The organism is Gottfriedia solisilvae, assembly GCF_002128405.1.
Taxonomy (GTDB): domain Bacteria; phylum Bacillota; class Bacilli; order Bacillales; family Bacillaceae_G; genus Gottfriedia; species Gottfriedia solisilvae.
Map to the genome: position 1 here is coordinate 288357 of NZ_NETJ01000005.1, position 57671 is coordinate 346027.

The following is a 57671-nucleotide window of genomic DNA, read 5'->3' on the forward strand; positions in this document are numbered from 1 at the left end:
TGAGACCCCGGAGGCTTGCCGAGAAGGCTCAGGTCGCACCCCATGGAAAGCGAAGTACCTGGAATGGAAATCAACATTCTTCTTTTTTAACAGAACCTTTTTTTTTTTTTTAATATCATAATGAAGTTTTATAAGAGACTTTGATTGATTAAGAATTAGAAAAGAATAAAATGAGAACTTTTGAGAACATTAACTATATGTTTTATTTGGAAAAGAAAAAAATACTCAGGACGGAACTGTATATGACAGAAATAAATCCTACAAATCGAAAATCAAAAAAAGTAAAGATTTTAAAGAATGCAATCGCAATGTGTGTTGGGGCAATTCTCGTAGCAGTGGCATTAGAAATTTTTTTAGTACCTAATGACGTTATTGATGGAGGTATTACAGGAATTTCTATTATGATTTCAAATCTAACAGGTTTACCATTAGGAATTTTTATATTTGTTTTAAATATTCCTTTTTTCTATTTAGGTTATAAGCAAATAGGAAAAACCTTTGCGTTTTCAACTATTTTCGGAATCATTGTATTATCGTATTTTACGTCAAGATTTCATCCTGTACCTCCATTTACAGACGATATACTACTTGCAACAATTTTTGGAGGAATTATTCTTGGTATTGGAGTTGGACTGGCAATTCGATATGGTGGAGCCTTAGATGGAATTGAAATACTGGCTATCATCATTAATCAAAAGATTCCCTTTTCAGTCGGTCAAATTATATTAATCTTCAACCTATTTATTTTAGGAACAGCAGGTTATGTTTTTACATGGGATAGAGCAATGTATTCAATTTTAGCCTATGTTATTGCATTTAAAACGATTGATATTGTCGTAGATGGTTTAGAACAATCAAAATCTGTTTGGATTATTAGCGACAAAAGTATTGAGATAGGTGAAGCGATACTATCAAGATTAGGTCGTGGTGTTACATATATTAATGGTGAAGGAGCTTTTTCAAGGGATGATACAAAAGTAATCTTTTGTGTTGTCACACGACTAGAAGAAGCAGAAATAAAGGATCTAGTCGATGATATTGATCCAACTGCATTTTTAGCAATTGCGGATATTGCTGAAGTAAGAGGAGGTAGATTTAAAAGTAAAGCAGCACATTAAGAAGAAAATGGATGGATTTCTTCTAAATTGGAGTTTATCAATTTAAAGTAACTGAATAAAAGACCATTTCGCATATCGTGGAATGGTTCTTTTTATGTTTTTAAAAGATTCAGCAACATTGGGTACAAGTAAAAACTATATGTAAGTTTAGTTGATTAATTGCTAAGCAATATGGAAATTTATAAATATCAACAAATTTGTGAAGAATGTCACAAAATAGACAACGAACTGACAAAAAGTAGACATATTATCTTGAGGCAAGACGAAATATCAGAAGTAAACTATAGATAAGAACATAAATGGTTAAAGGATCTAAATTGAAGTTGATTTGCTCTAACGTTGTTCTAATTATTTTAGTTAAACTTATGATACTTTGTGAAAAAGTTTCATAATAAAGGAGGAAGTATTGTGAGCGTGTTAGAACTTGCACGATTGCAGTTTGGTTCGACTACGGTTTTTCACTTTTTATTTGTACCACTTTCAATAGGTTTAGCATTTATGGTTGCATGTCTAGAGACATTATATGTTTATCGTAAAAATGAAACTTATAAAAAATTAACAAAATTCTTTGGGCACTTATTTTTAATTAACTTTGCTGTAGGTGTAGTGACAGGTATTATTCAAGAATTCCAGTTTGGCATGAATTGGTCTGAGTATTCACGTTTTGTAGGTGATGTTTTTGGTGCACCTTTAGCAATTGAAGCACTTTTAGCATTTTTTATGGAATCGACATTTCTAGGGATTTGGATATTTGGATGGGATCGTCTTCATAAGAAAGTACATTTAATGTGCATTTGGTTAGTATTTTTTGGTACGTTGATGTCTGCGTTTTGGATATTGGCGGCAAACTCATTTATGCAAGAACCTGTAGGTTTTACGATTAATAACGGTCGTGCAGAAATGAATGATTTCTTTGCACTCATTACAAATCCTCAACTTATAGTTGAGTTTCCACATACTATTGCTGGTGCCTTAGCTACAGGTTCATTATTTGTTGCAGGTGTTAGTGCATATAAAATTTTAAAAAAACAAGAAACTGAATTATTTAAAAAGGCATTTAACCTTGGAATGATCGTTGCTTTAGTTGCTGGTATTGGTATAGCGTTTAGTGGTCACTCACAGGCTAAGCATCTAATGGAGTCTCAACCAATGAAAATGGCCGCAAGTGAAGGTCTATGGGAAGATAGTGGAGATCCAGCAGGTTGGATGGTTTTTGGATTAATCGATTCGAAAAATAAAGAAAATAAGTTTGAAGTTGAGGTTCCTTACTTATTGAGTTATCTTGCTTATGAAAAATTTGAAGGTAAAGTACCTGGGATGAATACATTGCAGGCCGAATATGAGAAATTATATGGTCCAGGTAACTATATTCCGCCTGTTAATACGACATTCTGGAGCTTTAGAATTATGGCTGGAGCAGGTATGGTAATGATTCTGATGTCATGCTTGGGCTTAATGTATAGCTACCGTAAGAAGTTAGAGTCAAAGAATTACTTCCTAAAGGCAACAATATTTTTAATATCTTTACCGTTTATTGCTAACTCAGCTGGTTGGATTATGACGGAAGTAGGACGACAACCATGGACAGTCTTTGGATTAATGACAACTTCTGCTTCTGTTTCACCTAATGTTACAAAAGGTTCATTAATTTTCTCCTTAACAACATTTACAACAATGTATGCAATTTTAGCAGCGGTTTTAGTTTACCTCTTTGTTAAGGAAATAAAGAAAGGAACGGATCACGGTGTAAAAGATAATGAATCAAACGTTGATCCATTTGCAAGGGAGGCTTCAATCCTATGATTGAACTGAATGAATTATGGTTTTTACTTGTATCAATATTATTTATAGGCTTCTTTTTCTTAGAGGGCTTCGATTTTGGTGTAGGTATATCTACAAAGTTACTTGCTAAAAATGATACAGAGAGAAGAATCTTAATTAATACAATCGGTCCGTTTTGGGATGCGAATGAGGTATGGTTATTAACTGCAGGTGGTGCAATTTTTGCAGCTTTTCCACACTGGTATGCGACAATGTTTAGCGGGTACTATATTCCATTTGTATTCGTATTGATGGCATTAATTGGTCGTGGCGTCGCATTTGAATTTAGAGGGAAGGTTGACAGTCCTAAGTGGGCAAAAACATGGGATTGGGTCATTTTTTTAGGAAGTTTATTACCACCATTCTTATTTGGCGTTTTATTTACAAGTATACTACGCGGAATGCCAATTGATAAAAATATGAATATAACTGCTAGCTTTTCAGATTATGTAAATACTTATTCAGTAGTTGGCGGTGTAACAGTTACACTATTATGTTTACTTCATGGTGTGTTGTTCTTAACGTTAAAAACGGTGGGAGATCTAAGGTCTCGTGCACGAGCATTTGCTAGGAAATTAATCGTACCTGTACTTATTTCATTAATCATATTTACTGTTTTATCATATTTCGAGACTGATTTATTTACAGTTAGAGCTCATATTACATTACCACTAATTTTATGCATCGTTGTAGCATATGTACTTGCGGCATTTTTTATCTCTAAACAGAGAGATGGTTGGTCATTTGCAATGACAGGTTTAGGTATTGCATTAACAATTAGTACTTTATTTACTGCATTGTTTCCAAGAGTGATGGTGAGTTCAATAAAAAATGCATATGATTTAACTGTTTACAATGCATCTTCGGGTCCGTATTCATTAAAAGTTATGACAATCGTTTCGTGTACATTATTACCATTTGTACTCGGATACCAGATTTGGAGTTACTATGTGTTTAGAAAACGTGTAGACGAGAAGGATTTGACATATTAATGGGAAAAAATTTGCTTAAGTATAATGGAATGTCGAAATTACTCATTCTATTAGTTGTGTTAACCGTTGTACAAGGGACGGCCATAATCGTTCAAGCATATATGCTTTCAAAAGCAATTGTCGGTTTATTTAATGGGAAAAGTAGTAGCGAAATATTTTACGCTACTATTTTCTTCATTATCGCTTTTATATGTCGTTATATTATCAATTCAATAAAACAAAAGTATTCTGAACGTTTTGCTGATCTTGCTGTCAGTGAATTAAAAATGAAAGTTCTTGATAAGCTTTTTAAGCTCGGCCCTAGATTTACTAAAAAAAATGGGACTGGAAATATAGTTACATTAATAATGGAAGGATCAGTTCAATTAAAACAATATTTAGAGATTGTTCCTGCTAAAATGATTAACCTAGCAATTATTACGCCACTGGTTGTATTATATATTTTCTTTGTTGATAAACTTTCCGCCATTATTTTAATCGTTACTTTTCCAATACTAATTGTATTTATGATCTTACTAGGCTTAGCCGCCAAGAAGAAAGCAGATAAACAATGGAAGGTATATCGACTTTTATCGAACCATTTTACTGACTCATTAAGAGGACTAGAGACTTTAAAATATTTAGGGATTAGTCGTAATCATATTCATCAAATTGATCATGTGAGTGAGCGTTATCGTAAAGCTACCATGAGCACTTTAAAAGTTGCTTTTTTATCGTCATTTGCGCTCGACCTTTTTACGATGCTTTCAATTGCTACAGTTGCAGTATTTTTAGGGTTGCGATTAATTGAAGGTGAAATACTTTTTAGTCCAGCACTAACAATTTTAATTCTTGCACCTGAATATTTTTTACCTGTACGTGAAGTAGGAACGGATTATCATGCAACTCTGAATGGTCAAGAAGCAGGTAAAGCGATGCAAGCTGTTTTAGAGGAACATGAATTTACTGATTCTATAGATACAACGATTGAAGATTGGAAAAGTCATAGTTTTCTTAAATTAAAAGATATTACGGTAGAAATTGATAAAGATACTCCAGTCGTATTGAAAGATATAAACGTGAGTTTTAATGGCTTTCAGAAAATAGGAATTGTAGGTGAAAGTGGTTCGGGCAAATCGACTCTTATTGATTTGATTGGTGGATTTCTAGAACCTTCAAAAGGCGAGATAAATATTTCAGGTAAAGACTTTTCACACCTGCAATTAAAAGATTGGCAAAAACAATTACTATATATTCCACAACACCCCTATATTTTTTCTAAAACTTTAAGCGAAAATATTCGTTTTTATCAACCGAATGCGTCAATGGAAGAAGTAATAAAAGCATGTGAAGAGGCTGGTTTATCATCATTATTAAACGAATTACCTAACGGTTTAGAAGAGAAAATTGGAGAAGGTGGAAGGAGTTTAAGCGGTGGTCAAAACCAGCGTATAGCGCTAGCGAGGGCATTTCTAGAAAAGAGGCAAATCCTACTTCTAGATGAACCCACAAGTCATCTTGATATTGAAACAGAGTTTGAGTTAAAAAAAACAATGCTTACTTTGTTTGAAAATAAATTAGTCTTCTTAGCAACACATAGACTTCATTGGATGAAGGATATGGATCTGATACTAGTTATGAAAGAAGGTAATTTAGTAGAAGTTGGTACACATAAAGAATTAATGACTAAAAATGGGCACTACTGTCACTTAATTACTAGTTAGAAGGGAAAATGAATGTTTAATAAAAATGGTTGGGTATTACCATATATAAAAGAAAATCGGCGCTTATTTTTGGTGGTAATCGTCATCAGCGCAGTAACTGTTTTTTCGGCTGCTGCCCTTATGTTTATGTCAGGCTTTTTAATTTCAAAAGCGGCAACGAAACCAGAAAATATTCTAATGATATATGTTCCAATTGTTGCGGTCCGAACATTTGGTATTTTAAGGTCAGTATCAAAATATATTGAAAGATTAATTGGGCATCATACAATTTTAAAAATTTTATCTCGAATGAGAACAAGATTATTTAGTGTTCTTGAACCTTCTGCACTTAAGATTAAATCAAAGTTTAAAACAGGTGATATTTTAGGGATATTAGCCGATGATATAGAATATTTACAGGACATTTATTTAAAGACAATATTTCCAGGAATGGCTGCACTGTTTATTTATGCAATTTCGATAATTGCTCTAGGCTTTTTCTCCATTCCATTTGCAATATTAATAGGTTTTGTGTCATTTGTATTAATCGTGATACTTCCCTTTATTTCGTTACTAGTGGAAAAAGCTAGAACGCAAAAGATTAAAAGTGAAAAGAACACTCTATACAAAAGTCTTACCGATGCTGTAATGGGGATTAGTGATTGGATGTTTAGTGGCCTTCAATCAAAATACATTCGAGAATTTGAGTATGGTGATGAAGTATTAAGAAAGCTTCAATTACAAGAAAAAGCTTTTAGAAGAAAACGAGATTTATTAGCTCAAATGATAGTAGGGATCCTTGTTTTACTAATGTTATATTGGGTCGGAAATGAGAGTCATGTTGGAGATATGCCAAGAACTTTAATCGCTGCATTCGTTTTAGTTCTTTTTCCTTTAACTGAGGCATTTATTCCATTATCTAATTCAGTTGCAAGTATGACTATATACAATGACTCAATTAATCGTTTAGAGAGTATTGAGGAAAATCAAATAGAATCTACTTCACTAGCGTTTACCGGGGAAATGAGTGAACAAGTAAATATATTGTTTGAGGATGTTAGCTTTGAATATCTTGAGGGAGAAAGTATCTTACATCAGATCTCATTTAAATTGGAACCAAATACAAAAACAGCATTATTAGGCCCGAGTGGCTCAGGAAAATCAACCATTTTAAAACTAATTGAAGGTGTAGAAGTACCAAATGAGGGAAGCGTTACACTTAATGAAATAAAGAGTGATTTATATGGAGAAAACATAGCCAAGGTTGTGTCAGTACTTAATCAAAACCCGTATTTATTTGATACAACAGTATTGAACAATATACGGTTAGGGAATCCAAAAGCTAGTAATGAAGAAGTAAGAAGAGTGGCTAAAATGGTAGAGCTTCATGATTATATAGAATCCCTTCCACATGGATATGATACGCCAATGCACGAAACTGGAATGAGGTTTTCGGGAGGTGAACGACAACGAATCGCCTTAGCAAGAATCTTACTTCAAAATACGCCAGTTGTCATATTGGATGAACCAACTGTTGGATTAGATTCAATTACAGAAAGAAAATTACTCAATACTATTTTTCATGTGTTAGAAGGTAAGACAGTTCTTTGGATCACCCATCATTTAATCGGTGCAGAAATGGCAGATAATATTTTGTTCTTAGACAAAGGCAAAATAATGATGAATGGAACACATAATGAGCTTTATTTGAATGAAGATAGATATCGTAAGCTATTTGATCTTGATCGTCCATATAGTGGGAATGATTGAAGTCAGTAATAGTTAACTGATTTGCAGACTTAAATTGCGCTAATACCCCAAGGTGGTTCTTCGCCTGCTATAAGTATAGGGCATCTAGATTGGAAATCTGTTAAACAATTAGACGAAAAAAACAAAAAAGATGATCCTTCCTACATTAAGGATCATCTTTTTCATTGTGACGAGTGACCTAGAGTGAGATACGAGCGAGGAGGGTCGGTTGTTTATCCACAATAAGGGAGAGGATTATTAATCATTCTTTACACATAAAAAAGACCAAATTTTTATATTTTGGTCTCGGTTATTCAGGAGGAATAAAAGTCATGTCAGCTGCATCCTGAATTTCATCATCAATAACCTTTGCGGATCCTAATATCTCAAGAATACTACCAAACAATTGTATATTATCTGCAAGAAGCAAATTCTTGTGTATATTGATGATTCTATTTGGGTCAGTCGCGAATAATTCTTTAGTGACCCCAATCGCACTTGCAAACTGTCCAATCGTACCAATTAAAAGTCCAGACAAAATTTCATTTTTACCTTCAAATTCAGCTTGAGAATTTGGAGCTTCATCTAGAGCAAATAGCTGTTCTGTGCTCGTCGTTTCTAAAACTTGTGCAATAACTCTAAGCCATTCTGCAGCAACAATTTGCTTTTCGAGTTTTGAACGGAGTTTGTCATTTTCATCGTTTCTTTGATTTGTGTTAGCTTGTTTGAGCCCTTTTCTTAGTAAACCGATTTTAATCACCCCGGTATTATTTAATACAGTTATATTCATTATTAGTATTCTAGGTAAGCTACATTTGCGACGTGGAATTGATAAAAGTATGATAAATTTAAGTATCGATTTTGAATAACTAAAAAGTGGTCTATAAAAAAATACTTTATTAAGATAGAATAGATAAGGTTTGATTCATAAAAACTCGGGTAAGATTAACATGAAAGTACAAGCCGATTTAGTTCATTGGTTAAGATGTAGAAAGTAAATTGAGTTCGATGTATTACTATAATGTGAAATTGAAACAATGGTAGAATATATATTGTAATAGGATAAGGAGAAATAAATGAACAATTATAAATTAGTCATTCAATATGATGGTGGAAGATATAAAGGTTGGCAAAGACTAGGTAGTGGAGAGAGCACAATTCAAGGGAAAATAGAAAACGTATTATCAGAAATGATCGGTAGACCGATTGAAATAATCGGTTGCAGTAGAACAGATGCAGGCGTACATGCATTTGCTCAGATTGCTAATTTTAAAATAGGTGAAAACATTCCTGTGTTAGAAATGAAACAGTACTTAAATCGGTACTTACCCCAAGATATAAGTGTAATTGATGTATCAATTGAGGGAGAACGATTTCATGCACGATATAATTCTAAAGCCAAAACCTATTTATATAAGATTTGGAACGAGGATTATTCAAACCCATTTATGCGAAGATTCAGTATGCATGTTGAAGAGACTTTGGATATTAGCAAAATGGAGATAGCGGCGAAACAATTTTTAGGTGAACATGATTTTACTGCTTTTTCGAATGCCAAATCTAAGAAAAAGTCTATGGTACGTAACATTTATTCAATTGAAATTGAAAAAGTAGATGGATTTCTTCAAATTAGAGTTAGCGGAGATGGATTTCTATACAATATGGTCAGAAAAATTGTTGGTACACTGATTGAAGTTGGTCTTGGGAAAAGAGATGCTAAAGAAATTAGTGGAATGATTCATTCAAAAGATCGTGGTTCAGTAAGCAGTTTAGCGGATCCAGGTGGTTTATACTTAGAAAGCATTGAGTTTTAATATTAAATATAAAAGGATATGGAACTTTTCTAAAAGAAAGGTCCCATATCCTTTTTATGTATGTTATTACATTTCTTCGCCGTTATCGTGGTTAAACATCCAGTGGATGCCAAATTTGTCTGTTAGGCTACCGTAGCATTTGCTCCAAAATGTTTCTTGAAGCTCCATACCAACTTGTCCACCTTCTTTTAATTTATTATAGACAGCTTGGATTTCCTCAACGTTATTACTTTGGAAAGAAAGGTTTATATTGTTTCCTTCAACAAAAGGTCTGCCGGGGAACGTATCAGAGAACATTACTCTGCTACCGTTAAGATCAAGTCTTGCATGCATTACTAAATTTTTAGACTCTTCTGGTAGAGGATAGTCTGGATTTTGTGGTGCTTCTCCAAAAGTCATGATTTGTGGAGTGTCTGTTTCAAAAACTTCAGCATAAAATTCTACAGCATCACGTGTATTTCCATTAAAATTAAGATAAACTTCGATTGGCATGTCAATCTCTCCTTAGTAATTAGAATGTTAATCATTTCCAACAAACTCATTTCTATTTTAACAAAAAAAAGAGCTAAAACACAAATTCATTTGTAGGAATTTTTTGACAATTACTTACTCAAACAATACATCTATTTAGGGTAGCAAGAATGAAACGATAAATCCATATGTTAATATTTTGAAATCTTATTTCATAAATTATTATGATTTTAGGAAATTTTGGTTCATAATAGTAAATAAGTTGGAATGAAGAGAAAGGTGTACTTAAATGAGGCATTTAACAATTTTATCAAAAATTGAAAATCATATGGATCGGTTTACACAAGCAGAAAAAAAAATTGCTATATATATCATGGAACATGCTGAGATGGTTCCAAATTTGACAACAAAAGATATTTCTAACAATACGGGTTCAAGTGAAGCGAGCGTAGTAAGGTTTTGTAAAACAATCGGCATCGGAAGCTTTAAAGCTTTTAAACTAGCCTTAGTACGTGATTTAACAGTAGCTGAAATGAATATTAACGATTTTTCTGTTATGGAAAAAAAAGATTCTCCATATGATTTATTTAATAAGGTTACATATGTAAATAAAGCTGCAATCGAGACTACAGTCTCAACTCTTGATAAGAGAGAACTAGAAAAAGCGTCAGACGTCATCGTAAAAGCAAAGAAAGTCTTATTTTATGGTGTAGGAGGCTCCGCAGTTTCTGCGATGGACGGTGCATATAAATTCACCAAATTAGGATACTTTTCGGCGATGAATCTAGACTTTCATATGATGTTATCATTGGTTGGACATCTCGAAGAAGGAGATGTATTTATTGCTATATCTAACTCTGGTCAAACGAAAGATGTACTTGAACTATCACGCTTCGCTAAGAAAAAAGGAGCTACGGTTTTAGCCATAACAAAGTTGGGAAAATCTCCATTATTTAAAGAAGCAGATATTAAGTTGTGCACACCGGATATGGAGCAAGCCATTCGAATTGGAAGCATTGCTTCTAGAACGGCTCAATTAAACATTATTGATTCTTTATATATCATTAGCTTTAATCAAATTGGGAATAAGGTTTCTAGCAAACTTCATGAATCTAGCGAAGAAGCAAACACATTGAGACGATAGTATATAAAAAGACGACCTCTAACGATAAAAAGTTAGAGGTTATTTTTTAATAGAAATCGAATAATGAAAATAATAAATAAAGAAGTATGAGAAGGAGCAACCCCTATGAAAACAATTGGTTTAATCGGAGGAATGAGCTGGGAATCATCTTTGCTTTATTATCAAATAATCAATCAAACTGTAAAAGAAAAGCTAGGTGGACATCATTCTGCAAAGAGTTTGTTGTACTCAGTTGACTTTGAAGAAATTAAGATTCTTCAACATGAAGGAAAGTGGACAGAAGCTACAGAAATTATGATAGAGATTGCGCGTAAACTCGAAATTAGCGGAGCGGATTGTATTGTCATTTGTACAAATACTATGCACAAAATGGCTGAAGAAATAGAAGCTGCAATTTCTATTCCTCTACTACATATTGCAGATGCCACAGCAAAACTAATTGTAAATGATGGAAGAAAAAAAGTTGCTTTGCTAGGTACTGCTTTTACAATGGAGCAGGATTTCTATAAAGGTAGACTGATTGAACAATTTGGACTTGAAGTAATCGTTCCTACACCAGAAGATAGTAAAATCATTCATGACATTATTTATGAGGAACTTTGTTTAGGGATCATTAAAGAAAAATCTAAGCAAGCTTATTTACAAATTATTGATAAGCTGATCGATCAAGGTGCAGAAGCAGTAATTCTAGGGTGTACTGAAATTACACTTCTTATTTCTCAAGAGAATTGTCGTGTCCCTGTGTATGATACAACGAAAATTCATGCAGAAAATGCAGTCGAGTTTTCATTACGTAATGATTGGTAATATTGATAGTTATAAAAAAATAGAAAATTTATGTAAAAATTTTTACAATTAAATTAGTACCTACTACTAGTATTTGGTGTTATAATAAGTGAAACAAAAAAAATCAGTGAGGTGACTAATCTATGTTAACATCAAAAGCTAGAATTACTGCCATAGGTTCGTATGTCCCAGAAAAGAAACTTACGAACTATGATCTGGAAAAAATAGTAGAAACAAATGATGAATGGATTGTAAAACGAACTGGAATAAAAGAACGTAGAATCGCAGATCGAGATGAATTTACTAGTGATATAAGCTATAAGGCGGTAACTAATTTAATGGAACGATATGATCAAACAGTGGAAGATGTTGATATGATTATCGTTTGTACATTAACGCCAGATTTTAATACACCAAGCGTAGCATCATTAATCCAAGCTAAACTAGGTATTAAGAATGCGGGAGCTATTGACCTAAATGCCGCATGTGCAGGATTTACTTATGGATTGTATATTGCAAATGGGTTAGTAACTTCGGGATTAAATAAGAAAATTCTTGTGGTAGGTGCAGAAACTTTATCTAAAATTACCGATTATGAAGATCGAACTACATGTATTTTATTTGGAGATGGTGCAGGAGCAGTTCTAGTAGAATACGATGAAGAAAATCCGAGTTTTATTTCTTCACATATTGGTTCTGAAGGAGATAAAGGTAAACACTTGTATTGCACAAACTTATCGAATCAAATGTTTGAAGAAGAGTTAATCAATAGTCATAAAATCGTACAAAATGGTCGCGAAGTATATAAATGGGCGGTTACTTCAGTGCCAAAAGGAATGACTAAAGTGGTTGAGAATGCTGCTGTTTCGCTAAACGAAGTAGATTGGTTTGTACCACATAGTGCGAATTTAAGAATGATCGAATCAATATGTGAAAGAAGTGATTTTCCAATTGAACGTACCTTGTACAGCTTAGTGGACTACGGAAATACATCATCAGCTACAATTCCATTATCACTAGATCAAGGGGTTGTTGAAGGAAAACTTCAAAACGGAGATAAAGTATTATTATATGGTTTTGGTGGTGGGTTGGCTCAAGCAGGGTTACTTATTAACTGGTCACTATAAAAAAAATATATGAAACAAAAATAAAGAACTGTTGTGATGACAGTTCTTTATTTTTGTTTGTAGACAAAGTACTAAAACTAAGAGAATCAGTCTGATTCACCGCATGCCATGCTAAAAAATGAGCATCCTAGATTAGGAGGTTTAGGTATATTAAACATGGGAATGAAATAAAATTTCATAATATGTATGATTAGTATTGACATTTAATTTCAAAGTAATAGAATAAAAGTGTGAAATGAAATTTCATTTTCTTGAAAGAAAGGTGATTTGATGTTAGAGAATTTATCAACTGAGAAAAGGAATCATAAGACATCTAATTTAGATGAGATGACAACAAAACAAATTCTTACTGCAATGAATGAGGAAGATCATAGTGTACCAACGGCTGTAAGAAATGAAATAGAAAATATTGAAAGTCTTGTTTTAAAAGTAATCGAATCTTTTAAAAAAGGAGGAAGATTAATTTATATCGGAGCTGGAACAAGTGGCCGATTAGGTATATTGGATGCTGTTGAATGTCCACCAACATTTGGAACAGATACAGAAATGGTTCAAGGATTAATTGCAGGTGGTTTGAAAGCGTTCACGGTTGCTGTCGAAGGTGCAGAGGATCGCGAAGACTTCGCTGTAAATGATCTTAAAGAGATTTCCTTAGATGATAAAGATATCGTTATTGGAATTGCAGCAAGTGGTAGGACACCATATGTAATTGGTGGTTTAAAGTATGCAAAAGAAGTTGGAGCAAGTACAGGTAGTGTAGCTTGTAATAAAAATTCAGAAATTAGTAAATTTGCAGAAGTTAGCATTGAAGTAGTGCCTGGTCCTGAAATTTTAACAGGATCAACACGATTAAAAGCGGGAACTTCACAAAAATTAGTGTTAAATATGATTTCTACTGCTTCAATGATTGGGATTGGTAAAGTATATAAAAACCTAATGGTTGATATGCAATCAACAAATATTAAACTAATTGAACGTTCAAAGCGAATTATTATGGAAGCTACAGATGTCGATTATGAAACTGCATCCAAATACTATGAACAAGCAAATAAAAATGTGAAAGCTGCAATCGTTATGATTTTAGTTCAATGTAATTATGACGATGCTTTAGATAAATTAAATGAAGCAGATGGTTTTGTACGAAAAACTTTAACGGTTTAGTAAATAGAAAAATAAAGAAACTGGAGGGGAACTTATGAACAAAGAACAACGTTTAGCTAAAGAAATAGCTGAGCAAATCGGTGGTAAAGATAATATTAAAAGTGTTGCTCATTGTATGACTCGTTTAAGATTAACACTTAGGGACGACCAAAAAGTAAATATCCCATTACTTAAGAAGATTAATGGCGTAATGGGTGTAATTGAGGATGATACTTTACAAATTGTAGTCGGTCCTGGAACTGTAAATAAAGTTGCGGATGAAATGAGTAAAGAGACCGGTTTGAAAATTGGAGAAGTTGCTGAAGACAATAAGTTCGATGGACTTGCTGAACAGAAAAAATCAGAAATTAATGGTAAAAATAATACACCAATTAAAAATATACTACGTAAAATTGGAAGCATTTTCATTCCACTAATTCCAGGTTTAATAGCTTCTGGGATCATCAATGGAATTGCAAACTTTGCTAAAAATGCAGGAGTTGATCCAACTCAAACTTGGATGCAGATCCTTTTATTGATTGGTAGTGGTATCTTTGCATATTTAGGTATTTTAGTCGGTCTAAATACTGCAAAGGAATTTGGTGGTACACCAGTACTTGGTGCAATCGCTGGGATATTAATTATTAATCCAGGTCTAGCTGAAATTAAAATATTTGGTGAAGCATTAATTCCTGGGCGAGGCGGTTTGTTTGCTGTCATGTTTGCAGCATGGCTAATGACGGTTATTGAAAAGCGTGTTCGTAAAATTGTACCAAATGCAATTGATATTATTGTAACACCTTTAATTACAATTTTAATTGTTGGATTATTAACTTTATATGCAATTCAACCAGTAGCAGGTATTTTATCAGATGGCATTACAAGTGGCATTAACAGTGTTTTAGATATTGGTGGACCTTTAGCAGGAGCTGTGTTGGCAGGAACATTCTTACCATTAGTAATGGTTGGCCTACATCATGGTTTAACACCGATTCATATGGAATTTATTAATACAATGGGTGTAACTCCGATTCTTCCTATTTTAGCGATGGCTGGTGCTGGTCAAGTAGGTGCAGCAATAGCGATTTTTGTGAAAACAAAAAATAAAAATTTAAAAAATGTGATAAAAGGTGCGTTGCCAGTTGGATTTTTAGGAATCGGCGAGCCACTACTATATGGGGTAACATTACCATTAGGAAGACCATTCTTAACTGCTTGTCTTGGTGCAGCAGTTGGTGGAGCATTCCAGGCTGTAATGAAAACAGCTTCAGTAGGTATAGGTGTATCAGGATTATCATTACTTCCATTAATTGCAGATAATAAATATATCTTATACTTTATTGGAATTGTTATTGCATACACTTTTGGTTTCATTTTCACATACTTGTTCGGTTTCAAAGAAGAAATGGCAGATAACTTGTAACAAAAAAAGGAGGTTTTTCGAAACCTCCTTTTTTTAATAGAAAGGAAGATGACCTATGCTTGGAATTTCAATCTATTTATCGAAAGAACATATAGAAAAGAATCTTCAATTGATCCAGTCAGCAAAAGCAAGTGGATTTCAATCTATTTTCACTTCGCTTCATATTCCAGAAGACGACCCTTCAACTTATAAAGAGCTTTTACAACTACTTGGTCAACAAGCTAAGGATCATCAAATGGAACTAATTGCAGATATTTCTCCTAAATCCTTATCGTACTTAGGTTTAAACTACTCCTCTGTTACAGAACTTGTCAATTGGGGCGTTGCTGGTTTAAGAGTTGATTACGGTTTATCAGAAAAACAAATTTCGGAGCTTTCTAATAAAATGAAAGTAGCATTAAATGCTAGTACTATTACCGAGGAATTTTTAGAGACATTACTACAAAATGATTTGTGTACGGAAAATGTGGAAGCGTGGCATAATTTTTATCCTAGACCAGAAACAGGATTGTCAAAGCGTTATCTAATAGAGAAAAACCGTTGGTTAAAAAAATGTGGTATTACAACTATGGCTTTTATTCCTGGTGATGGTGAAAAAAGAGGTCCTCTTTATAAAGGCTTACCAACATTGGAGAAACATCGTGAAATGATCCAACTACATGCCTATTTGGAATTAATTAAATCTTGCTATGTCGATAAAGTCCTCGTTGGAGATATAAGTTTAACGAAAGAAACAATGGAAAACCTAGCTTTAGCAAAGGATTATATTCCGTTACGTTATAAACCTGATCTATCAGATCAAACATTTCTAAAAAGTATAGAGGAAATTCACACGAACCGAGAAGACCCAGCTAGAGACGTAATTCGATCAATGGAATCTAGATTGTACGGTAGATTTGGTCATGTAAAATTATTGCCTAACAATACAATTGACCGAGTACGAGGATCAATAACGATCGACAATGAACTTTATGGTAGATATGCTGGTGAAATGCAAATTGCACTTACCAATTTACCGAGCGATCCGAAAGTTAATGTAGTGGGTAAAATCATAGACGAGGATTTACAATTATTATCTTATATTAGAGCCGGTAGTAATTTTAAATTAATACCTGTAAAAGACAAGCAGTTACAAACTGTTTAAAAGTATAATTCTTTTCTATCTCAAAAAGCGTGTTTAATGAACACGCTTTTTTTTCTTTCCTCTTTGATAGTTTCTTAAAAACCTTTATGATTTAAAGAGAGAGATTTTAAGAAATTGGATGGTAGGAAATAAATGAAAGAAAAGTATTATGATGAATTACTAAATATTAAAACTGAAGGCGAGCAAGTTGGGTTTAATGAATCTTTGCATTATCATCGTTATGAACCTACGCCTTATGTTGCGCTAGAAATCTTATTCAAACAGTATGAACTAAAGAGCACCGATCGCATTGTTGATTTCGGTTGTGGAAAGGGACGATTAAATTTTTATATTCATTACTTATTCAATTCGTCAGTTATTGGGATCGAAATGAATGAGACATTTTATTTGGAGGCAATCCAAAATAAGAAACGTTATGTAAAGAAAGATGATGAGAAAATTCAGTTCTATCATTGTTTGGCAGAGAATTATGAAATACAACCTCTAGAAAATCATTTTTACTTTTTTAATCCTTTTTCCATACAAATTTTCATGAAAATTATTAAAAATATATTGTTATCAGTAGAGAAGCAAAGAAGAGAAATTGAAGTAGTGTTATATTATGTCTCTGATGAATATATTTATTTTTTAGAATACCAGACTGCGTTTGAATTGAAGAAAGAAATAATTATTCCGGGATTATATGAACGCAATCAAAATGAAAGGTTTTTGGTTTATCACTTAGTATATTAGTTGTTTGAATGCAAGGAATTCGTAATCAAATTGGAGAATCGTATATGTAGGAAAGAATTAGTTTCCCCAAGATGAAAGGGAGAGTTACTATGACTGAAAAGAATGCATTTTTAGAAGCTTTTAAACGTACAAAATACCAATTAGTTGGACATGGACCGAGAAATTTTCAGGTGTTAAAAGAGGCGCTAAGTAGTTATGACGAAGATTACGAAAGCGATGTATATGGAAATGGTAAAGTCATTGAAGATTTTCAGGAAAAGATGGCTACCTATTTAGGGAAAGATGCAGCGGTATTTTTTCCGAGTGGTACGATGGCTCAGCAAATAGCGTTAAGAATATGGTGTGATCGAAATGGGATACATAAAGTTGCGTATCATCCACTGAGTCACTTGGAGATACATGAGGAAGATGGATTAAAAGAATTACATCGCATTGAGCCGATATTATTGGCGGATAAAAATAGGCTAATTGAGTTAGAGGATGTTTTATCATTAGAAGAAGATATTTCATGCTTACTAATTGAATTACCTCAACGCGAAATTGGTGGGCAATTGCCAGATTTTGAAGTATTAGAATCGATCTCTACATATTGTCGTGAGAAAGGAATTAAGCTGCAATTAGATGGCGCAAGACTGTTTGAAATTCTGCCATACTATCAAAAGACAGCAGCTGAAGTTTGTCAGTTGTTTGATAGTGTTTATGTGTCTTTTTATAAAGGAATTGGTGGACTAGCAGGGGCTATACTTGCTGGAGATCAGGACTTTATTGAAGAGTCTAAGATTTGGAAAAGACGCCATGGAGGCGATTTAATCAGTTTGTATCCGTATATCATTACTGCTGATTATTATTTCGACAAGCGAATTCATAAAATGGCTACTTACTATGAAAATGCAATTGAGCTTGCTAGGTTATTTAATGAATGTAAAGCTACGTCAACTTTACCCTCGATTCCTGTGTCTAATATGTTCCATGTACATTTTGAAGCGCCAATCGAAAATGTGAAATCAATATTAATTGACGTTTATGAGGAAACTAATATTGGAATAACAGGTAATCTAAGACCGATTGACGAAAATAGCTGTTATTGTGAGATCAGTCTTGGAGATCAATTTAGTAAGGTACCAAAAGAAACAATAAGTAATGTATTCCAAATTTTAAATGATAAATTAAGTGGAATAGTTAAATAAAAACTAAAAATAGAGGAGTATGAGTTTTCTATGCAAAAAATTACGACTTTCTTAATGTTTGAAGGTAAAGCTGAAGAAGCAATGAATTATTATATGTCATTATTTAATAATTCAGAAGTAGTCAATATTACTCACTATGGAGCAGATATGGGCGAGTTTGAAGGAAAAGTTATTCATGCTACATTTACACTAAATGGTCAACAGTTTATGTGTATTGATAGTACAGTAAAGCATAAATTTACCTTCACACCTTCTGTATCACTTTATGTAACTTGTGAATCTGAAGAGGAATTAGACAATGCATTTGAAAAATTAAGCCAAGATGGCGAGGTATTAATGCCTTTAGGTGCGTATCCATTTAGCGAGAAATTTGCATGGGTAAATGATCAATTTGGAGTGTCTTGGCAATTGAGCTTGGGAAAAAAATAAGTATATAAACTTTAAATAACACAGCAATTTAGTAAATGAAAATATCACATGTTAAAAACTAAATAACAATATAATTTAAAAAAGAGAAGGCGTTGATTTCCACTCCAGGATGCTCGCTTTCCATGGGGCGTGCGCTGAGCCTCCTCGTCGCATTCGCTCCTGCGGGGTCTCACCTGTCACGCATCTCCCATAGGAGTCGAGCACCTTCCGTTCCAATCATTATGTGTTATTGAGTATGCTCTAGGAGAACCCATTCTAATAATAATAAAAATAAGAGGACCAAATCATATGGGCGATTGGGTCCTCTTAATTTATATAATTATCTGTTTACTTTAAACTCAAAACTGTTACCTTTATTTGCACTCGATTTTTGTTTATTTATTTTTAATTTCGTATTGTAATTGTTCTGATAGATGTGGATTACTACCTTGGATATATAGATCGACTATCAGTTGACCTTCAGGTACTTCAAATTCGGATATCGAATAAAAGTGATAACCAACAATGTCTTGTAATAGATTAGGCTTGTTCCATTTTGGATAGTAAATAGTACTAAGTGAGTCTGACTCGAAAAATCCGAATTCATCTTCAGCACTATTCGTAAGTGGTGCATTTTGACTAACATAACTTGCTTTGCTCATTTTAACATTGGATGAATCAAAGTTTGATGCTGTCCAATATAATTGTTTGCCAATTGTATTTAGTATAGTGTAACGATACCCATACTGTAGCTCAATTTTCATTGGAGATATATTAGTAGGGCTATAATCAAAATGATGTTCTGTAATGTATAGGAATTTATTGTTGTCTTCGTCGATAAGTTTTAAGTTTATGCGTTCTAACTTTGTAGATGAGAAATTAAAGTTAGCGTATTTTTTTAGATAGCTTTGATATTGCGTTTTCGTAATATGTTGCTCATTGTTACCGTTTATTTTTATATATAGGTCAATTTGCTCAACAATTTTACCGTTTATTTTTCCATATTGTTGAACTTCCTCATCTGTCATACCTGAAATTGCACTTTTCGAAAAACCTAAGTTTAATAGTTTCTTTTCGTAGAGTTGCTGTTGCTTTGTAAGGCTTACTTGATCAATCGAAAAGGTTTTTGAGTTTGTAATAATAGAAGATTGAGAGGATAAATCTATATATGTGTATAAAATATAAAGTGCAATGATTCCGGTTATTAATGTATATATTTTTATGATTTTATGTGTATTTCTCAAAAAATCCCTACTCTCATCCAGATATAGTATTATACTACCAGTATGGCTCTAAAAAATCGACGTTTAATTAGTAGGAGGTTCCATGGGTTTTAATCAATTGATTATTGGTTTTATTTTTATCTTTTTTAATATTAATTTGATAAATGTGAACGTATTACCTGATTTTATAGGATATATATTCTTTTATTTAGGTGCAACTAGTCTGGTTAATTCGCTGTCTAGTGAGTACTTTACGTTTGTAAAGAATTCTAGTAGATTATTAATTATCCTTTCAATCATAGAGTCATTTATTGACTATTCATCTATACTAAACAATGTATTAAATGATGTCCAAGCGCTACATGAAAAAATATTTGCATTGATTTTTACCTTAACAATTACAACGTTGTATTTATTTTGTGTTTATTATTTATTTAAGGGGATTGAACATGAGGCAATTAAAATAGAAGATACTACTCTCCAAATAAAATCAAAGAAAACATTAAAATTAATGATGTTTTATAATGTGATTGGAATCATTCCGTTCTTGGGAATTTTGTTTTATGGAAATAGTGAAATAAATATTTCTTTTGCTGCTGGACCACTCTTCTTTATCGTTTTTCTAATTGGTATGTTCTATGTATTTGTAAAATTAATCAGATTCTTAAAGTATGCAAATTTAGTTTTATATAAAGATAACCAGTAAAAAAGGTTACAATTCAGTCTGGATCACTTAGTTTATGTATTTTGTCTGCATATTCTACAAATTGAAAGGTTGCATTTTTATATGCAACCTTTTTTATATTATGAATGAATAGTAGTGACTGATTTCTGCTCTAATATTTTTGTAGGAACAATGATGGGTTCTTGCTGGTCAACTTGCTTTTTTATGATTGAAAATAGTAAGTTAGTAGCTACTTCACCTAATTTGATAATAGGGACTTCAATACCTGTCAAAGGTGGTGATAATAGTGGTGAAAAAATGCCATTATTGTATCCTACGATGGATATATCTTTTGGGATTGAAATTCCTAGTTTAGCAGCTGTATTATATAGACCTATGATTTTTAAGTCATCTATCGCAAAAATTGCAGTTGGAAGCTCATCAGATGTTAATAATTTTTCTGAGGCATCATAAGCTTGTTCCATCGTATAACCACTATCAATGATTCGATCTGTTCTAAGTGGAATACCATTATCCATTAAACATTTTTTATATCCTTCTAAACGATCTATTGATACATGATAGTCCAATGATGAATGAAGACATGCAATATCACGATGTCCATTGTCAATCAAATGTTGTACTAAATCATAGCTATCCTTAAAGTTGTCAGTATCAACAGAATAAATATTTTGGAAGTCTTCTTCAAGTTTTCCAATAACGACAATCGGTATGTCATATTTGTCTAGTTCCTTAAAGAAATCCTCGTTTGCAGGCGAACTTAACATTAATATTCCCTTAATCATTCGTCCACGTATTTTAGCAATACACTTTTCTAATTCATCTTTACTATTTTTCGATGTTTGTAATATAACATCAAAATTTTCTTCCTCTGCTCTCATAGAAATAGAGTGAATAATTTCAGAGAAGAATGTGTTCCCGGCTGTTGTTTTAGTAGAGCGGGACATGACCATTATTGCATCGAAACCTGAAGATGTAAGGGCTCTAGCTAATTTACTAGGCTGGTAATTTAATTCCTCAATAGCCTTCATCACACGCGTTCGACTTTCTTCTGAAATATTACTTTTATTATTAAGTACTCGAGATACAGTGGACTTAGACACTTTTGCTACACGAGCTATATCATAAATAGTAGGGCCCAATTTGTATTCTCCTCTTGATATTTATTTTCCATATGTCATTGTATAATAAATGATAAAACGTTTACATTTTTACCATAAAAATGGTAAAAAAACAATCTTTATAATGCTTAAATACAATGGGATTCTTGTGTAAGAAACTATACTGATAAAATAGAAGGTAGTCCATTTTTACAGATTGATAATGAATAGGTCCAATAAATGTATAATTAAACATAATACGGTAAAAATACTTTTGTTAATACTTTAACAAGTAATTATATATATTCACTTAGAAAAAATTCAATACGTTGATAGGACTCATTATATGGAGAATTGCAAAAAGTAGCAATAAAAAAATATTGCTTTAATAAAATAATTCTACGAATTATTATTCTGAAAAAGTAATTTATTTACAAAAAATAAAATAGTATTTTTTCTGAAAGTTATAAATTGACAGTAAGCGCTTTCTATAATATATTTGACTTGGGAGCGGTACCATAAAGATTTTTATCAAATTGTGGGAGCGATACCACAAGGAGGAATCATATGAATAAATTAAAAGAAAGACTAACTTTTATTTATGAAAATGAAGATATAAATAGTATTTATAATTCGATTATAAAAAGGCTAAATGAAGCGAAAAATAAAGGTTTAAGACAAAGAAAACAAGGTTGGGATGAGTCAGACATTGTTTTAATAACTTATGGAGATCAATTTAGTGAAACTGGTGTTCCAACGCTGGAAACGTTTAAAAAAATGTTCGATGAGCATTTGGCAAACAAGTTTGAAATCGTTCATATTTTACCGTTTTATCCTTACTCTTCAGACGATGGTTTTTCAGTTATTGATTACAAAAAAGTCAATCCTGTTTTAGGGGATTGGTCAAATGTAGAAAACTTATCAACTTCAGCTAGAATCATGTTTGATTATGTATGTAACCATATTTCAGCTAAGAGTGATTGGTTCCAAGAATATTTAAAAGGAAATCCTAAATATGATAATTACTTCATTGAAATGGATCCTTCAATTGACTTAAGTTCTGTAACAAGACCAAGGGCACTTCCGTTACTTTCAAAATTTAAATTAGCAAATGGCGAAGAAAAATATATATGGACTACTTTTAGTGATGATCAAATTGATTTGAATTTTAGTAATCCACAAGTGTTAGTAGATATGATTGATGTTTTACTATTCTATCTAGAGCAAGGTGCAGAATACGTAAGACTAGATGCAGTTGGTTATATGTGGAAAGAAGTAGGAACGTCATGTATCCATCTTGAAAAAACACATGAAATAGTCAAATTATTCCGTGATATTTTAGACGAAGCTGCAAGAGGTACAGTCATGATCACTGAAACGAATGTACCGCACTTAGATAATATTTCTTATTTTGGTAATGGAAATGATGAAGCGCATATGGTTTATCAATTCCCACTTCCACCATTAGTTCTTTATTCACTTCATAATGAAAATGGAAATGTTTTAACAAACTGGGCGAAACAACTAGGTGGCTCTGGAAAAGATTCAACATTCTTCAATTTCCTAGCTTCACATGACGGAATTGGATTAAATCCAATTAGAGGAATTATACCGGAAGAAGAGATTTTATCACTTGTTAATGATTTAAAACAAGAGGGTGCATTAGTAAATTATAAGAAGAATTCAGATGGTAGTGAAAGCCCATATGAAATTAATGTAACTTACTTAGATGCCTTAAATAAACAATCTTATAGTGATGACTTGCGCGTGAAAAGATTCTTGCTAGCACATTCGATTCTATTAACTTTCCCAGGTGTTCCAGCCGTTTACATTCAAAGTATGCTAGGCTCAAGAAACGATTACAAAGGCGTTGAACAAACTGGAATGAATCGATCAATAAATCGTCAAAAATACGATTTAGATGAAATTCTAACAGAATTAAATAATGAAGAGTCACTAAGATTTAAAGTGTTTTCAGGTCTAACTGAAATTATAAAAGTTCGTAAAGATGAATCATTGTTCCATCCAAATGTAAGTATGGAGGTACTTGATTTAGGAGAAAAGATTTTTGCAATTAAGCGTGTGAAACAAGACGATAGCATAGTCATTCTTCACAATTTATCGAGCGAAGAAGTAAGCTGCAATTTGAATGGGAAATTTATGAATATTATCACTGGAGTAGTTGAAGAATTTAAAGATAACATCACCTTGAATTCATACCAATTCCTTTGGTTAAAACCAATAAACTAGGAGGGAAAATAAATGAAAAAAGCTTTAAGTATGTTCTTAGTTTTAATGTTAGCAATTGGCTTAACAGCTTGTGGTGGAGGAAAAAAAGAAGACGGTAAAGTAACAATTGAATTTATGCACTCTTCAGTTGAACAAGAACGTCTAGCTGTCATCACTGATTTAATTACAAAATTTGAAAAAGCAAATCCAGATATAAAAGTAAAACAAGTACCTGTAGAAGAGGATGCTTACAACACGAAGGTTGTAACGTTAGCGAGCTCTGGAAAACTTCCAGCAGTTATCGAAGTTGGCCAAGACTACGCAAAAGTTATGGACAAGGATGAATTAATTGATAAAGAATCTGTTAAAAAGATTATCTCTAAAGTAGGCGAAGATAAGTATTACGAAGGTGCTTTAAAGCTATTAAAAACTGAAGATGGTAAAGACTTTACTGGAGTTCCAGTTAGTGGTTGGGTACAAGGTATTTGGTATAACAAACAAATGCTTGCAGACAAAGGTTTTGAAGAGCCTAAAAATTGGGATGATATTTTAAAAGTCGCAAAAGCATTCACAGATAAAGGAAGTAAAAAATACGGTATTGCTATTCCAACAGTAGAAGGTGGATTCTCTGAACAGGCATTTTCTCAATTCGCATTATCTAACAATGCAAATATGCTAAATGCAAAAGGCAAGTTAGCAATAGATACACCTGAAATGAAAGAAGCGCTTAAATTCTATAAAGAATTGGCAGGATATACAATGCCAGGTTCAAATGATGTAACTGAAGTCAAGGATGCATTTATGAACGGATCAACACCAATGGCAGTTTATTCAACTTATATCCTTCCTTCAGTGTATGAAGAAGGCACAACTGATAATATTGGATTTGCGATTCCAACTGAAAAATCTAAAGCAGTTTATGGAACAGTTTCTGCTTACACAGTGTCTTCAGGATTAGAAGATGATCAAAAAGCAGCTGCTGAGAAGTTTTTAGAATTTATGGTAGAGCCTGAAAACAATACAAAATTAGTATTAATGTCTCCAGGTGGTTCTCAACCAGTAAATAAAGATGTAACTGAAAGCACAGAATACAAAGAAAATAAAGTAGTTAATTCATTCGGTGAATTATCGACGGAAATTGCAAGTGCATTTGAAGATGTTCAAGTTTTCGGACTTGTAGATGACAAGAACTTCTTAAAAATGGGTGATGTAACGAGTTCAGGAGCAGTTGCCAAATTAATTAATGCTATTACAGTTGGTGGTAAAAGTGTAGATGCTGCAGTTAAAGAAGCAGAATCTAAATTAAAAGAAGTACTTAAATAAAAATCATTACTCATTCAATTCAAGGTATATAAGAGTATGATTTCTTGATTGTCGAAGTTGTTTAAGAAGAACGAACGCTTGAAAAGCAAGCTAAGTTGCTTTTTAAACAACTTTTTCTTTTATCACCAATCATCAATCAAATAATAGATTAGATTGTCTTTAGGAGGTCCTATGAAAACGATTGCCAAAAAAAAATCTGATATTAAATTAGCGTTAGTACTTCTTTTACCAGCTATTTTATTAGTATTACTGCTTGTTGCATATCCGATGTTATCAAATATAAAAATTAGCTTTTTCGATCAACCAATTAACCCAAGATTACCAGCAGATTTTGTTGGTTTTAAAAACTACTCAGACATTATGAAAGATGCAGCGTTTTATAAATCACTAGGGCTGACAATTTTGTATACAGTGCTAACAGTTATTGGAAGTACTGCAGTCGGACTTGCAATCGCTTTATTCTTTAATCGTCCGTTTAAATTTCGCAAAACTGCAAGATCTTTAATTATTTTATCTTATGTTACACCTTCGATTTCATTGGTGTTTGCATGGAAGTATATGTTTAATAATAGCTACGGAATTGTTAACTATTTAGGTACAGACGTGTTTCATATTTTTAAAAATGCACCGTTATGGTTTGATAACCCAGTTAGTAGCTTTTTAGTAGTCGTTATTTTTGCGATATGGAAGTACTTCCCATATGCATTTATCTCGTTCTTAGCGATCTTACAAACAATTGATAAGTCCTTATTTGAAGCAGCAGATATCGATGGGGCTACATTATGGCAAAAATTTAAAGTTGTCACATTACCAGCGATTATGCCTGTTTTATTAACGGTTGTAACTTTACGTTTTATTTGGATGTTCTACATGTTTACAGATGTTTACTTATTAACAAACAAAGTAAATATTCTGGGGATTTACTTATATGAAACGGCGTTTGCTTTCAATGATTTAGGCAAAGCAAGTTCAATTTCTGTAATCCTATTTATCATACTATTTATTGTAATTATCGTAGCAAGAAAGAGGGTGAACTTAAATGGCAGTAACTAGTAAGAAAAATAAATTATTGAAAAAAACAGGTTTCTATATTGGTTTAGTTTTACTTTTAGGGGTTATGTTATTTCCATTCTTTATCATGCTGATGACGTCATTAAAAAGTTCTAAAGAAGCAATTTCAACGAGTCCTACATTACTTCCAAAAGTATGGACATTTCAGCATTATATCGATATTTTTAATCCAACAATTTTCCCATATATTAACTATTTCAAAAATAGTTTAATTGTTGCTTTAATTGCAGCTTCAATTTCAGTTGCATTTGGTATTTTGGGAGCATATGCCTTATCAAAATTAAAGTTTAAAGGAAGAGTCACAATTAATGCTAGTTTCTATACAGTTTACATGTTCTCTGGCATTTTGTTAGTTGTTCCTTTATTTAAAATCATTTCGGGTTTAGGGCTATATGATACTAGATTGGCATTAATTATTACGATGATCGTTCAAACTTTACCAACAGCCATTTTCATGTTGAAGAGTTATTTTGATACAATTCCTGAGGATTTAGAAGAAGCAGCAATGATTGATGGATTAAGTCGTTTAAAAATCATTTTCTACATCATCATCCCATTATCAATTTCTGGAATTGTTTCAGTATTTGTATACGCGTTTATGATTGCATGGAATGATTATTTATTCGCATCAATTTTCTTATCGAGTTCAGAAAACTTTACTTTACCAATTGGACTAAATACTTTATTTAGTACTCCAGATTATGTATGGGGACGTATGATGGCAGCATCTCTAGTAACAGCATTACCGGTTGTCGGAATGTATGCTTTATCAGAGCGCTTTATTAAAGGTAACTTAACTGAAGGCGGAGTAAAAGGCTAAAATTTACAGTTTTACTTGAGAGGATGAAATATAGATGAAGAAATTAGTAGCAGTTGAACCAAGAGTAGCAGCGTTAGTGGAATATGAAGATCGTCCAGTACAAGCAAATGAAGTGAAAATTAAAGTTGAATTCGCATCACCAAAACATGGTACAGAAGTTGTTGATTTTAGAGGAGTTAGTCCATTTATTGATGAAGAGTTCAATGAAGAGTGGAAAATGTTTATGCCTCGAGCAGAAGGTGCAGCACGTGGGATTGTTTTTGGAGAGTTTCAATTAGGGAATATGGTTGTCGGCAGTATTTGTGAAATTGGAGCGGACGTTACAGAGTACAAGCTTGGAGATCAAGTTTGTACGTATGGACCAATAATGGAAACAGTTATTGTAAATGCTGTAGATAATTATAAACTTCGTAAAATGCCAGAAGGATCTTCATGGAAGAATGCAGTTTACTATGATCCAGCTCAATTTGCAATGAGTGGCGTACGTGATGCGAATGTTCGTGCAGGAGATTTTGTAGTAGTCGTTGGTTTAGGTGCAATTGGTCAAATTGCGATTCAATTAGCAAAAAGAGCAGGGGCTAGTATTGTAATCGGTGTTGATCCAATTAGTCATCGTTGCGATATAGCATTAAAGAATGGAGCGGACTATTGCTTCGATCCAACAAAATGTGATTTAGGTTTTGAAATTAAGAAACTAACAGATAAATTAGGTGCAGATTCAATTATTGAAACAAGTGGGAATGCTGGTGCGCTACAAGCAGCACTAAGAGGTATTGCATACGGTGGAATAATTTCTTACGTTGCTTTTGCAAAACCATTCCCAGAAGGGTTTAATCTTGGTCGTGAAGCTCACTTTAACAATGCAAAAATTGTATTCTCTCGTGGAAGTAGTGAACCGAATCCTGATTATCCACGTTGGTCTAGAAAACGTATTGAAAATACATGTTGGGAATTATTAATGAATGGTTATTTAAATTGCGAAGATTTAATTGAGCCAGTTGTATCATTTAATGAAGTAGCAGAGTCTTATATGGAATATGTTGACCAAAAACCAGAATTAAGTATTAAAATGGGTGTTCATTTTCCAAAATAAGAAACGGCATGATTTGGAATACAAATCAGAAGTGTAAGCAAAATATATGAATATAAAGAGATAAATTTAAGGGAGTGTTCATGCACTCCCCTTCATTTAGGAGTGAAAGTCAATGAAAGTAGGAACTCAAAATCAAGCATTTTTCCCAGAAAATATTAAAGAAAAATTTAACTACTTAAAAAAAGCTGGATTTGAAGGCTTTGAAATAGATGGTAAGTTTTTAGTTGATCATTTAGATGAAATAAAAGAAGCAATCGCAGAAACTGGTTTACCTGTTACAACGGCTTGTGGTGGATATAGTGGTTGGATTGGTGATTTTATTGAAGAGCGTCGTTTAAAAGGCTTAGATGAAATCAAAGATATATTATTCGCTTTAAAAGAAGTCGGTGGAAAAGGAATTGTTGTACCTGCTGCATGGGGCATGTTTACATTCCGCTTGCCTCCAATGTCATCGCCAAGAAGCTTAGAAGGTGATCGAAAAGCAGTTACTGAATCTTTAATATACTTGGATAAAGTTGCTGAGGAAACTGGGACTACTATTTTCTTAGAACCTTTAAATCGTTATCAAGATCATATGATTAATACTTTAGCAGACGCACGAAAATATATTGAAGACAATCAGTTAAAGAACGTAAAGATTATCGCAGACTTTTATCATATGAATATTGAAGAAGATGGAATATCAGAAGCTTTACATCAAAACAGAGATTTAGTTGAACATATTCATATTGCCGATAATCATCGTTTCCAGCCAGGAAGTGGTGCATTAGATTTCAAAAAGCACTTTTATCAATTAAAAAGTGACGGCTATGAAGGTTTTGTTACATTTGAATGTAGAGTTCGTGGAAATAACTTAGAAGAAGAATACTTTAAAGCACTACAACATATTAAAGAGGCATTAAAGTGATGAAAAAAAAGGTTGCTATTATTGGCGGTGGACAGATCGCAGAAAACGTACACGTCGCTCACTATAAAACTAGAGATGAATTAGAAATTGTAGCTGTATGTGGTGTAAATGAAGAATCAGTAAAAAGCTTCGCTGAAAGAAATGGTATTCCAAACTATTACACGGATGCAGCAGAAATGTATTCAATTGAGAAACCAGATATAGTCAGTGTTTGCACACCAAATTTATTTCACTTTGAAAATGTCATGCAAGCATTAGAAAATGATTGCGATGTATTTTGTGAGAAACCCCCTGCGATTAAAGCTGATGATGCAAGGGTCATGTATGAAACGGCTATTGCAAAAGGAAAAGTACTTGCGTACGATTTTCACCATCGGTTCGCAGATGATGTAACCATTTTAAAAGAAAAAGTAGACGAAGGCATGCTTGGAGACATTTATTTTGTAAAAGTAAAGGCATTAAGACGAAATGGTATTCCCGGATGGGGAAGCTTTACAAATAAAGAGATTCAAGGTGGAGGTCCACTAATAGATTTAGGCATTCATATGCTTGATGCGGCCCTTTACATTTTGGGTTATCCAAACATTAAAAAAGTAACTGCAAAAATGTTTCAAAAAATTGGTAATAAGAAGAGTGAAGGGTCTTTCGGAAAATGGGATCCAACCAAATTTGGTGTAGAAGACTCGTTATTTTCACATATTGAGTTAGAGAATGGAAGTTTGTTACAGTTAGAAACATCTTTTGCCTTAAATATAAAAGAAAAATCAGAAATGAATGTTGAGTTCTGTGGAGATCAAGCTGGTGCAATAATGTTTCCAGCAGAGATTTATACAGATGAAAAAGGAGAACTTGTTTCACTTTTAAAAAGAGAGACTGCAGATTCTGACCGCCATTCAAAAAGTATGAGTGCTTTTGTTAATCGTTGTTTAGGTAAGAATGTCATGTTAGCAGATGGAAAACAAGGTTATGCTATACAACAACTAGTAGAAGCAATTTATCAATCAGCTGAAAAAGGTGAGAGTGTAACTTTATGAATATAGTACAAGAATTAAACGAAAAACAATTTGATTTACATTATATCAATAAATATGCAAGCTTAATGGCTCAAGGGAATGGATATCTTGGCCTACGTGCAAGTCATGAAGAGCATTATGCAGAGCAAACACGTGGCATGTATATTGCTGGTATTTATAATAAATTTACTCCTAATGAAGCAACCGAGCTTGTAAATCTACCTGACGTGATTGGGATGAAAATTGAAATAAACGGTGAAATCTTTTCATTGTTAACTGGAACGATCCTTTCATATGATCGTAGTTTAAACATGTTAACAGGAGAATTAACAAGAGAAGTGGTATGGCAAAGTAGAAGTGGAGAACGTTTTAGGCTTACATTTCAACGATTTGTTTCTAAGGATGATTTACATTTATTAGCTTCAAAAGTAGAAGTTGTGAGTTTAGATCGAAATGCTTCTATTAAAATCATCACTGGAATAGATGCACAAGGGTCTAATTTCGGAAAACAACATCTACATGAAGAAAATGTACGAGTGTTAGATAAAAGAATCATGCAAGGAATTTATAAAACTTCTGAAAGCAATCATACAATTGCAGTAGCGACATCATGCATACTTGGAAAAGAAAGTGACATTTCCTTTGGGGCAAAAAATCGACAATTATTGGGTACGATCACGCAGGAACTTGTTGTTGAACAGCCATTTACATTAGAAAAAATTAGTTCAGTTTATACCTCTAATGATATGTTACGTGAAGATCCGGCAAGTGCAGCAGTTAATACAGTTCAAAAATATTTAACAGAAGGCTATGACAATCTTAGAGACAGCAATACGATTAAATGGCAGGATTTTTGGAAACAAAAGCGAGTTGTCGTTACAACGAACGAAAAGATGGATCAACTTGCGATCGATTTCTCGCTATATCATATTGAAGTAATGACTCCTGCCCATGATGAACGTTTTAGCGTCGCGGCAAAAGGCTTAACTGGTGAAGGATATAAAGGACATGTTTTCTGGGATACAGAAATATTTATTGCACCATTCCATCTATTCACAGATCCAGAAAAAGCTAAAAAATTACTAAGATATCGATATCTGCATATAAATGAAGCAAAAGAAAAAGCAGCTACTAATGGATACGAAGGTACGCTTTTTCCATGGGAAAGTGCATTTACAGGTAAGGAAGAAACTCCTGAATATGCTGCAATTAATATCATTACGGGTCAACGTCAAAAAGTTGCATCAGCATTAGCAGAGCATCATATCGTTGCTGATATTGCATATGCAGTGGTGCAGTATTACCAAAATACGTTAGACGAAGGATTTATGGCAAAAGAAGGTCTTGAATTATTAAAGGAAACTGCACGTTTTTGGATCAGTCGAGCTACTGAAGATAATGGACAGCTATCAATAAAAGATGTGATAGGACCAGATGAATATACTGAGCATATTGACAATAATGCTTATACAAATTATATGGCGTATTACAATGTGCAGCATGCACTACAGTATATGGAAAAATTCAATGATGTAGATACAGATTTAATCCAGAAAGCGACCGATTTTCTGAATAGATTATACTTACCTAAGCCAAATGATGAGAATATTATTCCTCAAGATGATACGTTTTTATCAAAACCTGAAATTGATTTAACAACATATAAGCAAAATCAAGGCAGCCAAGGGATATTACTTGATTACTCTCGACAAGAAGTAAATGAAATGCAAATCCTAAAACAAGCAGATGTCGTTATGCTATTGTATCTTTTCCCGGAATTATTCCCGGAAGAAGTTGTGAAAAAGAATTTACAATATTATGAAGAACATACCATTCATGATTCTTCATTAAGTAAAGCAATTCATGCGATTGTTGCTGCTCGTTGTGGTGATCAAGAAAATTCTTATCGCTTTTTCCAAGAAGCTTGTTTAATTGATTTAGGTCCTAATCCAAAGTCATCTGATGAGGGACTTCATGCTGCATCACTTGGAGCAAATTGGTTAGCAACAATCTTCGGTTTTGCAAATATTTCTATGGATATTAATCGTTTAAAGATTAGCCCAAAATTACCATCAGAATGGGAAAAGTTATCTTTTCCGTTTCAATGGCAAGGATCAGTACTTTCATTTACAATAACGCATAGATCAATCACCGTGACTAAACAATCAGGACCTCCACTAACGATCGAAATAAATGGAGAAGAATTCAACTTAACAGATCAATTAAAAACATCTCTTTAAGGGGGAGGAATATAAATGAAAGTTGTCATATTACCTGATTCCTTTAAAGAAAGTTTAGATGCAACTGGAGTGGCAGAAGCTATTCATAAAGGATTTTCATCTATTTTTCCAAATGCAGATTATCATTTATTACCACTTGCTGACGGTGGTGAAGGTACAGTTCAAGCGTTAATTGCATCAACGGAAGGGATGATAGAAACTATTTCAGTAACAGGTCCACTTTTTGAGCAAGTAAATGCTGAAATTGCCTTCTCGAAGGATGGTAGAAGTGCTTATATTGAAATGGCAGAGGCTTGTGGACTTCATTTAGTTCCAAAGGAAAAGCGAGATCCTTTCAAGACAACTTCTTTTGGTGTTGGTCAAAGTATTAAATATGCTGTTGAACGAGGAGCTACTGAACTAATTATTGGTGTTGGTGGTAGTTCGACGAATGACGGTGGTATTGGGATGGCAGCAGCTTTAGGGTATCAATTCTTTGATCAAGATGGTCGAGAAGTTGAAGGGAATGGACAATCTCTTTTAAAAGTCACTTCTATGTCAGCAACCAATCGAAATCCTAAGCTTTCAGATGTTAACATCACAATTGCTGCAGATGTAGTGAATCCGTTAATTGGCGAAAATGGTGCAACATATGTATTTGGACCACAAAAAGGACTTCCAGCTAACAAATTGGATGAATTAGATCAAGCAATGGGGAAATTTTATAAAATTGCTGAAAGTTATTTAGGCAAGCAAGTTTCAACAATACCTGGAAGTGGCGCTGGCGGCGGAATGGGAGCTGGGCTGATGTTATTTGCGAATGCATCCATTAAAAAAGGTATAGAGCTAGTACTCGAGCATTTAAATGTCGTAGAGGTATGTAAAGATGCTGACATAGTAATTGTTGGAGAAGGTAGAATGGATGGGCAAACCGTTTTTGGCAAAGCCCCTGTTGGAGCAGCTGCATGTGCACCACCAAATGCAAAAGTCATTGCAATATGTGGAAGCATAGGAAATGGCAGTGAAGAGTTGTATAATCATGGAATCGACGCTATTTTCCCAACAATCCCTGCAATATTACCAATAGAAGAAATCATGGGTAATGCTTTTAACAATATCGAAAGAACGGCTAGAAATGTAGCGTCTCTTCTAAAAGGAACGATATAATCAAAAAATCCAAACATTTTAAAAATGTTTGGATTTTTTTTTGTTCTTGATTTGAGCGTGAAGAAATCGTTGTAAATTGGCGAATAGTATTTGTTGCAAAATAAATATTTGTAATATTTAGAATTTAATAATAAAAAAGATTATTTACTTTTCATTGTATACTTAATAGATTAATTGATTAATTTTTTTGGAGGTACTATGAAAAAGATTACGATAGCATTGTTAACGGTTGCTATTTTTATTGGCAGCTCAATTCATTCATATGCGGCTGCTATTGTGGATAAAGAGATTTTTCTTACAAAAAGAAGTGGTATTACAAAGGATACCGTACTTAACGCCGACCGCATACTAGATGGAGAATTATTTGTATCACCAAAATATCCCTTTTATAAGCCTTATAAGGCTATTAATTGGAAAGAAGACCCTTACAAAAACACTACATGGCGTTTATATTATCAAAGTTTAGACACATTAAGCTACTTAACAAATGCATATGAAGTGACAAAGGATCCTAAGTATTTATCTTATGGCTTTAGTTTAATTCAAAGCTTTTGGAAAGCAAATGGAAATCCAGCAAGACCGACAGACTCATATACATATAATGCGCATGCGCTAGCAAATAGGACAAATAATTTATTGTATTTCTATCATTATTTCATTAGTTCACCAATTGTTACTTACTCGAGTAAACAGTATTTAAAAACAGTTCTTAGAAAACACGGTACCTACTTAAATAGTTCAAAATACTATAATTCAAAAACAAATCATGGCTACTTTCAAGACCGTTCACTATTCGAGTTAGCTTCTTATTTTCCAGAAGAAACAACTAGTGTCCAATGGAAGAGTAATGCAGTATACCGTACAAAAACCCACATCAAGAGAGATTTTACTCCAGAAGGCCTTCATAAGGAACATAGCCCACAATACTTTTTAGTCGTCCTAAATCTTGTTCAGGATATGAATAAAATCGCTGAGGACGCTGAGCTTACACAATTTCTTTTAAAAGAACAAAATGCGTTTTCTAAACTAGTATTATCTAATTTTACGATTCCTAGATTAGGAGATTCAGATCAAACAAAATTACCTAAAACTACTTCTTATTCAGTACTAGATCCTGAATTTGAATATGTACTGACAAAAGGGAAACAAGGAAAACAGCCTTCATTAGTTAGTAATATTTCAAATTCCGTAGCTGTTATTCGTGATGGATGGGGGGCAAATACGACTTCATTATTGTTTACAACGAGTAATTTTAGTACGACACATAAACATGCTGACGATTTATCTTTCATTCTTACTCAAAAAGGGAAAGAAATATTTACGGACAGCGGAAAATATAATTATGATACAAAAGATGCTTACCAAAAATACTTGCGATCGACTTTTGCACATAATGTAGTTACAGTTGATGGGAAGTCATATCCTATTTCTTCAAGTAATGTAGGTAAAGCAAAAATGACGAATTTTATCGATACGCCTGAACATGTTATTGTCATGGGGGAACATACTATTTATAGCGGCGTACGAGTTTATCGAACAATTGTATATTTGAAAAATAAGAAAGTAACATTAATTCAAGATGAAATTATATCTGACGCTAATCATAAAACAAATCAAGTTTTTAATATAGGTCAAAATGTTCCAACTCAAACACTTGATTCAAATACTGTTCTATTGAATAATTCAATGACTATGAAACAGCATGTGCAATCAAATTTGGTTGAATATTATGGACAAAAATCCCCAATTAGAGGATTTGGATCAACACTGTTTAATAATCTGTATCCACTTAAACAATTAGATTTTGAATCTAATGGAAATAATGTTCAATACTTTACAAGTCTTAGCTCTACACCAAATAATGTATCGCAGTTTTCATTAAATGAAGACCTATACACGATTTCAATGTCAGATGGTTCTACTTATAATGTGGCAAAACCAATGACAACACCTTTCGTAAATAAATTTACAAATTTAGATATAAAGCTAAATGGATTTACGCAAGGTGGGGCTAATATTAATGTATTATCAGGCCAAACAGTCATCGCGACCGGTCAAGCTACTACGACAGGGAATTTTGCCATTGATGTACCGTTACAATTGGCAGGTACAAATTTGACTGTCGTTGCAACTAGTAAAAATGGTCAGTACACGGCTTCTGGAACTGTAACGGTAAAAGATGAAATAGCTCCTGACATTCCAACAATTAACACGGTTAGTGCGAATTCAAAAATCATAACTGGTAAGGCAGAAGGAAATGCGACAGTTATTGTGAAAGTTGGTAATAGAACGTACACGACTAAAGCCGATAAATATGGAAAGTATCAAATCAAAGTGACAATGCCTATTAAAAAAGGAACAAATATTTCCGTATCTGCAAAAGATCTTTCGGGAAATATGAGCGATTTATTTAAATTGAAGGCTAGTTAAAAAAGAAGAATAAAAGAAAATAAAAAATGGATAAGCTAAAAGAAGATAAATTCAAAAAAAGAGTGGGTTATGATCCCCACTACTTTAATTGAATATTATCTTCTTTTCTTTTTCGGGTCATTTATGAAGGTTGGTTTCTTAATGACTTCCAATTCAACTAGTACATTAACATGTTTATCATTTATAGGCTGAACACTTAATATAGTTCCTTTTCTACCCTTAATAACAACGGGATCGCCCTCTGATGGGGCATTATTACGCAGTTGATTTAATAATTCAACGTTTTTATCATAAAAATGAACTACGATCATCGGAAGTCAACTCCTCAAATCAAATTTATCTTTATACAATATTTATCATTCAGTAAATTAAGAACAATAATTTATCTTACTTCTGCTTTTAGAATTGGTTATATTAGAAGGTCTAAAAATCTGTCTGTATCAATCGGTTTATTTTTGTAAAATTCTTATAAATCACTATCTATTTTTAGTTTTTTTTAATACAATTTAAGAAAATACGCTTATTATGTGGGGATAACAATGCTAAAAAAAACCTTTTGTATCATCGCAATTAGTACACTTTTATTTGGTTGTCAGCACGAAGGGAAATCAGTAAAGACGGTAAAAAATGAAGGTAATAAAGAAGAACCAAAAAAAGAAGAAGTTATTGATAAAGAAGAAATCGATACGATTTTTGCTCCTTTAAATGGTTTACCAATTAGTCAGGCTAGTGAACAAAGGCCGGTAGCTGTAATGGTAAATAATTTTCACTTAGCGAGACCTCAGAGCGGTCTTGGTAAAGCAGATCTTGTTTATGAAGTTTTGGCTGAAGGTGATATCACGAGATTTTTAGCTGTATTTCAAAGTAATATACCAGTTAAAATTGGTCCAGTTCGTAGCGCAAGAGATTATTATATTGATTTAGCAAACGGTTATCACGCTTTATTTATTTGTCATGGTAATAGTCCGAAAGCGAAAGAAATGATGGACGCTGGATTGATTGACTCTTTAAATGGTTTAATTTATGATGGCACTTTATTTAAAAGAGATCCAAATAGGAAAGCACCTCATAACTCTTATATTTTAAAAGAAGGAATTGAAAAGGGTGTTGAAAAAAGAAACTATTCATTTACTGAAAAAGTAACACCACTTGATTTTACACAAGATCCAGTCGCCTTTGATAGTTCTTGGAATAGTGTAAATGAAGTATTTATTAAGTACTCTTATAATCCGGATAATAATGTAACATATAAATTTACAGAAACGAACAAACATTTCCAACGATATCAAGATGGTGTAGTTGCAAAGGATGCACTTGATGGGAAGCAACTACAAATTAAAAATATTTTGATTGTAGAATCTACACACAAATTCATTGATAAATATGGACGTCGTTCAGTTGACTTAAAAAGTGGAGGAAAAGGCTACTATTTAGTTGATGGGAAATATAAAAATATTCAATGGAAAAATGTTGATGGCCGAATTATTCCATTTACATTAGAAGGAACAGAAATAGAGTTTTCTCCAGGTCAAACATGGATTAATTTCGTCCCTTCTTTAAGTACGGTGACAATTAAATAAAAAGTAATAGTAAAAAGAGCAAATAATTCGTTATTTGCTCTTTTTAATGTAATTGAAACATTCATTACATTTATATTTCAATCATATTAATTAAACTTAATCATAGTTGTTTATATGCTACAATAATTTTGGATTTTCATATAAATAGATTAATAGAAAGAAACTAGGAAAAGATAGTTTCATAGGAAGAGGCGAAGAAAAGGTTTGAAGAGATTATTTACTTTTAGCTTAATTTTATCAATTATTTTTTCTCAATTTCCATTTAATTCTGAAGTTAACGCTGCAGAGATGGAACCACTAATTTCAGTCAAGTTAGTTAATTATTTAGGAAACAAAAATGAAGTGACAGTGAAATCATCAGATAGCTATGCAGTAAAAAATTCAAGTATCCGATTACAACCGAATACTGAATACAAAATAAAAATAGCGTCTGATGGAGTAGCCCTTTATTCAGGGGATGAATTGCTTGGAAATTTTACAAGTATTGATTTAGTACCTTTTCAATATGAATCTCCATTACTTATTAATGGAAGAAGTTATTTAGGAAATTTTTCATTTGTTAATGAAAACAATTATGTTCGTCCTATTAATACTTTACCAATGGAGGATTATCTGAAAGGTGTCGTGCCATTTGAGATGCCTGCTTCATGGAATCTAGAAGCATTAAAGGCTCAAACTATTTCTGCAAGAACATATGCAATGAGACATGTTAATGCAAACAAAGTGATTAACGATACAGTTAGCTACCAAGTTTATGGTGGATATACTTGGAATGAAAATAGCTCAAAAGCTGTTGATCAGACTTTTAGTCGAGTACTAAAATATAATAATTCGTTAATCGATGCAGTATTTTCATCGAGTAATGGAGGAAAAACTGAATCAAATGAAAATGCATGGGGAAGTTCACCATTACCATATTTTCCAATTAAAAATGATCCATATGATAGTGCTACACCTTGGTCAGTTGCACTTTTCAAAACACAGATTGATTTAACAGGCAAGGATTTAAAAGATTCAAATTCATGGTGGAATACGATTAGTGAACGAGATGAACAGATTACTACGAATATTAAAACATGGATGAAATCAAATGGTTATTCAGGTAAGACAATTAAAATTGTCAAAATACCTAAATTAACTTTAACGAATCCATCATCTGGTGGTAGAGTTACAAAAGGTAATTTAAGTGTGGATTTCATTGCAAAAGATGAATTAGACACAAATGGAAACATAAAAATTCAACATTTAAATTTAACAGATGTTGCTGCATCTAAAATTAGGGCGGCAATTGGATTAAGCTATATTAAAAGTTATCTAATGACTGATATGAATGAATCATCTAGTTCAATTTCTATCAAAGGTAAAGGTTACGGTCATGGGGTTGGATTAAGTCAGTACGGTGCTAAAAATATGGGTGAACAGGGTAAAAGTTATTCGGAAATCGTAAACTTCTATTATCCAGGAACAACTCTTTCATCACAGTATAGTGCAAAACAACCTCGTACAGGGTTCAAAGTGACAGCACCAAAAGTTAGCAGTGTAAGTAATCTAGATCAACAATTAACAGGAACTTCTGAGCCAGGTGCAGTCATAAAAGTGAGTGCTAATGGAAATCAAATTGGCACAACTGAAGTAGGATCAGATGGTAAGTTTTTAGTGAATATTCCAGTACAAAAAGCTGGAACAAGCCTATCAATCACAGCAACATTCAATGGTATTATTAGTAATCCAACAGTGATTAAAGTTGTTGATAAAATAGCACCTGCAACACCGGTTGTTAATACAATTAATAATAATTCAGCTTATATCACAGGTAAAAGCGAAGCATATGCGACTGTTACAGCGAAAATTGGTACACATACGTATACTGGCAGAGCTTATTCAAATGGAAATTATAAAATTGCCATTCCTGTTACAAATGCTGGAACTTCAATTTCGATTTCGGCAAAAGATAGTTCTGGAAATAGCAGTGCTGCAGTTACAAAAAGTGTGACAAGAGTCGGACCAAATTTACCAAAAGTAAATGCAGTTTATACGACATCAACACTTGTCCAAGGAACAGCTGAAAAATATTTAACGATTCAAGTGAAAATCGGAAGTAAGGTTTTTAAAACTAAGTCTTATAGTACTGGGGTATATAAACTAACGATTCCAAAACAAAAAGCTGGAACTAAAGTGTCTGTAAATGCAATTGATTCTAAAGGGAATATAAGTGCAACAAGAACAACTTCAGTCGTAGCGAGATAATCGTAAAAGGATAGACTCAATCAGAGAATTCTGGTTGATCTATCTTTTTTTTGTGATGAGATAAAGGAATTTCTCACCAATATCATGAATGGTATTTGTATACGATGTTAGGAGGAATGTATTTGTTATCAGATATGGAGCTTTTAGATTGTCATGTTCAAGTATTATATAAACACAATGAGTTCAACCAAATAACACATATAAATGAACTACCTTATGATAATGCGCCAATGATCTATATTGGCACTACAAAGAACGGTAAAATAGTAAGATATTCGAATGAATTAGATGAAAACTTGGTAAATGATTTAGATAAGGCTATCCAATCAAGTTCGAATATTGAACTAGCAGAAATCATTAACATGTTAAATATACATAAACAACTGAGCAGTGTGTGGATTGGGCCAGCGTATGTATTTCCGAAATTAAGAGAGCAAAAATCATCAACAAATGTTATACAGATTACTCATTCAAATAAAGAGTTGTTAAAGGCAAATTTTCCTTATACATATGAAGAATTTGAATATAAGCAGCCATGTTATGCAATCATCCAAGATGATATGGCCGTTTCGATTTGTTGTAGTGCCAGACAAACCTCAATGGCTGCAGAAGCAAGTTTATATACACTTGAAGAATTTCGTGGAAAAGGATACGGTTTAGACGTTTCAAATGCTTGGGCTACGGACATACAAAGTCAAGGGCGTATCGCTTTATATAGCACATCATGGGATAATTTTTCATCACAATCGGTAGCAAAAAAACTAAAATTAATACAGTATGGAACTGACATCAACTTTAGTTAAATTCATCTGAAAATCCAAAATGCTTTTTAGTATTTTGGATTTTTTTATTTTATAAAATCTTCTGTTAAAATAATCTATTTTTCGATTATAATTAGAATTGTGAATTTTCGACAATTCAACAGAAAACGTCCACGGGGGAACAAACATGAAGAGAATCGCTGCAACATTTATTTTATCGGCTGCATTATTAGTACCTGGGGTAACAGCCAATGCTGCTCCTAAGCAGTCAGAATTAGACGCTTATTTAGCAAGTATCCAATTAACACAAACACAACTAGAAGAGTATCTAGAGAGCTATGGAGATTCATTAGATGAGTATGATACAGTAGCTGATTTAAAAGATGTATTAGGTGAACGTCTTACTGATGAAACATTAGCTGCGATACTTGAAGAGTATGATGTTACTGAACAAGAAGTTATTGATCTTGCCGTAGAATACGATGATATGGATCCAGGTGCAAGTCTTTTAGATACATATCTTTTTACAAGTGATATTGAGTATTTAATTGATATAGAATACCCATCATATTCATTTAGTGATTTTATTAATGAGTATGATGAAGATATGGTATTCGGTGTGGTTGGTGGATCAGGACTGACATCAGCTGAAATGAATAAATTTGTATCTCATGTAAGAGCCGTTTTTGAAAAAGAACCAGAGTCTGCTGCAAAAATGGATGTATTGTATGAAAATATAGTGAAAATGGGTATAGAAGATACGGCTGAATTAACACCTAGTGAAACAGCAGCTCTAATAAATACAATGAAAGAAATTGAAAAAACAATTCATATTGATATAAAAGTATTTAACGAACAAGGCGATGCAATGAAACCATTAGATTTCTTAGCATTACCGGTTTTAGAAGAGAACTATGTGTTAAAAGTATTAGATGATAAAGGGAATTTATTACTAGATATGATTATGTCGGATACATTACTATCAGGTGACGAACCTGGATTAGATGCAGATCCTATTATGGATATTAAGCATGATATAGGAATCATTAAGCACACTGAAAAGGGTGGGAAGTTACCAAAAACTGCTTCACATACAGCAGAGTGGGCATTATTTGGATTACTACTAGCTGCATCGGGTGTTGCACTTCGTAAAAAATTAAATTAGTAGAAAGAAGCATCCTAGCTTAGATTTTAGGATGCTTTTTTGTTCTAATCAGAATACGGTTAAATTGACCAGTAAAATATTCGATGATACGATAAAAAGTGAAATCTATATATTTACATAAGCGAAGGGAGGCAAAGGTATGTTGAAAAATCAAAGTCATACAGAATCTGATCAAAATTTAGGAGAATTAAAAGCAGATTGTGAGAAATGCTTTGGTCTATGTTGTGTGGCACTTCCCTTCGCGGCTTCAGCAGACTTTGCGTTAGATAAAGAAGCTGGAAGTCCTTGTATTAATTTGCAATCTGATTTTCGTTGTGGCGTGCATAAAAATTTAAGACAAATTGGCTTTCAAGGATGTACAGTATTTGATTGCTTTGGTGCAGGTCAAAAGGTTTCACAGTATACCTACAAAGGAAAAGATTGGAGATCAAATCCTGAATCTGCAAAGGAAATGTTTGACGTGTTTCCAATTATGCGTCAACTACAAGAAATGCTTTGGTATTTAAATGAGGCATTAACATTAAATCTAAATCCAAAAATTCATTCTGAGATAAAATGTGCTTTCGCTAAAACAGAACGACTTACTTATTTACCATCTGATAAACTGCTTGATTTAGATGTGGCAGCACATCGAGCGTATGTAAATGACATACTTTTGCAAACTAGTGAACTTGTAAGATCTGAAGCAATTCATCTTCAAGGAAATGGTAAGAAACGTCATAAAAACATTGGTCGAGGAGCAGATTTAATTGGAGCGAATTTAAAAGAAGCTAATCTTAGAGGAGCCAACTTAAGAGGTGCTTATCTAATAGCAGCAAATTTAAGAGGAGCGGATTTACGAAAAGCAGATTTAATTGGAGCAGATTTTCGTGATGCTGATATAAGTGGAGCAGACTTAACAGATAGTATTTTTTTAACTCAAGCACAGTTAAATGCAACAAAAGGCGATAACCTTACGAAAATTACAGCAAGATTAAATCGTCCCTTACATTGGACAAAATAAATCATGAATTTAAAAGAGACAAGCATTTAAAATGCGAGTCTCTTTTTTATACTGAATATAGTAAGATATCGGATTATAAAAGATTATTCTTTTAAAATTGGTTAATGATTTTACATAACTCTACTAAACCAATCGATAATTCATCCTCGCTAACAAGTGAGTAGCTAATTCGAAATGATGGTTCATTCGTTTTATTGTTGTAACAAGCAACGCCTGGTAAAAAAGAGATGTCTTTCTCATTGGCTTTTTTTAGTAAATCAAATATATCTATGGCAGGCTCATTAATTGATAACCACAAATTAAATCCACCGTTTGGAATTTGAAATTGTAAGCGATTTGTTTCATTTGAAAGGATGTCGACACTTGTATCACGTCTGAGCTGTAATGCAATCCTTAGTTTTTCAACATGATTTCTCATTCGATCTGTCCGAAGAAATGGCAGAATAGCTTTTTGAGTCAGTAAAGGACTACCAACATCCATAGATGCTTTAACAGCAAATAACCAATCAAAAATTGGACCATTTGCTAGCATTGCAGCAATACGAACTCCTGGTGCTAAAGTTTTACTAAAACCTTTAATGTAAATAACATGATGATCCCGATCATAATACTTAATTGGGTGCTGTCTTATCGACTGCTCAAAATAAATGTCACCAAATGAATCATCTTCCAAAATAAAAAAATTGTATCGCTCGGCAAGTTCAACTAATTCTTTACGTCGGTCACTACTCATAGATATGCCAGTCGGATTTTGAAATGACGGATTCACATATAATAATTTAGGTTTAAATCTATGAAACACTTCTTCAATCAAATCAGACCTAATGCCCTCATCATCCATTTCTATAGGGATAATGTGTATATCCTTATTAATAAATATATCTAATGCTCCCCCGTAACAAGGACTTTCAACAATAACTGAATCTCCAGGTTTCAGTACAGCTTGAGCAACTAAATCAATGCCTTGTTGGACGCCACTTGTAATAATGATATTTTCATGGTTCGAACGAATTTTTTGAAATTCCAATAAATGTTTTGAAATTTCGATTCTTAGCTCTTCATCACCTTGAACAGATCCATATGTCGTCAGGATTGAAGCATCTTCTTTTAATAATTTTTGTGTTTCTTCTGCTAAAAATTTATTTGGAAGAAGGCGTGGATAAACTACTGCTTTCGAAAAATTATACGTAACGGATTCTTTATTCATTAAATACTGGGAACGTACTACATTAATTCCAAGTGTTTGCTGCCAATTAGAGTGATCCTTTTTTTCTTGTAATCTATTCGTTTTTTTTAATACAAAAACACCTTTTCCCGGCTTAACCCAAACTAACCCATTTTTCTCGAGCCACTTGTATGCTTTTCTAATGGTCAATACGCTGATCGATAATTCGTCTGCTAAAATTCGTAAAGAAGGTAATTGTTCATTTTCTAAAAGAAGGCCACTATGAATTCGTTGGGCTATTTGATTACTAATTTGGAGATAAAATGGAATTGTAGATTGTTTATGAATATGAATTTTCATACGCTCACCATATGCTTTTTGATTTAACGTTAGTTAAAAAAAGGATAATAGTCAATCAAAAATATTCAACTGTTATATAGTCTCCTATACTGTTATACACCTAACTTCATATAATACGTTTAACGAAGGAGTGATAAAGTGATTATTATTAATTATATTCTTATTTGTATAATCTTTGGAACGACATTTCTAGCAATAAAGTTTGGGATTGTATCTGGAGTGCCGCCATTATTTTCAGCAGGATTAAGATTCTCTTTAGCTGGTATTCTGGTTATTTTATATTTTTTAAGTAAAGGAGAAAAAGTTTCTTCCTTTATTTTTTCAAAGAGAATAATGTTTATCGGATTTTGTTTAACTTTCATGACGTTTTCGACTCTGTACTGGGCAGAACAGTACATAACTTCAGGGTTAGCAGCTGTTCTTTCAGCAACTGGTCCGATGATGATTTTATTACTGCAACTGAAACGAAGTAAAAAAAGAATTGAAAAGAAACAGTTTATTGCTTTATTAATGGCATTTTCAGGTGTTATATGTGTTTGTTTACCAGGAATGAGTCAACACGTGACATATTTATGGATTGCAGCTTGTATAGCGGTATTAATCGGTGAAGTATTCTATGGATTTGGTTCAGTCTATTCAAAGGAATTTCTGACGGATTTTGAAGAAGTCTCTCCATTTTTAATAAATGCTGTGCAAATGTTATATGGCGGCGTATTTCTTCTTATAATTTCGTTACTGTTTGAAAAACCGTCCATTCAAACTTTGTATTCATGGGATGCAGTATGGCCAATCTTATATTTAATCTTTATCGGTTCAATTGGAGGACACGGATTATACACATGGCTATTATCAAAAACAAATCCTGTATTTCCTTCAACATGGCTTTACGTATCACCACTCATTGCAAGCGTATTAGGATATTTCGTAATGGATGAACCAATCAAAGCAATCATGGCAATTGGTGGCGTTCTGATATTAGTTGGGGTGTTTATCGCTAATTGGTCTACTTTTGCGTTATATAGAACACAGGGGAATTTCTTGAAAAAAGAGATAAAGGAGCATAAAGAAGAAATCATATAAATATTTAGTTTTTATAATTTGTCTACAAAATGAAGAAATCATATAAATATGATTTCTTTTTTTATTATTGGAGATTAAGGGAAAACTAAAAATTAATCGAAAAATGATGTTTTATGCCGCAAATATACTTTACTAACATACATGCGCTCTTATAAAATAAATAAGTTATGACATAAAAAATGATTATTTTTCCAATTGTAATATGCCTTTAATCGTTAAATAGTAACTCTAGTTAAGAAATAGGAGGGGTGTTGCTTTACGAACTAGATTTGCTAATCCTAAAAATAAATAAAAAGGTAAAGCATCTATAATGAAACATTCTAAATTGAATTTTAGTAATATCATCATTTCGTTATTCTTTTTTGGGATTCTTTTCGGTAGTTTCTTTTTAACAATGGTACTACCCGATAGGAAGGTTTCTGTCATTGAAAATAGAAGCTTAGCAACAAAACCAATATTAACTGGCGAATCATTTAAGAGCGGGAAATACTTTGATGAATATGAAACGTATCATAGTGATCAATACCCATTAAGAAATAAAATGCTAGAAATCAACGGTATATTTAAATATAAGATGATTGATCAAAAAATAGCTGAGATTGGTCCAAAGAAATATTACCGTTCAAATAATGGCTTTATCATTCAACAAAATTCAAATCAAAATCCTACTACTTTAGTAAACGAGGTAAAGGGATTAACTAGTGAACTATCTAAAAAGAATATTCCAGTATTTTATAGCATTATCCCACATAAGTCTGTATTTTTTGAAACTGAGTTACCTACATATCTTCCTAGTTATGGAAAGGAAAGTGTTAAGAAATTACGAGATGGTTTAGAATCGGTACCTTCTCTACATTTGGTTGACGTTGAAAAAGAACTTCGTAAACAGCCGAAAGAAGAAATTTATTTTAAAACGGATCATCATTGGAATACGAATGGTGCATTCATCGGTTACCAAAAAATTGTTTCAGAATTGAATAAAACCTTACCGGAAATTGGTGATCCAATTTCGAAGGATACTTTTAAATTTGAAAAAAAAGGACTAGCATTTAATGGGTCATATGCACGATCAACGACTTTATCATTTGTTACGGAATCTGATCAAATGATCGTTCCAACAAACGATATCATATCGCCAACCGTAAAAGCGTGTATTGATAAAGATAACAAATGTGATGATCCTGTATTTTTCCCTGAGAAGTTAACTGAAGTTAACCCATATACAGATCGTTTTGTTTATTTCGGATTAAATCAAGCGTTAATACGATACAAAAACTCAGATCCTATTTCTCAAAAAAAATTAGTCATTTTAAAGGACTCATATGCAAAACCGATTATCCCATTTTTAACAAAACATTTTAAAGAAGTAGATGTACTTGATACACGATATTTCGGAGAAGATGCAAATTTTAAAAATAGTTCAGCTGTTAAGTTTATAGAAGAAGAGAAGCCAGATGCTGTTATTTTTATCACGAATACGACTGCAGTAGAAAAAAATATTACGGAATATATACAGTAATCGATTCTGTTTTGGAAAGGATTAAAAGGGAATGGTTTTTAGTTCGACGGTATTTATGTTTTGGTTTTTACCAATCGTTTTATTGGTTTATTTTATAATTCCACGTTCTATAAAGAACTTATGGTTACTAGTAGCTAGTTTGTTTTTCTATGCATGGGGAGAGCCTACTTATGTATGGTTAATGATTTTCTCAATTATTATGAACTACTTTTTTGGATTAGCAGTTGATAAAAATAGAGAGAAAAAAGCAAAGATTAAATGGATTATGGTTGCAATGGTATGTAGCAATCTATTTATTCTAGGAATTTTTAAATATACTAATTTCATCGCAGAGAATATAGAGAAGCTAACAGGATTAACAATTGATGTGCCAGTTATTCCTTTACCAATTGGTATTTCATTCTTTACATTCCATGCACTTAGTTATGTAATTGATGTTTATCGTGGTGAGAGAAAAGTACAAAAGAATCCTTTAAATTTAGCACTGTATATTACGATGTTCCCACAATTAGTTGCAGGACCTATTGTAAGATATCAAACAGTTGCAAATGAATTAAATAAACGCACAGAAAGTTTAGAGTTAATTTTCTATGGGATTAAGCGTTTTATCATTGGACTAGCGAAGAAAATGCTTCTAGCGAATAATTTTGGCTTAATTGCAGACCAAATTTTTGCTCAGTCTCCAGATCAAATGACAACAGGTATGGCGTGGATTGGAATTCTGTCATATTCATTACAAATTTTCTTCGATTTTGCAGGTTACTCAGACATGGCAATTGGGTTAGGAAAAATGTTTGGTTTCCACTTCCTAGAGAACTTTAATTATCCATATATTTCTCGTTCGGTAGCAGAGTTCTGGAGAAGATGGCATATTTCTTTAGGTACTTGGTTTAGAGACTATTTATATATTCCATTAGGTGGAAATAGAGGGTCAAATTACGAGACATACCGAAACCTATTTATTGTTTGGTTAGCTACAGGAATTTGGCATGGGGCAAGCTGGACCTTTATTGCATGGGGATTATATTATGGATTTTGGATCGCGGTTGAACGTGCTGGATTTGGTAAGTTAATTAGTGCTTTACCTAAAATCATACAGCATGCTTATGCTTTAATTATCGTGATAGTAGGTTGGGTATTTTTCCGATCTGAAACTTTCACATATGCATTTGATTATATAAAGACGATGTTTGCCTTTAATGGAACAGGTCTATGGAATGCATCAAATAATTTCTATGTATCTGAATATGGCATTTTATTTATCATTGCAGTAATTGCAGCAACGCCGATCGGTAAAATTGTTGCTCATAAAATAGGAGATTGGTTAATTTCCAAAAATAGAATTACTTATTTTGGTTTTCAACTTGGTGAAGCAGGATGGTATTGTTTACTACTATTAATTTCATTATCATACGTTGTAGCTAGTACATTTAATCCGTTTATCTATTTCAAGTTTTAATAAATATGGAAGAGACTATGTGTAGGAGTTTTATAAACATTCCAACACATAGTCTCTTTTTTTATGACTGTTTTCGTATATATTATTGCTATAAGTAATGCGTTAGTTGAATACAACTCCAGGATGCTCCCTTTCCGAAAATCTTCTAGAAAAGTAAGTGTATTTTCTCATGAGTTAAAGATTCTATCATATAATGATTGTAGAGAGTATCCAAGTCCAAAAAAAGGAGATAAATATATGTGGCTAATCCTTTTTGTATTAACATATTTTATTCTATATTCTGGAGCTAAAAAAGAAATAAAAGCAAGCTCTGAATCATTAGCACTCCATATTTTTGGATATTATTTTTTAAGTGTTATTAACTTCTCAATCAATCAATTTCCAATACCACTTGGCTTTATTATTGCGATGTTTTTGGTCAATCGTACTTCTGTAAACAATAAAGATGTAAAAAAAGTTGCTTGTTATGTCGGTTTGATTTTATGGTTTATTGGTATTTTTTTATAAGGTGAAAAAATAGTAACCCTATGATTTCAGTAATGAAATCACAGGGTTTTATTTTTTAATTAATTCATTCTTACGATGATTTATTAATTTCCATTTGAATGATATTTCGAAAAGAGTGGATTTATTCTAAATATTTTTAAATTGAATAAAAATAGATGGTAGAAGATGAAAATTGAAAGGGATGATGCATATTAACCCTTTATTTCTTTCAAATGATCAAATGCTCTCAATTATTCGAGATGGATTAATAAAAACAGCAGCCCCAAAGAATATAATGATTATTGGTGCTGGTATGGCAGGTTTGGTTGCAGGATCATTGCTAAAAGAAGCAGGCCACAAAATTACAATTATTGAGGCAAATGACCGAATCGGTGGAAGAATACTTACAAAAAGATATCCGTTTTTAAATAACCAGTATTTAGAGTTAGGCGCAATGAGAATTCCTTCTATTCACCATTTAACGCTTGAGTATATTCGTAAGTTTAAATTACCATTAAATGAATTTATCAATAGTACGCCAAATGATCTGATCTATGTTAATAATGTCTTTACAACTTTAAAAGATTATATGCAAAATCCAGATATATTAAAATTTCCTGTTGCTCCCAATGAAAAAGGTAAAACGGCTGAAGAGTTATTAATACTTGCCTTGGGTCCAGTATTAGAATTTATCAACCAAGATCCTGTACGTAATTTAGAAATTGTGATTGAAAAGTATGATCAATATTCAATGGATTACTTTTTACGATATAATCCAGTTGGATTATCTTTATCTACAGGTGCTATTGATATGATTAAAGCAATAATAGGTATAGAAGGGTTTCCAGAATTATCGTTTACATCAATTCTCATGGAAATTTATGTGCTATTTTCAAAGAATCTAAAATTATATGAAATTACTGGCGGAACTGATTTACTACCGAATGCGTTTTTACCACAATTAAAAAATGATATTATATTAAACCAAAAGTTAACAAAAATTTTTCAAAATGATCATAATGTTACATTATACACGGAGCACACCAAGGCCTTAACAAAACACCGTGTTTCTTGTGACTTAGTCATATGTACAATACCTTTTACTGTTTTAAATTTTGTTGAGATCTACCCAATTGAATCCATTTCTTACGCTAAATGGAAAGCGATACGGGAGTTACATTATACTGACTCAGTGAAAACGGGATTACAGTTCAGGACGAGATTTTGGGAAAAATTAGGCTTTTTTGGAGGGAAAATTACGACAGATCTCCCAATTAAATTTTCATATTTACCTAGTCATGAGTTGGGAATGAACACAACAGGCATTGTTCTTGCAAGTTATACTTGGGGGGATGATGCATTTATATGGAACAGATTATCTGAAAATCAACGAATAAGGGCTGCTTTAAATAATCTTGCAAGGATATATGGTGATATCGTTTATAAAGAATTTCTGTTGGGTTCCTCAATTAGTTGGTCAAATAATCTGTATTCGGGTGGTGCTTTTGTAATATTTAAACCTGAGCAACAAAGGGATTTTGGTAAAGATATTGGTACACCGGAAGGACGAATACACTTCGCAGGAGAACACACTTCTAGTGCCACAGCATGGATTCAAGGTGCAATCGAGTCAGGGATTCGCGTTGCGTTTGAAATTAATCAATCGTTAAGATAAAAACTCTGCCTTTTATTTATAGGTAGAGTTTTTTTATTCTATTAATCTCTATAATAAACTTTTAGAGTGATGATGGAATAGATTAGTAGATATTCCTAATACCTTGTGACAGAAGTACTATTTTATAAATGATTTTCAAATTTTAATAGTCAAGTATTACTTATATTTTTTTACAATTTTCGTTAAAATGTTGTACTTTTAGTCAAATTGTTACTTAATTGTTAATATATTAGATGTTATACTTATACAGAGAACTCAATAGTAAGGGGTTTAGTAATGAATAAAAAATCAACACGAAAACTATCAAGTTTTGTACTAGCTACTTCAATTGCGGCTAGTAGTCTATTTATCTCATCTCCTCAGGTAAATAAAAGTTATGCAGCTACTAATCAAGTTGGTCAAATCAATACCTCGACCGCAATTCCAGTTTTATTTACAGGAAATGTAACAGCGACAAAACTTAATGTTCGTACAAGTCCTGTTACCACAAGTAAAATTTTTGTAACACTTAGTAAGGGAGCAAAGGTATCAATAGTTGAAACAAGTGGTCCCTGGTATAAAATTAAGACAAGCCAGGGGTATGGCTGGGTTATGTCGAATTATGTAAAGCAAGCCTCGGCACTACCAGTTTTATTTACAGGAAATGTAACAGCTACGAAGATTAATGTGAGAACTAGTCCAGAAAATACTAGTAAAATTTTTGTAACCCTTAGTAAAGGTGCGAAAGTATCAATCGTCGAGAAAAACAGTCTTTGGTACAAAATTAAAACTAGTAAGGGCTACGGATGGGTCATGTCAAAGTATGTGAGTCAGACAAATACAGAAGTATTACCTGTAATCGACACAGGTATAATTACAGCAACAAAAATTAACGTCAGAAAAGAGCCCAAAAATACTAGTAGTGTATTTGTTACTTTAAGTAAGGGTGGAAAAGTATCAATTGTTGAGAAAATCAACTTATGGTATAAAATCAAAACAAGCAAGGGTTACGGTTGGGTTATGTCAAACTACGTTAAAACGACAAATTCAACAACACCACCAACAGAGGGTGGAGGCCCAACAACTCCAACCATTCCAATTAAAGACAAGTTTGGTAAAGTAACTTCATCATCGTTAAATGTAAGAAAAGGTCCAGGTACCGAGTATGCAACAATTAAAGCAATATCGAGTGGTACAATTGTAGAGCTAAAAGGTGAAAACAATGGTTGGTATCAAATTGTTGTTGGAACAATTACTGGCTGGGTGAGTAAATCTTACATCAAAATAGTTGATCAGCAAAATGCGGAACTTGGGGACTTTACGCTTGTAATTGATCCAGGACATGGAGGATCTGACCCTGGCACATCTTTTAAAACAAGTAGTGGTGTAACACTAAAAGAAAGTGTAATCGTTTTGAGCGTATCAAAATATTTAAAAACATATTTAAAGAACTTACCGATAAACTCTTACTTCACACGTGAGACAGATGTATACCCAACATTAACACAGCGTGTTTCTTTTGCAGAGTCTAAAAAAGCAGATGCATTTATTAGTATTCATATTAATTCAACCCCTTCACATACAGGTGATGGAACTGAGACATATTACTATGGAGAAGCTGCAGCAAAAGCAACAGCTGCAAGTAAAGAGAAACTACAAGATAGTATGGCATTTGCAGACTTCGTGCAAACAAGATTAGTTGAAAAGCTTAAGCTAGATGATCGTGGTACAAAAAGTGGTAATTTCCATGTTATACGCGAATCATCAATGGCTTCAATTTTGACAGAATTAGGTTTTGTTGATAATCCTAAAGATAATGTGAAGTTAGCTAGTGCATCTTGGCAAAAAGAGGCAGCAAAAGGCATCTATCTAGGTATTCTTGATTATTTAGCATACCAAGGTTACAACGTAGATTCATATTATCTATAAGAAAAAAACTCGTTCTATTTTATTAGAACGAGTTTTTTTATCTTTACATTTTCATAGCTGGAATGGTTCGATTCTTAATTGTATAAAATAAATACAAAAATGAATTATAAAGCGGATTATGAATCGTTATGATACAATGAGAAAGCTTAAAATGAGAAAAAGAATGTAAAAATAATATAATGAATATAGATTAAAGAAAGCTAGGTAACCGATGAATGAATAAATTTTCTAAGCTAGGCTTAAGTGAAGAATTAACGGAGTATTTAACAGAGCTAGGCATAAATGAGCCGACTCCAATTCAAGAACAGGCGATACCCATTGTATTTGAAGGAAAAGATTTAATAGGACAGGCTCAGACAGGGACTGGTAAAACTTTTGCTTTTTTATTTCCGATATTAGAAAAAATAAATTTAGAATTAACACATACACAAGCACTAGTAGTAGCCCCAACAAGAGAATTAGCTATTCAAATTACAGCGGAAGCAAGAAGGATTGTAAGTGAAGATTTTGGTGTTTTAGCTGTTTATGGTGGACAAGATGTTGAACAGCAAGCAAGGAAGCTTAAAGGTGGAGCACATCTAATTATCGCAACCCCTGGAAGACTGTTGGATCATTTAAGAAGAGGCACTATCAACTTAAGTAAAATTGATTTCTTAGTGCTTGATGAAGCTGATCAAATGCTACATATTGGTTTTCTACATGAAGTAGAAGATATTATTAATCAAACCCCATCATCAAGACAGACTTTATTATTTTCAGCAACAATGCCAGAACAAATTCAATCGCTAGCTAAACGCTATATGAAAAAGCCTGAAATCATTCGTATTAAGGCAAAACGAATTACTTTGGATGAAATTGAACAAGTTGTATATGAAACAACTGACCGTGGAAAGTTTAATGCATTACTAAAACAATTAAATGAAACAGAACCTTTTCTTGCTATCATTTTCTGTAGAACGAAGAGAAGAGCAAACAAATTAAATGAGCAATTAAAAGGAAAAGGACTGTTATCTGAAGAACTTCATGGGGACTTAACACAAGGCAAACGAGAGAAAGTAATGAAACTATTTCGTGAAGCGAAAATTCAATATCTTGTTGCAACAGACGTAGCTGCAAGGGGAATTGATGTTGAAGGGGTAACCCACGTATTTAACTATGATATTCCAATGGATACTGAAAGCTATGTTCATCGTATCGGAAGAACTGGTCGAGCAGGTGAAACAGGAATTGCAATTACGTTTATTACTCAAAAAGACTTCCATGAAATGAGATCGATAGAGAAAGAGCTTAATCTTCAAATCAAACATATAAATTTAGTTGAAAAAGACGATTCAAAACAACGATCTGAGCGAATGAATCGTGAGGATAATAGAGCTCCTCGAACAGCAAAACGTCCAGGTAGAGAATCAAAATCGAGAACTAATGAATCACAGAAGAAACGAAATGAAGAGTCAAAACAACCGGGAAACCGTACGAGAAATGAATCAAAAAGAGGGAGAAATGAACAGTCTTCTGATCAAACTCGCTCTAGAGCTACAGATTCAAAAAGAAAAAAAGATGTAACTTCAAAAAAGCAGTCTTTTTCAAAAGCTAGTAATAGTAAACAAGATAGAACAAGTCAACAAAGAGATCAAAGGAATGGCCGTAGTAATAAAGCTAAGTCTAATAGAGCACCTAGATAACTAGGTGTTTTTCTACTTGATTGACATATGATAAGGAAGAATTGTAAATAATGTTTTCATGATTATAAAGAAATTAGGGTGATCTAATGAGCCAAAATGAATTCGATGAAAAAAAAGAAGTAAAACATATGGAAGAGTTAATGGTATTAATAGAAGACGCAAAAGAATTTATCCCATATGGCAAAGTTGCAAATTACATTCCTGCGCTTGCTAAAGCGAATAAAAAAGATTTAGCAGTAGCCGTGTTTTTACCAGACGGACGACATTTTGAAGCTGGTAATACTACTACACGTTTTACTTTGCAAAGTATATCTAAAGTCATTTCACTCGCTTTAGTGTTAATGGATCGTGGGGAAGATTATGTATTTGAGCGTGTAGGAATGGAGCCAACGGGAGACCCATTTAATTCAATCGCCAAATTAGAGGTGCGTTCAGCGGGTAAACCTTTAAATCCAATGATCAATGCCGGTGCTCTTGCAGTAACAAGCATGATTAAAGGGCATAGCGTAAAAGACAGATTTAACCGTTTACTCGATTTTATGAGAGTATTAACTGGTAACAAAGAGTTATCATACTCCAAAGAGGTAGCAATATCTGAGTTTGAAACGGCTCACTTAAATAGATCCCTGAGCTACTTTATGAAGGAGCACGGGATTATTACTGAAGATGTTGAGTTATTATTAGATTTATATACTAGACAATGTGCGATAGAAGTAAATTGTGTTGAATTGGCAAGAATCGGACTAATCTTTGCGTTAGATGGATATGATCCGGTTTCCAAGACACAAATTATGCCAGAAAAAATAGCGAAAATTTGTAATACATTTATGGTTACATGTGGAATGTATAATGCATCAGGTGCATTTGCTATAAAAGTAGGTATTCCAGCTAAAAGCGGCGTTTCAGGAGGCGTGATGGGGGCGGTTCCACGTCGCTTTGGGATTGGCGTATATGGACCGTCACTTGATGAAATCGGAAATAGTATTGCTGGTATTAAATTATTAGAATTACTTGCGCAAAAGTATAATTTAAGTATTTTTTAAAACTGCTTACTTATAAGACAGTAGTTGATTACAGCGGAAGGTGCGGGGCTCCTGTGGCAGATGGGGGAAGGCCGAGCCACAGGATGTAAATCATGCATGCGTTACGACAGGACGTCGTGGTATAGCATGCCTACCATTCTCTACCCATGCCCACGAAAAAGGGAGCATCCTGGAGTTGTAATCATCTAACGCATACTTAAATATAGGAAGTTTTTCCTTTCCCACTTACCAATGAAATTGTGTATAGTAATGGTAGAGAGAAAAGGGGATAGTTGAATGGAATATTTAAGTTTATTATTTTTTCTTGGTATCGGTGCAGCTGTAGTAGGAACTTTAGCAGGTGGTGGAGGATTAATAACCTTGCCAATTATGATTTTTTTAGGAATTCCGATTCAGACGGGAATTGCTACTAATAAGTTTGCCTCAGGATTAGGATCATTCAGTAGTATACTTTATACAATTCGGAAAAAAGATTTCAAGTATTCTTTAATCATTCAATTTATAATTGTTTCAATCATTGGTGGGGGAATTGGTGCTTATATTACAAGTATGTTAGATGAACATGTAATGAATATTGTCGCACTCGTTTTATTATCTGGGTCACTCTGGCTAACGTTCGCTAGTAAAAAGTGGAACTATGAAACTGCGAATAAAGAAAACTTTGAACATCAAACATTCGTAGATAAGAGTATTCAAACTGGAATTGGTATTTATGATGGTGGTTTTGGACCAGGTTCATCTACCTTTGCAATTTTATATTTTATCAAAAAAGGATTTACTTATGTAAATGCAGTTCAATTGGCAAGAGTATTAAATTTTGGAAGCTGCTTATCAGCTTTCGTTATTTTTTATATGACTGGACATTTTCAGTGGAAAATTGCCTTAACAATGGCAGCTGCATCCATCATCGGAAATCAAGTTGGTCTAAGGTTCGCAGAATACGTACCAATTAAACTTGCAAGGATTTTATTAATCTCAGTTTCAGTATTATTGATTGTTCAAGTTAGTCTAAAGTTATTTGTGTAAAGGAAGCTTAAGTGCTTCCTTTTTTGTTGGAAAAATGAAGGAAAGTTCATTATAAAAGAAGAATGAAATACTGAGTTGAAACGGATTTTTGTAATGAGGATCTGAATCAAAACATAAAGTAGTAGAGATTTATATAAGCGGTTGAAATCATTTTCAAATGAAGTTGGGAGGAACCCCTATGGTTAAACAAGTTCTCCTATTCACTGATTTAGGTATAGATGATGCATTTACAATGTTATATATCCTTTTTCGAAAAGATATACAACTAGTAGGGATTGTGGCCGATTATGGTAATGTAACTAGAGATAAGGCTGTATGGAACATCAATTATTTAAAGTATATTACGGGAAGACAAGAGATTCCTGTATTTCTTGGTGCATCAATCCCATTAACAGGAATTGGTGTGGAAACTTTTCCTGAGGTACATGGGGAAGCAGGGTTAGGGCCAATCATTCCTCCAAAAATTAATTATCCTGTATCTCCATTTAGTGAAATGTATCATATGAAAAATATTGATTTAGAAAACTTAACGATTATTAATCTAGGTAGACTCTCTTCTTTGGCAACAGCATTCGTATTAAATTTAGAAAGCATGGAAAATGTGAAAGAATACATTTGCATGGGTGGTGCTTTTTTTTACCCTGGAAATGTGACTGCAGTAGCTGAAGCAAACTTTCATTTGGACCCTTATGCTGCTAATTTAATTGTACAATACGCAAAAAATTTAACGATTATTCCATTAAATGTAACTCAACATGCGATTGTTACGCCAGAAATGGTAAATCAAATTAATGAGTTTCATCAAGTGACTCAGGATCCAGCAGGGTTGATTATTAAACCAATGTTAGATTATTATTATAATTTTTATTCAAAATCAAATCCCGGTATTGAAGGAAGTCCTATACACGACTTTTTAACGGTTTGGTATTTATTGCATCCAAATGCCGTAGGTCTGTCAAAAGTACCTATAAAAGTAATTCCCGACCAAGGTGAAGGGTTTGGTCAAAGTATCGCAGATTTGCGAGCTACACCAGACCCAAAATATAAAACACATAGTGTCGCTTTTCAGTTTGATTATGAATTATTTAAAAATGATATAATGAATACATTCTTAACAAATCGTTTTCTTCCTAGTAAATAATGTTTGATGATCTAAAAAAGTCGTCTACATTCACTATGAATCATTCTTCTATTAGAGGTGTAAAATGAATAAAAAAGAGTATCAATGGGTTAAACAGAATCGCAATGTACTGCTAGATTTTTGCAGTAAAATAGATGAAAAAGATCTTAATCGAAGAATTGATGGATTTGGTTTTCAAAGTATGAAAGAAACATTGGTTCACGTGGCAGATTGTTATCACGCATGGATTGGTTCTTTTATTCTACAGAAAACAACGAAACCTATTACGCCAAAGGAATTTGTCATTCATGTTAGTCTAAATGATATTAAGCTACGTTTTGAACAAGTAGATGCAATCGTAAATGAGTTTTTCG

48 protein-coding genes (1 of these 48 only partly in view) are annotated in these 57671 nt (G+C 33.0%); 42 read left to right on the forward strand and 6 right to left on the reverse strand.

The window, feature by feature from the left end:
* Positions 1-242 precede the first annotated feature (242 nt).
* The 5 genes from CAB05_RS17520 to cydC all read left to right on the forward strand — a co-directional run bounded on the left by CAB05_RS17520 (position 243) and on the right by cydC (position 7383).
* Positions 243-1118 (forward strand): YitT family protein, encoded by an 876-nt coding sequence (locus CAB05_RS17520; protein ID WP_088002231.1) that lies wholly within the window; start codon positions 243-245, stop codon positions 1116-1118.
* A 408-nt stretch (positions 1119-1526) separates the two neighbouring features.
* The gene (locus CAB05_RS17525) at positions 1527-2921 is read left to right on the forward strand and encodes a cytochrome ubiquinol oxidase subunit I (protein WP_088002233.1); all 1395 of its coding nucleotides are present in this window, start codon (positions 1527-1529) and stop codon (positions 2919-2921) included.
* Positions 2918-3931 carry a cytochrome d ubiquinol oxidase subunit II gene (gene cydB / locus CAB05_RS17530; protein WP_088002236.1) on the forward strand — a complete coding sequence of 338 codons (1014 nt, stop codon included), beginning with the start codon at positions 2918-2920 and terminating at the stop codon, positions 3929-3931. The genes CAB05_RS17525 and cydB overlap by 4 nt, the downstream gene beginning before the upstream one ends.
* Complete coding sequence (gene cydD / locus CAB05_RS17535) at positions 3931-5634, forward strand: thiol reductant ABC exporter subunit CydD (protein WP_088002238.1); 1704 nt, start codon at positions 3931-3933, stop codon at positions 5632-5634. Before cydB ends, cydD begins: the two co-directional genes overlap by 1 nt.
* A 12-nt stretch (positions 5635-5646) precedes the next feature.
* On the forward strand, positions 5647-7383 hold the full coding sequence (gene cydC, locus CAB05_RS17540; RefSeq protein WP_088002240.1) for a thiol reductant ABC exporter subunit CydC: 1737 nt from the start codon (positions 5647-5649) through the stop codon (positions 7381-7383).
* A 289-nt stretch (positions 7384-7672) separates the two neighbouring features.
* Here cydC and CAB05_RS17545 read toward each other — a convergent pair whose 3' ends face one another.
* On the reverse strand, positions 7673-8152 hold the full coding sequence (locus CAB05_RS17545; RefSeq protein WP_088002242.1) for a hypothetical protein: 480 nt from the start codon (positions 8150-8152) through the stop codon (positions 7673-7675).
* A 286-nt stretch (positions 8153-8438) separates the two neighbouring features.
* On the opposite strand from CAB05_RS17545, the gene truA reads away from it, so the two are divergent.
* On the forward strand, positions 8439-9176 hold the full coding sequence (truA, locus tag CAB05_RS17550; RefSeq protein ID WP_088002244.1) for a tRNA pseudouridine(38-40) synthase TruA: 738 nt from the start codon (positions 8439-8441) through the stop codon (positions 9174-9176).
* 66 nt (positions 9177-9242) lie between these two features.
* Here truA and CAB05_RS17555 read toward each other — a convergent pair whose 3' ends face one another.
* Positions 9243-9668, reverse strand: a complete 426-nt coding sequence (locus CAB05_RS17555; protein ID WP_088002246.1) for a VOC family protein — start codon at positions 9666-9668, stop codon at positions 9243-9245.
* Between the two features lie 268 nt (positions 9669-9936).
* Between CAB05_RS17555 and CAB05_RS17560 the strand changes: the two genes are divergently transcribed.
* The 9 genes from CAB05_RS17560 to CAB05_RS17600 all read left to right on the forward strand — a co-directional run bounded on the left by CAB05_RS17560 (position 9937) and on the right by CAB05_RS17600 (position 18759).
* Positions 9937-10791, forward strand: coding sequence for a MurR/RpiR family transcriptional regulator (locus tag CAB05_RS17560; RefSeq protein ID WP_088002248.1), 855 nt, complete (start codon positions 9937-9939; stop codon positions 10789-10791).
* Between the two features lie 105 nt (positions 10792-10896).
* Positions 10897-11598 (forward strand): aspartate/glutamate racemase family protein, encoded by a 702-nt coding sequence (locus CAB05_RS17565; RefSeq protein ID WP_088002250.1) that lies wholly within the window; start codon positions 10897-10899, stop codon positions 11596-11598.
* A 122-nt stretch (positions 11599-11720) separates the two neighbouring features.
* Positions 11721-12704: a ketoacyl-ACP synthase III gene (locus CAB05_RS17570; protein WP_088002252.1), complete on the forward strand. Its 984-nt coding sequence runs from the start codon at positions 11721-11723 to the stop codon at positions 12702-12704.
* Positions 12705-12974: 270 nt separating this feature from the next.
* Complete coding sequence (gene murQ, locus CAB05_RS17575; RefSeq protein ID WP_088002254.1) at positions 12975-13865, forward strand: N-acetylmuramic acid 6-phosphate etherase; 891 nt, start codon at positions 12975-12977, stop codon at positions 13863-13865.
* 34 nt (positions 13866-13899) lie between these two features.
* Positions 13900-15267, forward strand: a complete 1368-nt coding sequence (locus CAB05_RS17580) for a PTS transporter subunit EIIC (RefSeq protein WP_088002256.1) — start codon at positions 13900-13902, stop codon at positions 15265-15267.
* Positions 15268-15322: 55 nt separating this feature from the next.
* The gene (locus CAB05_RS17585) at positions 15323-16411 is read left to right on the forward strand and encodes a DUF871 domain-containing protein (RefSeq protein WP_088002258.1); all 1089 of its coding nucleotides are present in this window, start codon (positions 15323-15325) and stop codon (positions 16409-16411) included.
* A 132-nt stretch (positions 16412-16543) separates the two neighbouring features.
* Entirely contained in the window at positions 16544-17143 is a 600-nt protein-coding gene (locus CAB05_RS17590) for a methyltransferase (RefSeq protein WP_088002260.1), read from the forward strand.
* Between the two features lie 89 nt (positions 17144-17232).
* Positions 17233-18330 (forward strand): threonine aldolase family protein, encoded by a 1098-nt coding sequence (locus CAB05_RS17595; protein WP_088002263.1) that lies wholly within the window; start codon positions 17233-17235, stop codon positions 18328-18330.
* A 30-nt stretch (positions 18331-18360) separates the two neighbouring features.
* On the forward strand, positions 18361-18759 hold the full coding sequence (locus tag CAB05_RS17600) for a VOC family protein (RefSeq protein ID WP_088002265.1): 399 nt from the start codon (positions 18361-18363) through the stop codon (positions 18757-18759).
* A 374-nt stretch (positions 18760-19133) separates the two neighbouring features.
* Here the strand turns inward: CAB05_RS17600 and CAB05_RS17605 are convergent, their stop codons facing one another.
* Positions 19134-19982: a hypothetical protein gene (locus CAB05_RS17605; RefSeq protein ID WP_088002267.1), complete on the reverse strand. Its 849-nt coding sequence runs from the start codon at positions 19980-19982 to the stop codon at positions 19134-19136.
* An 82-nt stretch (positions 19983-20064) separates the two neighbouring features.
* Between CAB05_RS17605 and CAB05_RS17610 the strand changes: the two genes are divergently transcribed.
* Entirely contained in the window at positions 20065-20667 is a 603-nt protein-coding gene (locus tag CAB05_RS17610) for a hypothetical protein (protein ID WP_088002269.1), read from the forward strand.
* 98 nt (positions 20668-20765) lie between these two features.
* On the opposite strand, the gene CAB05_RS17615 is transcribed toward CAB05_RS17610, so the two are convergent.
* Positions 20766-21788: a LacI family DNA-binding transcriptional regulator gene (locus tag CAB05_RS17615; RefSeq protein ID WP_088002271.1), complete on the reverse strand. Its 1023-nt coding sequence runs from the start codon at positions 21786-21788 to the stop codon at positions 20766-20768.
* A gap of 525 nt (positions 21789-22313) precedes the next feature.
* Between CAB05_RS17615 and CAB05_RS17620 the strand changes: the two genes are divergently transcribed.
* The 10 genes from CAB05_RS17620 to CAB05_RS17665 all read left to right on the forward strand — a co-directional run bounded on the left by CAB05_RS17620 (position 22314) and on the right by CAB05_RS17665 (position 36018).
* Positions 22314-23996, forward strand: a complete 1683-nt coding sequence (locus tag CAB05_RS17620; protein ID WP_088002273.1) for a sugar phosphorylase — start codon at positions 22314-22316, stop codon at positions 23994-23996.
* Positions 23997-24008: 12 nt separating this feature from the next.
* Positions 24009-25298 (forward strand): ABC transporter substrate-binding protein, encoded by a 1290-nt coding sequence (locus CAB05_RS17625; protein ID WP_088002275.1) that lies wholly within the window; start codon positions 24009-24011, stop codon positions 25296-25298.
* A gap of 171 nt (positions 25299-25469) precedes the next feature.
* Positions 25470-26351, forward strand: coding sequence for a carbohydrate ABC transporter permease (locus CAB05_RS17630; RefSeq protein WP_088002277.1), 882 nt, complete (start codon positions 25470-25472; stop codon positions 26349-26351).
* The gene (locus CAB05_RS17635) at positions 26338-27189 is read left to right on the forward strand and encodes a carbohydrate ABC transporter permease (RefSeq protein ID WP_088002279.1); all 852 of its coding nucleotides are present in this window, start codon (positions 26338-26340) and stop codon (positions 27187-27189) included. Before CAB05_RS17630 ends, CAB05_RS17635 begins: the two co-directional genes overlap by 14 nt.
* 34 nt (positions 27190-27223) lie before the next feature.
* Positions 27224-28282: a zinc-dependent alcohol dehydrogenase gene (locus CAB05_RS17640; protein WP_088002281.1), complete on the forward strand. Its 1059-nt coding sequence runs from the start codon at positions 27224-27226 to the stop codon at positions 28280-28282.
* 112 nt (positions 28283-28394) lie between these two features.
* Positions 28395-29189: a sugar phosphate isomerase/epimerase family protein gene (locus CAB05_RS17645; protein WP_088002283.1), complete on the forward strand. Its 795-nt coding sequence runs from the start codon at positions 28395-28397 to the stop codon at positions 29187-29189.
* Complete coding sequence (locus tag CAB05_RS17650; protein WP_088002285.1) at positions 29189-30223, forward strand: Gfo/Idh/MocA family protein; 1035 nt, start codon at positions 29189-29191, stop codon at positions 30221-30223. Before CAB05_RS17645 ends, CAB05_RS17650 begins: the two co-directional genes overlap by 1 nt.
* Positions 30220-32442, forward strand: coding sequence for a glycoside hydrolase family 65 protein (locus CAB05_RS17655; protein ID WP_088002287.1), 2223 nt, complete (start codon positions 30220-30222; stop codon positions 32440-32442). Before CAB05_RS17650 ends, CAB05_RS17655 begins: the two co-directional genes overlap by 4 nt.
* Positions 32443-32457: 15 nt before the next feature.
* On the forward strand, positions 32458-33588 hold the full coding sequence (locus tag CAB05_RS17660; protein WP_088002289.1) for a glycerate kinase: 1131 nt from the start codon (positions 32458-32460) through the stop codon (positions 33586-33588).
* 198 nt (positions 33589-33786) lie between these two features.
* Entirely contained in the window at positions 33787-36018 is a 2232-nt protein-coding gene (locus CAB05_RS17665) for a heparinase II/III family protein (protein ID WP_088002291.1), read from the forward strand.
* A gap of 95 nt (positions 36019-36113) precedes the next feature.
* Here CAB05_RS17665 and CAB05_RS17670 read toward each other — a convergent pair whose 3' ends face one another.
* On the reverse strand, positions 36114-36329 hold the full coding sequence (locus CAB05_RS17670) for a hypothetical protein (RefSeq protein WP_088002293.1): 216 nt from the start codon (positions 36327-36329) through the stop codon (positions 36114-36116).
* Positions 36330-36557: 228 nt separating this feature from the next.
* On the opposite strand from CAB05_RS17670, the gene CAB05_RS17675 reads away from it, so the two are divergent.
* The 5 genes from CAB05_RS17675 to CAB05_RS17695 all read left to right on the forward strand — a co-directional run bounded on the left by CAB05_RS17675 (position 36558) and on the right by CAB05_RS17695 (position 42774).
* Positions 36558-37598, forward strand: a complete 1041-nt coding sequence (locus CAB05_RS17675) for a DUF3048 domain-containing protein (protein WP_088002295.1) — start codon at positions 36558-36560, stop codon at positions 37596-37598.
* 204 nt (positions 37599-37802) lie between these two features.
* Entirely contained in the window at positions 37803-39845 is a 2043-nt protein-coding gene (locus CAB05_RS17680; protein ID WP_088002297.1) for a SpoIID/LytB domain-containing protein, read from the forward strand.
* A gap of 116 nt (positions 39846-39961) precedes the next feature.
* Positions 39962-40648, forward strand: a complete 687-nt coding sequence (locus tag CAB05_RS17685) for a GNAT family N-acetyltransferase (protein WP_235821553.1) — start codon at positions 39962-39964, stop codon at positions 40646-40648.
* Between the two features lie 145 nt (positions 40649-40793).
* Positions 40794-41771: a processed acidic surface protein gene (locus CAB05_RS17690; RefSeq protein WP_088002301.1), complete on the forward strand. Its 978-nt coding sequence runs from the start codon at positions 40794-40796 to the stop codon at positions 41769-41771.
* A 139-nt stretch (positions 41772-41910) separates the two neighbouring features.
* Positions 41911-42774, forward strand: a complete 864-nt coding sequence (locus tag CAB05_RS17695) for a pentapeptide repeat-containing protein (protein ID WP_088002303.1) — start codon at positions 41911-41913, stop codon at positions 42772-42774.
* A gap of 91 nt (positions 42775-42865) precedes the next feature.
* Here CAB05_RS17695 and pdxR read toward each other — a convergent pair whose 3' ends face one another.
* Positions 42866-44299: a MocR-like pyridoxine biosynthesis transcription factor PdxR gene (pdxR, locus tag CAB05_RS17700; RefSeq protein WP_088002306.1), complete on the reverse strand. Its 1434-nt coding sequence runs from the start codon at positions 44297-44299 to the stop codon at positions 42866-42868.
* Positions 44300-44437: 138 nt separating this feature from the next.
* Between pdxR and CAB05_RS17705 the strand changes: the two genes are divergently transcribed.
* The 11 genes from CAB05_RS17705 to CAB05_RS17755 form a co-directional block, all read left to right on the forward strand.
* Positions 44438-45379: a DMT family transporter gene (locus CAB05_RS17705; RefSeq protein ID WP_088002308.1), complete on the forward strand. Its 942-nt coding sequence runs from the start codon at positions 44438-44440 to the stop codon at positions 45377-45379.
* Between the two features lie 310 nt (positions 45380-45689).
* Positions 45690-46898, forward strand: coding sequence for a DHHW family protein (locus tag CAB05_RS17710; RefSeq protein WP_088002310.1), 1209 nt, complete (start codon positions 45690-45692; stop codon positions 46896-46898).
* Positions 46899-46929: 31 nt separating this feature from the next.
* Positions 46930-48357: an MBOAT family O-acyltransferase gene (locus CAB05_RS17715; RefSeq protein WP_088002312.1), complete on the forward strand. Its 1428-nt coding sequence runs from the start codon at positions 46930-46932 to the stop codon at positions 48355-48357.
* A gap of 237 nt (positions 48358-48594) precedes the next feature.
* A complete protein-coding gene (locus CAB05_RS17720; RefSeq protein WP_088002314.1) occupies positions 48595-48864 on the forward strand; it encodes a hypothetical protein in 270 nt (89 codons plus the stop codon).
* Positions 48865-49045: 181 nt separating this feature from the next.
* The gene (locus tag CAB05_RS17725; RefSeq protein WP_088002418.1) at positions 49046-50518 is read left to right on the forward strand and encodes a flavin monoamine oxidase family protein; all 1473 of its coding nucleotides are present in this window, start codon (positions 49046-49048) and stop codon (positions 50516-50518) included.
* Between the two features lie 276 nt (positions 50519-50794).
* Positions 50795-52426: an N-acetylmuramoyl-L-alanine amidase family protein gene (locus CAB05_RS17730; protein WP_088002316.1), complete on the forward strand. Its 1632-nt coding sequence runs from the start codon at positions 50795-50797 to the stop codon at positions 52424-52426.
* Positions 52427-52641: 215 nt separating this feature from the next.
* Positions 52642-54108 (forward strand): DEAD/DEAH box helicase, encoded by a 1467-nt coding sequence (locus CAB05_RS17735; protein ID WP_088002318.1) that lies wholly within the window; start codon positions 52642-52644, stop codon positions 54106-54108.
* 128 nt (positions 54109-54236) lie between these two features.
* A complete protein-coding gene (glsA, locus tag CAB05_RS17740; protein ID WP_088002420.1) occupies positions 54237-55151 on the forward strand; it encodes a glutaminase A in 915 nt (304 codons plus the stop codon).
* Positions 55152-55427: 276 nt separating this feature from the next.
* A complete protein-coding gene (locus CAB05_RS17745) occupies positions 55428-56177 on the forward strand; it encodes a sulfite exporter TauE/SafE family protein (protein ID WP_088002320.1) in 750 nt (249 codons plus the stop codon).
* 178 nt (positions 56178-56355) lie between these two features.
* A complete protein-coding gene (locus tag CAB05_RS17750; RefSeq protein ID WP_088002322.1) occupies positions 56356-57318 on the forward strand; it encodes a nucleoside hydrolase in 963 nt (320 codons plus the stop codon).
* A gap of 64 nt (positions 57319-57382) precedes the next feature.
* Positions 57383-57671 carry the 5' portion of a DinB family protein gene (locus tag CAB05_RS17755; RefSeq protein ID WP_088002324.1) on the forward strand. It continues 203 nt past the right edge of the window, so the window shows 289 of its 492 coding nt (coding positions 1-289); the start codon lies at positions 57383-57385; its stop codon lies beyond the right edge, outside the window.

What these genes read in the sequence shown, in the direction of transcription:
- CAB05_RS17520 (WP_088002231.1), top strand. Translation starts at nt 243, where the DNA reads ATGACAGAAATAAATCCTACAAATCGAAAATCAAAAAAAGTAAAGATT.
- cydB (WP_088002236.1), top strand. Translation starts at nt 2,918, where the DNA reads ATGATTGAACTGAATGAATTATGGTTTTTACTTGTATCAATATTATTT.
- cydD (WP_088002238.1), top strand. Translation starts at nt 3,931, where the DNA reads ATGGGAAAAAATTTGCTTAAGTATAATGGAATGTCGAAATTACTCATT.
- cydC (WP_088002240.1), top strand. Translation starts at nt 5,647, where the DNA reads ATGTTTAATAAAAATGGTTGGGTATTACCATATATAAAAGAAAATCGG.
- CAB05_RS17545 (WP_088002242.1), bottom strand. Translation starts at nt 8,152, where the DNA reads ATGAATATAACTGTATTAAATAATACCGGGGTGATTAAAATCGGTTTA.
- truA (WP_088002244.1), top strand. Translation starts at nt 8,439, where the DNA reads ATGAACAATTATAAATTAGTCATTCAATATGATGGTGGAAGATATAAA.
- CAB05_RS17555 (WP_088002246.1), bottom strand. Translation starts at nt 9,668, where the DNA reads ATGCCAATCGAAGTTTATCTTAATTTTAATGGAAATACACGTGATGCT.
- CAB05_RS17560 (WP_088002248.1), top strand. Translation starts at nt 9,937, where the DNA reads ATGAGGCATTTAACAATTTTATCAAAAATTGAAAATCATATGGATCGG.
- CAB05_RS17565 (WP_088002250.1), top strand. Translation starts at nt 10,897, where the DNA reads ATGAAAACAATTGGTTTAATCGGAGGAATGAGCTGGGAATCATCTTTG.
- CAB05_RS17570 (WP_088002252.1), top strand. Translation starts at nt 11,721, where the DNA reads ATGTTAACATCAAAAGCTAGAATTACTGCCATAGGTTCGTATGTCCCA.
- murQ (WP_088002254.1), top strand. Translation starts at nt 12,975, where the DNA reads ATGTTAGAGAATTTATCAACTGAGAAAAGGAATCATAAGACATCTAAT.
- CAB05_RS17580 (WP_088002256.1), top strand. Translation starts at nt 13,900, where the DNA reads ATGAACAAAGAACAACGTTTAGCTAAAGAAATAGCTGAGCAAATCGGT.
- CAB05_RS17585 (WP_088002258.1), top strand. Translation starts at nt 15,323, where the DNA reads ATGCTTGGAATTTCAATCTATTTATCGAAAGAACATATAGAAAAGAAT.
- CAB05_RS17590 (WP_088002260.1), top strand. Translation starts at nt 16,544, where the DNA reads ATGAAAGAAAAGTATTATGATGAATTACTAAATATTAAAACTGAAGGC.
- CAB05_RS17595 (WP_088002263.1), top strand. Translation starts at nt 17,233, where the DNA reads ATGACTGAAAAGAATGCATTTTTAGAAGCTTTTAAACGTACAAAATAC.
- CAB05_RS17600 (WP_088002265.1), top strand. Translation starts at nt 18,361, where the DNA reads ATGCAAAAAATTACGACTTTCTTAATGTTTGAAGGTAAAGCTGAAGAA.
- CAB05_RS17610 (WP_088002269.1), top strand. Translation starts at nt 20,065, where the DNA reads ATGGGTTTTAATCAATTGATTATTGGTTTTATTTTTATCTTTTTTAAT.
- CAB05_RS17620 (WP_088002273.1), top strand. Translation starts at nt 22,314, where the DNA reads ATGAATAAATTAAAAGAAAGACTAACTTTTATTTATGAAAATGAAGAT.
- CAB05_RS17625 (WP_088002275.1), top strand. Translation starts at nt 24,009, where the DNA reads ATGAAAAAAGCTTTAAGTATGTTCTTAGTTTTAATGTTAGCAATTGGC.
- CAB05_RS17630 (WP_088002277.1), top strand. Translation starts at nt 25,470, where the DNA reads ATGAAAACGATTGCCAAAAAAAAATCTGATATTAAATTAGCGTTAGTA.
- CAB05_RS17635 (WP_088002279.1), top strand. Translation starts at nt 26,338, where the DNA reads ATGGCAGTAACTAGTAAGAAAAATAAATTATTGAAAAAAACAGGTTTC.
- CAB05_RS17640 (WP_088002281.1), top strand. Translation starts at nt 27,224, where the DNA reads ATGAAGAAATTAGTAGCAGTTGAACCAAGAGTAGCAGCGTTAGTGGAA.
- CAB05_RS17645 (WP_088002283.1), top strand. Translation starts at nt 28,395, where the DNA reads ATGAAAGTAGGAACTCAAAATCAAGCATTTTTCCCAGAAAATATTAAA.
- CAB05_RS17650 (WP_088002285.1), top strand. Translation starts at nt 29,189, where the DNA reads ATGAAAAAAAAGGTTGCTATTATTGGCGGTGGACAGATCGCAGAAAAC.
- CAB05_RS17655 (WP_088002287.1), top strand. Translation starts at nt 30,220, where the DNA reads ATGAATATAGTACAAGAATTAAACGAAAAACAATTTGATTTACATTAT.
- CAB05_RS17660 (WP_088002289.1), top strand. Translation starts at nt 32,458, where the DNA reads ATGAAAGTTGTCATATTACCTGATTCCTTTAAAGAAAGTTTAGATGCA.
- CAB05_RS17665 (WP_088002291.1), top strand. Translation starts at nt 33,787, where the DNA reads ATGAAAAAGATTACGATAGCATTGTTAACGGTTGCTATTTTTATTGGC.
- CAB05_RS17670 (WP_088002293.1), bottom strand. Translation starts at nt 36,329, where the DNA reads ATGATCGTAGTTCATTTTTATGATAAAAACGTTGAATTATTAAATCAA.
- CAB05_RS17675 (WP_088002295.1), top strand. Translation starts at nt 36,558, where the DNA reads ATGCTAAAAAAAACCTTTTGTATCATCGCAATTAGTACACTTTTATTT.
- CAB05_RS17685 (WP_235821553.1), top strand. Translation starts at nt 39,962, where the DNA reads ATGTATTTGTTATCAGATATGGAGCTTTTAGATTGTCATGTTCAAGTA.
- CAB05_RS17690 (WP_088002301.1), top strand. Translation starts at nt 40,794, where the DNA reads ATGAAGAGAATCGCTGCAACATTTATTTTATCGGCTGCATTATTAGTA.
- CAB05_RS17695 (WP_088002303.1), top strand. Translation starts at nt 41,911, where the DNA reads ATGTTGAAAAATCAAAGTCATACAGAATCTGATCAAAATTTAGGAGAA.
- pdxR (WP_088002306.1), bottom strand. Translation starts at nt 44,299, where the DNA reads ATGAAAATTCATATTCATAAACAATCTACAATTCCATTTTATCTCCAA.
- CAB05_RS17710 (WP_088002310.1), top strand. Translation starts at nt 45,690, where the DNA reads ATGAAACATTCTAAATTGAATTTTAGTAATATCATCATTTCGTTATTC.
- CAB05_RS17715 (WP_088002312.1), top strand. Translation starts at nt 46,930, where the DNA reads ATGGTTTTTAGTTCGACGGTATTTATGTTTTGGTTTTTACCAATCGTT.
- CAB05_RS17720 (WP_088002314.1), top strand. Translation starts at nt 48,595, where the DNA reads ATGTGGCTAATCCTTTTTGTATTAACATATTTTATTCTATATTCTGGA.
- CAB05_RS17725 (WP_088002418.1), top strand. Translation starts at nt 49,046, where the DNA reads ATGATGCATATTAACCCTTTATTTCTTTCAAATGATCAAATGCTCTCA.
- CAB05_RS17730 (WP_088002316.1), top strand. Translation starts at nt 50,795, where the DNA reads ATGAATAAAAAATCAACACGAAAACTATCAAGTTTTGTACTAGCTACT.
- CAB05_RS17735 (WP_088002318.1), top strand. Translation starts at nt 52,642, where the DNA reads ATGAATAAATTTTCTAAGCTAGGCTTAAGTGAAGAATTAACGGAGTAT.
- glsA (WP_088002420.1), top strand. Translation starts at nt 54,237, where the DNA reads ATGGAAGAGTTAATGGTATTAATAGAAGACGCAAAAGAATTTATCCCA.
- CAB05_RS17745 (WP_088002320.1), top strand. Translation starts at nt 55,428, where the DNA reads ATGGAATATTTAAGTTTATTATTTTTTCTTGGTATCGGTGCAGCTGTA.
- CAB05_RS17750 (WP_088002322.1), top strand. Translation starts at nt 56,356, where the DNA reads ATGGTTAAACAAGTTCTCCTATTCACTGATTTAGGTATAGATGATGCA.